The organism is Candidatus Binatia bacterium (assembly GCA_036563615.1).
In the GTDB taxonomy this organism is placed as follows: Bacteria; Desulfobacterota; Binatia; order UBA12015; family UBA12015; genus DATCMB01.
Genome location: DATCMB010000006.1, coordinates 916,170 through 963,405 on the forward strand (window position 1 = coordinate 916,170; position 47,236 = coordinate 963,405).

The 47,236-nt window shown below is 69.9% G+C and carries 45 protein-coding genes and 1 pseudogene (1 of these 46 running past the window's edge); 25 read left to right on the forward strand and 21 right to left on the reverse strand.

Annotated elements, in window-relative coordinates; genetic code table 11:
- Positions 1-1,699 carry the 5' portion of a PBP1A family penicillin-binding protein gene (locus VIS07_06945; GenBank protein ID HEY8515231.1) on the reverse strand. It extends 911 nt beyond the left edge of the window, so the window shows 1,699 of its 2,610 coding nt (coding positions 1-1,699); the start codon lies at positions 1,697-1,699; its stop codon lies beyond the left edge, outside the window.
- A 139-nt stretch (positions 1,700-1,838) separates the two neighbouring features.
- Here VIS07_06945 and ptsP point away from each other — a divergent pair, with 139 nt between their 5' ends.
- Complete coding sequence (gene ptsP / locus VIS07_06950) at positions 1,839-4,316, forward strand: phosphoenolpyruvate--protein phosphotransferase (protein HEY8515232.1); 2,478 nt, start codon at positions 1,839-1,841, stop codon at positions 4,314-4,316.
- 7 nt (positions 4,317-4,323) lie between these two features.
- On the opposite strand, the gene VIS07_06955 is transcribed toward ptsP, so the two are convergent.
- The 3 genes from VIS07_06955 to VIS07_06965 form a co-directional block, all read right to left on the reverse strand.
- On the reverse strand, positions 4,324-5,703 hold the full coding sequence (locus VIS07_06955) for a phospholipase (protein HEY8515233.1): 1,380 nt from the start codon (positions 5,701-5,703) through the stop codon (positions 4,324-4,326).
- A gap of 120 nt (positions 5,704-5,823) precedes the next feature.
- Positions 5,824-6,966, reverse strand: a complete 1,143-nt coding sequence (locus VIS07_06960; GenBank protein HEY8515234.1) for a thiolase family protein — start codon at positions 6,964-6,966, stop codon at positions 5,824-5,826.
- Complete coding sequence (locus VIS07_06965; GenBank protein HEY8515235.1) at positions 6,963-7,379, reverse strand: OB-fold domain-containing protein; 417 nt, start codon at positions 7,377-7,379, stop codon at positions 6,963-6,965. The genes VIS07_06960 and VIS07_06965 overlap by 4 nt, the downstream gene beginning before the upstream one ends.
- A 219-nt stretch (positions 7,380-7,598) precedes the next feature.
- Between VIS07_06965 and VIS07_06970 the strand changes: the two genes are divergently transcribed.
- The 4 genes from VIS07_06970 (at position 7,599) to VIS07_06985 (ending at position 12,068) form a co-directional block, all read left to right on the forward strand.
- A complete protein-coding gene (locus VIS07_06970) occupies positions 7,599-8,516 on the forward strand; it encodes a class I SAM-dependent methyltransferase (protein HEY8515236.1) in 918 nt (305 codons plus the stop codon).
- Between the two features lie 120 nt (positions 8,517-8,636).
- Positions 8,637-9,869 (forward strand): glycosyltransferase family 9 protein, encoded by a 1,233-nt coding sequence (locus VIS07_06975; GenBank protein ID HEY8515237.1) that lies wholly within the window; start codon positions 8,637-8,639, stop codon positions 9,867-9,869.
- Between the two features lie 28 nt (positions 9,870-9,897).
- Entirely contained in the window at positions 9,898-10,962 is a 1,065-nt protein-coding gene (locus tag VIS07_06980) for an NAD-dependent epimerase/dehydratase family protein (GenBank protein HEY8515238.1), read from the forward strand.
- On the forward strand, positions 10,959-12,068 hold the full coding sequence (locus tag VIS07_06985) for a radical SAM protein (GenBank protein ID HEY8515239.1): 1,110 nt from the start codon (positions 10,959-10,961) through the stop codon (positions 12,066-12,068). Before VIS07_06980 ends, VIS07_06985 begins: the two co-directional genes overlap by 4 nt.
- Before the next feature lie 67 nt (positions 12,069-12,135).
- Here the strand turns inward: VIS07_06985 and VIS07_06990 are convergent, their stop codons facing one another.
- From VIS07_06990 to VIS07_07030, 9 genes are all read right to left on the reverse strand, one after another.
- Positions 12,136-13,356, reverse strand: coding sequence for a zinc-dependent alcohol dehydrogenase (locus VIS07_06990; GenBank protein ID HEY8515240.1), 1,221 nt, complete (start codon positions 13,354-13,356; stop codon positions 12,136-12,138).
- Positions 13,353-14,378: an SRPBCC family protein gene (locus VIS07_06995; protein HEY8515241.1), complete on the reverse strand. Its 1,026-nt coding sequence runs from the start codon at positions 14,376-14,378 to the stop codon at positions 13,353-13,355. Before VIS07_06995 ends, VIS07_06990 begins: the two co-directional genes overlap by 4 nt.
- A gap of 324 nt (positions 14,379-14,702) precedes the next feature.
- Positions 14,703-15,041 (reverse strand): divalent-cation tolerance protein CutA, encoded by a 339-nt coding sequence (cutA, locus tag VIS07_07000; protein ID HEY8515242.1) that lies wholly within the window; start codon positions 15,039-15,041, stop codon positions 14,703-14,705.
- Positions 15,042-15,073: 32 nt separating this feature from the next.
- Positions 15,074-16,531, reverse strand: coding sequence for a cellulase family glycosylhydrolase (locus VIS07_07005; GenBank protein HEY8515243.1), 1,458 nt, complete (start codon positions 16,529-16,531; stop codon positions 15,074-15,076).
- Between the two features lie 62 nt (positions 16,532-16,593).
- Positions 16,594-18,096, reverse strand: a complete 1,503-nt coding sequence (locus VIS07_07010) for a YifB family Mg chelatase-like AAA ATPase (protein HEY8515244.1) — start codon at positions 18,094-18,096, stop codon at positions 16,594-16,596.
- 218 nt (positions 18,097-18,314) lie between these two features.
- On the reverse strand, positions 18,315-19,202 hold the full coding sequence (locus VIS07_07015; protein ID HEY8515245.1) for a tetratricopeptide repeat protein: 888 nt from the start codon (positions 19,200-19,202) through the stop codon (positions 18,315-18,317).
- Positions 19,192-19,395 carry a sulfurtransferase TusA family protein gene (locus VIS07_07020; protein HEY8515246.1) on the reverse strand — a complete coding sequence of 68 codons (204 nt, stop codon included), beginning with the start codon at positions 19,393-19,395 and terminating at the stop codon, positions 19,192-19,194. Before VIS07_07020 ends, VIS07_07015 begins: the two co-directional genes overlap by 11 nt.
- A gap of 49 nt (positions 19,396-19,444) precedes the next feature.
- Complete coding sequence (locus tag VIS07_07025) at positions 19,445-19,795, reverse strand: hypothetical protein (GenBank protein ID HEY8515247.1); 351 nt, start codon at positions 19,793-19,795, stop codon at positions 19,445-19,447.
- Between the two features lie 47 nt (positions 19,796-19,842).
- A complete protein-coding gene (locus VIS07_07030; GenBank protein HEY8515248.1) occupies positions 19,843-20,163 on the reverse strand; it encodes a DUF3467 domain-containing protein in 321 nt (106 codons plus the stop codon).
- 52 nt (positions 20,164-20,215) lie between these two features.
- Between VIS07_07030 and VIS07_07035 the strand changes: the two genes are divergently transcribed.
- Positions 20,216-22,225: an ATP-dependent helicase gene (locus VIS07_07035; protein HEY8515249.1), complete on the forward strand. Its 2,010-nt coding sequence runs from the start codon at positions 20,216-20,218 to the stop codon at positions 22,223-22,225.
- A gap of 15 nt (positions 22,226-22,240) precedes the next feature.
- Here the strand turns inward: VIS07_07035 and VIS07_07040 are convergent, their stop codons facing one another.
- Entirely contained in the window at positions 22,241-22,912 is a 672-nt protein-coding gene (locus tag VIS07_07040; protein HEY8515250.1) for a hypothetical protein, read from the reverse strand.
- A gap of 153 nt (positions 22,913-23,065) precedes the next feature.
- Between VIS07_07040 and mce the strand changes: the two genes are divergently transcribed.
- The 3 genes from mce to VIS07_07055 all read left to right on the forward strand — a co-directional run bounded on the left by mce (position 23,066) and on the right by VIS07_07055 (position 26,705).
- Positions 23,066-23,482, forward strand: a complete 417-nt coding sequence (gene mce, locus VIS07_07045; GenBank protein HEY8515251.1) for a methylmalonyl-CoA epimerase — start codon at positions 23,066-23,068, stop codon at positions 23,480-23,482.
- A gap of 74 nt (positions 23,483-23,556) precedes the next feature.
- Positions 23,557-25,434, forward strand: coding sequence for an AAA family ATPase (locus tag VIS07_07050; protein ID HEY8515252.1), 1,878 nt, complete (start codon positions 23,557-23,559; stop codon positions 25,432-25,434).
- Complete coding sequence (locus VIS07_07055) at positions 25,431-26,705, forward strand: hypothetical protein (protein HEY8515253.1); 1,275 nt, start codon at positions 25,431-25,433, stop codon at positions 26,703-26,705. Before VIS07_07050 ends, VIS07_07055 begins: the two co-directional genes overlap by 4 nt.
- Positions 26,706-26,762: 57 nt before the next feature.
- Here VIS07_07055 and VIS07_07060 read toward each other — a convergent pair whose 3' ends face one another.
- Positions 26,763-27,536 (reverse strand): SDR family oxidoreductase, encoded by a 774-nt coding sequence (locus VIS07_07060; GenBank protein ID HEY8515254.1) that lies wholly within the window; start codon positions 27,534-27,536, stop codon positions 26,763-26,765.
- A gap of 166 nt (positions 27,537-27,702) precedes the next feature.
- Between VIS07_07060 and VIS07_07065 the strand changes: the two genes are divergently transcribed.
- Both VIS07_07065 and VIS07_07070 read left to right on the forward strand, forming a co-directional pair.
- Positions 27,703-28,347, forward strand: a complete 645-nt coding sequence (locus tag VIS07_07065; GenBank protein ID HEY8515255.1) for a TetR/AcrR family transcriptional regulator — start codon at positions 27,703-27,705, stop codon at positions 28,345-28,347.
- A 44-nt stretch (positions 28,348-28,391) separates the two neighbouring features.
- Complete coding sequence (locus VIS07_07070; protein HEY8515256.1) at positions 28,392-29,471, forward strand: diiron oxygenase; 1,080 nt, start codon at positions 28,392-28,394, stop codon at positions 29,469-29,471.
- Positions 29,472-29,519: 48 nt separating this feature from the next.
- Here the strand turns inward: VIS07_07070 and VIS07_07075 are convergent, their stop codons facing one another.
- Positions 29,520-30,404: an alpha/beta hydrolase gene (locus tag VIS07_07075; GenBank protein ID HEY8515257.1), complete on the reverse strand. Its 885-nt coding sequence runs from the start codon at positions 30,402-30,404 to the stop codon at positions 29,520-29,522.
- Positions 30,405-30,512: 108 nt separating this feature from the next.
- Here VIS07_07075 and VIS07_07080 point away from each other — a divergent pair, with 108 nt between their 5' ends.
- Complete coding sequence (locus VIS07_07080) at positions 30,513-30,992, forward strand: PaaI family thioesterase (GenBank protein HEY8515258.1); 480 nt, start codon at positions 30,513-30,515, stop codon at positions 30,990-30,992.
- Positions 30,993-31,071: 79 nt separating this feature from the next.
- Here VIS07_07080 and VIS07_07085 read toward each other — a convergent pair whose 3' ends face one another.
- On the reverse strand, positions 31,072-31,908 hold the full coding sequence (locus VIS07_07085) for an SDR family oxidoreductase (protein HEY8515259.1): 837 nt from the start codon (positions 31,906-31,908) through the stop codon (positions 31,072-31,074).
- Between the two features lie 69 nt (positions 31,909-31,977).
- On the opposite strand from VIS07_07085, the gene VIS07_07090 reads away from it, so the two are divergent.
- From VIS07_07090 to VIS07_07110, 5 genes are all read left to right on the forward strand, one after another.
- The gene (locus VIS07_07090) at positions 31,978-32,517 is read left to right on the forward strand and encodes a pyridoxamine 5'-phosphate oxidase family protein (protein ID HEY8515260.1); all 540 of its coding nucleotides are present in this window, start codon (positions 31,978-31,980) and stop codon (positions 32,515-32,517) included.
- Positions 32,518-32,652: 135 nt separating this feature from the next.
- The gene (gene dusB / locus VIS07_07095) at positions 32,653-33,675 is read left to right on the forward strand and encodes a tRNA dihydrouridine synthase DusB (protein ID HEY8515261.1); all 1,023 of its coding nucleotides are present in this window, start codon (positions 32,653-32,655) and stop codon (positions 33,673-33,675) included.
- Positions 33,672-34,382, forward strand: a complete 711-nt coding sequence (locus tag VIS07_07100) for an HAD family hydrolase (GenBank protein ID HEY8515262.1) — start codon at positions 33,672-33,674, stop codon at positions 34,380-34,382. The genes dusB and VIS07_07100 overlap by 4 nt, the downstream gene beginning before the upstream one ends.
- Before the next feature lie 14 nt (positions 34,383-34,396).
- On the forward strand, positions 34,397-34,882 hold the full coding sequence (locus VIS07_07105; protein ID HEY8515263.1) for a 6-pyruvoyl tetrahydropterin synthase family protein: 486 nt from the start codon (positions 34,397-34,399) through the stop codon (positions 34,880-34,882).
- Between the two features lie 126 nt (positions 34,883-35,008).
- A complete protein-coding gene (locus tag VIS07_07110; protein HEY8515264.1) occupies positions 35,009-35,932 on the forward strand; it encodes a class I fructose-bisphosphate aldolase in 924 nt (307 codons plus the stop codon).
- Positions 35,933-35,971: 39 nt separating this feature from the next.
- Here the strand turns inward: VIS07_07110 and VIS07_07115 are convergent, their stop codons facing one another.
- A complete protein-coding gene (locus tag VIS07_07115) occupies positions 35,972-36,376 on the reverse strand; it encodes a hypothetical protein (GenBank protein HEY8515265.1) in 405 nt (134 codons plus the stop codon).
- A 129-nt stretch (positions 36,377-36,505) separates the two neighbouring features.
- Positions 36,506-37,234, reverse strand: a complete 729-nt coding sequence (locus VIS07_07120; GenBank protein ID HEY8515266.1) for a dienelactone hydrolase family protein — start codon at positions 37,232-37,234, stop codon at positions 36,506-36,508.
- A gap of 169 nt (positions 37,235-37,403) precedes the next feature.
- On the opposite strand from VIS07_07120, the gene VIS07_07125 reads away from it, so the two are divergent.
- Complete coding sequence (locus VIS07_07125) at positions 37,404-37,799, forward strand: ComEA family DNA-binding protein (protein HEY8515267.1); 396 nt, start codon at positions 37,404-37,406, stop codon at positions 37,797-37,799.
- Between the two features lie 161 nt (positions 37,800-37,960).
- Here VIS07_07125 and VIS07_07130 read toward each other — a convergent pair whose 3' ends face one another.
- The gene (locus tag VIS07_07130; protein HEY8515268.1) at positions 37,961-38,413 is read right to left on the reverse strand and encodes an SRPBCC family protein; all 453 of its coding nucleotides are present in this window, start codon (positions 38,411-38,413) and stop codon (positions 37,961-37,963) included.
- Between the two features lie 262 nt (positions 38,414-38,675).
- On the opposite strand from VIS07_07130, the gene VIS07_07135 reads away from it, so the two are divergent.
- Together VIS07_07135 and mtnA are read left to right on the forward strand one after the other, a co-directional pair.
- Complete coding sequence (locus VIS07_07135; protein ID HEY8515269.1) at positions 38,676-39,638, forward strand: NAD-dependent epimerase/dehydratase family protein; 963 nt, start codon at positions 38,676-38,678, stop codon at positions 39,636-39,638.
- 118 nt (positions 39,639-39,756) lie between these two features.
- Positions 39,757-40,734, forward strand: a pseudogene (mtnA, locus tag VIS07_07140) (S-methyl-5-thioribose-1-phosphate isomerase).
- 28 nt (positions 40,735-40,762) lie between these two features.
- Here the strand turns inward: mtnA and nagZ are convergent.
- Positions 40,763-41,920, reverse strand: a complete 1,158-nt coding sequence (nagZ, locus tag VIS07_07145) for a beta-N-acetylhexosaminidase (protein HEY8515270.1) — start codon at positions 41,918-41,920, stop codon at positions 40,763-40,765.
- A gap of 618 nt (positions 41,921-42,538) precedes the next feature.
- Between nagZ and VIS07_07150 the strand changes: the two genes are divergently transcribed.
- From VIS07_07150 to VIS07_07170, 5 genes are read left to right on the forward strand one after another with little or no spacing between them, the layout of a single operon-like run.
- Positions 42,539-43,786 carry a beta-ketoacyl-[acyl-carrier-protein] synthase family protein gene (locus tag VIS07_07150; protein HEY8515271.1) on the forward strand — a complete coding sequence of 416 codons (1,248 nt, stop codon included), beginning with the start codon at positions 42,539-42,541 and terminating at the stop codon, positions 43,784-43,786.
- The gene (locus tag VIS07_07155; GenBank protein ID HEY8515272.1) at positions 43,770-44,039 is read left to right on the forward strand and encodes an acyl carrier protein; all 270 of its coding nucleotides are present in this window, start codon (positions 43,770-43,772) and stop codon (positions 44,037-44,039) included. Before VIS07_07150 ends, VIS07_07155 begins: the two co-directional genes overlap by 17 nt.
- A 36-nt stretch (positions 44,040-44,075) precedes the next feature.
- Positions 44,076-44,714 (forward strand): hypothetical protein, encoded by a 639-nt coding sequence (locus tag VIS07_07160; GenBank protein HEY8515273.1) that lies wholly within the window; start codon positions 44,076-44,078, stop codon positions 44,712-44,714.
- A 55-nt stretch (positions 44,715-44,769) separates the two neighbouring features.
- Complete coding sequence (locus tag VIS07_07165; protein HEY8515274.1) at positions 44,770-46,095, forward strand: HAMP domain-containing sensor histidine kinase; 1,326 nt, start codon at positions 44,770-44,772, stop codon at positions 46,093-46,095.
- Positions 46,092-47,204 carry a response regulator gene (locus VIS07_07170; GenBank protein ID HEY8515275.1) on the forward strand — a complete coding sequence of 371 codons (1,113 nt, stop codon included), beginning with the start codon at positions 46,092-46,094 and terminating at the stop codon, positions 47,202-47,204. The genes VIS07_07165 and VIS07_07170 overlap by 4 nt, the downstream gene beginning before the upstream one ends.
- The last annotated feature ends 32 nt before the right edge of the window (positions 47,205-47,236 follow it).

The window sequence follows — 47,236 nt, forward strand, 5'->3', positions numbered from 1 at the left end:
CGAGCGAGATCGACAGGTTCTTCGGGAACGGCCGGCTGAAGCCGAAGCGGGGCAGGTACGACAGCAGGTAGTTGAGCCCCATCGCGCTCACCAGCTTGACGGTCACGACGTTGCGCGACTTGGTGAGCGCCTGGCGCAGCGTCGTCGGCCCGAAGAACTTCTTCTCGAAGTTCTGCGGCGACCAGACGCCGGAGGCCGTCCGGTAGGACACCGGCGCGTCGACGATCACGCTCGCCGGCGTGTAGCCGCGGTCCATGGCGGCGGCGTAGATGAGCGGCTTGAAGGCCGATCCGGGCTGGCGGTAGGCCTGCGTGGCGCGGTTGAACTGGCTGCGGTTCCAGTCGAGGCCGCCGACCATCGCGCGCACGTCGCCGGTCGCGGGATCCATCGCGATCAGCGCGCCCTCGGTGCCGTTGTTGGTCGTGAGCTCGAGCGTGCGCTGCTTGCCGTCGTCGCGCACGCGCACCTCGAGCACGTCGCCCGGCGACGGCTGGTAGCCGGCGACCGACGCCCGCGTCAGTCCGGACGCGGGCAGCACGGCGCGGCCGTTCGCCCAGCGGACGTCGAGCCCGCCGTCGCGACGGCGGACCGAGCCGTTCTTGCCCGGCAGGACGACGACCTCGAGGATCGTGCCGGGCTCGGGCAGACCGGGATCGTCGTCGGTCGGCAGCTCGGCGAGCGCCTTCCACTCGCGCGCCGGCAGCCGGCGCAGCGGGCCGCGGAAGCCCTGACGCTCGTCGAGCTCGGCGATCCCTTCGCGCACCGCGCGGTCGGCCTCGCGCTGCATCGCGAGGTCGAGCGTCGTGTAGACGTCGAGCCCGAGCTGGTAGGGCGCGCTCGAGCCGTAGCGCTGCTCGAGCAGCCGCCGGACGTGCTCGACGAAGTACGGCGCGACGCTGCTGATCGGCGCCTCCTTGCGCGCCAGCACGATCTTTTCCTCGTACGCCTGCTTGGCCTCGTCCGGCGTGATGAAGCCGTCCTCGACCATGCGCTCGAGGACGTAGCGCTGGCGCGCCTTGGCGCGCTCGAAGTGCTTGACCGGAGAGTAGCGGCTCGGCGCCTGCGGCAGGCCGGCGAGCAGCGCGGCCTCGGCGAGGGTGAGCTGCGAGACGTCCTTGCCGAAGTACTCGAGCGCCGCGGCCTGCACGCCGTACGCGCCGTTCCCGAGGTAGATCTGGTTCAGATAGAGGTAGAGGATCTCCTCCTTGGTGAGCTGCTGCTCGAGGCGCAGCGCGAGGACGATCTCCTTGAGCTTGCGCTCGTAGCTGCGCTCCGGCGTGAGCAGGAGCGACTTCACCACCTGCTGGGTGATCGTGCTGCCGCCCTGGCGCGTGGTGCCCGCCTGGTAGTTGCTCACCGCGGCGCGGACGATGCCCTGCAGGTCGACGCCCGCGTGGTCGTAGAAGTTCTGGTCCTCGGCCGCGACGAAGGCGAGCTGGACGGCCTTCGGGATCTTGTAGATCGGCGTCAGGTAGCGCTTCTCGAAGAAGAACTCGCCGATCAGCGTGCCGTCGCGCGCGAACACGCGGGTCGCGACCGGCGGCCGGTAGTCGAGCAGCTTCTCGACTGGCGGCAGGCTGACGTTGAACTCCCGATAGAGGATCGCGGCCGCGCTACCGACCGCGGCCAGCAGGATCAGCGAAAAGCCGAGGAGGAGAGTCCGAAAGGGTCGTCGAACTGATTGGCCCTGCTGCCCCACGATTCCGCCCTATCTCCCCCGGCGGGCTCTCTACACCATCCACCCGACCGGAGCCAATTTGGGATGCACCCCTTTGACGCTCGAATCGCCACCTTCTCCACAGACGCCGAGCGCTCGTTGCGAAACCGCAAGACGGAACATGGACATTCCCGGTACGTCGCATGCTACTGTCCTTCCGAACATGGCGGTCGGCGGAGCAGGCACCCGACAGGGCGGGTCGCGCGAGGGACAGCGCGGACCCGTACGCTCGCGCCACGGGCTGCGCCTGCTCGAGCACGTCAGCACGCTGATCGGCGAGTCCGAGAACCTCCAGGAGACGCTCGACAGCGTCGTGCAGGTGGTCGCCGAGCGGATGCACACCGAGGCGTGCTCGGTCTACCTGCTCGACGAGAGCGCGACCACGCTCACGCTGTGGGCGACGACCGGCCTCGAGCGCAGCTCGGTCGGCCGCGTCCGCATGAAGATCTCCGAGGGTCTCACCGGCCTCGTGATCGAGACCATGCAGCCGGTCGCGGTGCCGGACGCGCCGGTCCACCCGCGCTTCAAGTTCTTCCCGGAGACCCACGAGGAGCGCTACCACTCCTTCCTCGGCGTCCCGGTCCTCGAGCGGCGGGCGCCGCTCGGCGTGCTGGTCGTGCAGACGCTGCGGCGTCGCCAGTTCACCGCCGACGAGATCAGCCTGCTGCGCACGATCGCGGGCCAGCTCTCGGGCGTCCTCGTCCAGGCGCGTCTGCTCGACAGCCTCAAGATCCAGGAGCACGAGCACGCCGACTTCCGCAAGCGGATGCTCGACACGATCCGCCGGCTGCAGGCGTTCGAGCGTCAGGCGGCGCGCACGGCGGCCGGCGCGGTGGCCCGCGACCCGGGCGAGCGCCTGCGCGGCATCGCCGCGTCGCCGGGCTTCGGCATCGGCCGCGCGCACATCCTGCACCCGCAGATCGTGTTCGCCGAGATCGAGGACCGTCCGGTCGACGACACGGAGGGGGAGGTCGCGCGCTTCGACCGCGCGCTCGAGATCGCGACCCGCGACCTCGAGCGTCAGCGCGAGAAGATGAAGGAGATCCTGCCCGAGGCGACGAGCCAGATCTTCGACGCCTACCTCCTGATGATGCGCGACGACGCGATCTCGGCGCGCGTCCGCTCGCTGATCCAGGAAGGGACCTGCGCGGAGTACGCCGTGCGGCGCGTGGTCGAGGACTACCTGGGCGCCTTCGAGTCGATCGAGGACCCGTACCTGCAGGAGCGGGCGCTCGACGTGAAGGACATCGGCCAGCGTCTGCTGCGCATCCTGCTCGGCATCGACAACGGCCCCGACCGCTTCCCCGACGACGGCAGCGTGCTGATCGCGCGCGAGCTGACGCTCACCGACCTCTCCGAGATCGATCCGAAGCTGTTGCGCGGCATCGCGCTCGCGACCGGCGGCGTGACGTCCCACGCGACGATCCTCGCGAAGTCGTTCGAGATCCCGACCGTGGTCGGCGTCGAGCATCTGCTCGAGAGCACGCGCGAGGGCGACGAGGTGATCGTCGACGGCAACGCGGGCGTCGTCTACCGCGATCCGGGACCCGAGGTCATCCGCGAGTACCAGCGGATGGAGCGCGACTACCGCGCCTTCAACGAGAAGCTCGAGTCGCTGCACGACCTGCCGGCGGTGACGACCGACGGACGTCGCGTGACGCTGAACGCCAACGTCGGCTTGCTCGGCGACGTCATGCTCGCGCAGCGTCACGGCGCGGAGGGCGTCGGCCTCTACCGCACCGAGTTCCCGTTCATCTCGTTCCGCGAGTTCCCGACCGAGCAGGAGCAGCTCGACATCTACCGCAAGGTCATCACGGCGATGGGCGGCAAGCCGGTGACGATCCGGACGCTCGACCTCGGCGCCGACAAGTACCCGGCCTACCTGCACGTCCCGCGCGAGGACAACCCGTTCCTCGGCTGGCGCTCGATCCGCGTCTCGCTCGAGATGCCGGAGTTCTTCGAGCAGCAGCTGCGCGCGATCCTGCAGGCCGCGACCGCCGGACCGACGCGTCTCCTGCTGCCGATGATCTCGTCGCTCGACGAGCTGCTCACGGTCAAGGAGATGCTCGCCGACGTGAAGCGCGACCTCGAGCGTCAGGGCGTGCCGCACAACCCCGACGTGCCGCTCGGGATCATGATCGAGGTGCCGTCGGCGGTGCTGCTCGCGCCGCAGCTCGCGGCCGAGTGCGACTTCCTGTCGATCGGGACGAACGACCTGATCCAGTACCTGCTCGCGGTCGACCGCAACAATCGAAAAGTTGCCCCGCTCTACCAGCCGCTGCACCCGGCCGTGCTCGGCACGATCGCGCAGTGCGTGCAGGCCGCGCGCGGCGCCGGCAAGCCGATCTCGATGTGCGGCGAGATGGCGGCGGATCCCATGGCGACGCTCGTCCTGCTCGGTCTCGGGCTCGACGAGCTCAGCATGGAGCCGTTCTTCATCCCGGTCATCAAGCAGCTGATCCGCTCGGTGTCCTACGCGACGGCGGTCGACCTCGCGCAGCAGGTGCTGACGATGTCGACGGTGCGCGAGATCAAGAGCGCGATCTTCGACGCGATGCGGGCGCTCGGCGTGATCGAGCTGCTCGACATGTACCAGTAGGGCGCGGTCAGGGCGCGGGCGGCGGCCAGTCGACGGTCATCGGATCGTCGAGCGCGAGCGTCACCGGCTGGCGCGTCGGCGGTCCGGGCTCGCTGTAGATCGTCCCCGGCTGCGGATCGTTGCCCGGACCGCCCGGGTTGTAGAACGGCGAGTAGCCGTCGGCGGCCGGGATCTCGACCAGGCGGATCGTGCGCATCGCGACCTCGTCGCCCGCGAGCACGATGTCGATCTGGTTGTCGTGGTCCTCGACGTAGGCGTCGTCGTAGCTGCTCTGCGCGACGCCGAGGTCGGCGAGACCGAGCACGCTGAGCGTGCCGCCGTCGATGGTGTAGCTCCGCCCGGCTTCCTCGATGACGTGCTCGCGTCCCGCCGCGTCGACCGCGATCAGGCGGAAGTAGCGTGCGAACTCGGTTGGCAGCACGCTGCGCACGCCGTCGGGCGAGAAGCCGCCCGTGGTGAGGATGCGCAGGCGATAGGCGGCGTCCGGTCCGTAGAGCGCGACGCCGTCGTTCGGCATCTGCGCGCCGAACGCGGCCGGGGCGCCCTCGCCGGCGACCGACATGCGCGAGAGCTTCGCCGCGACGAGCGTCGGTCCGCGGCCCGGGGCGTACGCGGTGAGCGGCGCGGTGCCGTCGCCGTAGGTCAGGCCGACCGCGGAGGCGACGCGCCCGCCCGGTCCGATCAGCTCGAGCGGCGTCTCGTCGGCGATGATCTCGAAGCGCACCGGGTAGCGCGCGCCCGGCTCGTCGGGAGCCAGGCGGTTGCCGAACTCGCCGAAGATCACGACCGTCGAGCGCTCGTTGAACTCGAGGTTCGGATTGATCGACGCGACGAGCGGCGTCACCACCGTGCCGTCGTTCAAAAAGACGCGGAAGTCGCTGCCGTCGACCGTGCTCGGCCGCACCGGCCAGCTGAACTCGATCGGCAGCCCGTCGCAGAACTGGACCGGCCAGCCGTAGCTGTTCGCGACCCCCTGCGGCGTCGCGGCCGAGGTGTAGGCGCGCTGCGGGATGGTCGGCTGCGAGGTGACGACGATGTTCCACGCGCCGCCCGCGTCGAGCACCGCGAGGCGCTGCGTCTCGAGGTCGTCCGCGGCGAGGCCGGGCACGCCGATGATGTCCGTGAAGCCGAGACCGGCGGCGAGGATGCGCGGCTCGCTCTCCCAGTAGTCGGCGTTGGTGAGGACGTCCTGGCGCAGCAGCAGGTAGGACGCGGCGGGCGGCGAGCCGTCCGGGCCGCCCGTGCAGGGAAGGTCCTGCGGCACGCGGCTCGCGTCCGAGCAGCCGAGCGCCGCCGCAGCGAGCGCGACGATTGCCGCCGTGCGCAGTGGCGGCCGTGGGGCATGACGCCGACCCGTGCGCCGGCGCGCTTCGCGCGGTTCTCTCATCGTGTCTCCCGAAGCGCGACGCGGCGTGGGTCGTCGCGAACGTGAGCAACGCATCGGCGGTCGCTCGGACGTACTTGAGCGCGCACACGTCGCGGCCGGCGCTCGCCGCGCGCGTCCGCGCTACCGTGTGAGAATGATCACCGACGCGTTCGCGCCGCGTCCGACCGTGTGCCCGAGCGCACAGCGCGCGCCCTCGACCTGACGCTTGCCGGCCGCGCCGCGCAGCTGCCAGACGAGCTCGACCACCTGACCCAGCGCCGACGCGCCGAGCGGCTCGCCCTTCGACAGGAGCCCGCCGCTCGGATTGACCGGCAGGCGACCGGTCATCTCGCCCACGCCGTCGGCGACGAACTGCCCGCCGCCGCCCTTCGGGCAGAGACCGAGCTCCTCGATCGACAGGATCTCGCGTCCGGAGTCGGTGTCCTGCACCTCGACGACGTCGAGGTCCTCCGGACCGAGGCCGGCGAGCTCGTAGGCTTCGCGCGCCGCGGTCTCGGTCGGGCTCGGCGGCTCCTCGCCGACCAGCCCCGACATCGGCGTGTGCTCGCCGAGCACGCTGCCCGGCACGTGCGAGCGCAGCACCGCGGCGCGCATTTGCACCGGCGGACCCACGGGTCCCGGCTTGGCGCTCAGCACCACCGCCGCAGCGCCCTCGTTCGGCGAGCACAGCATGAACAGCGTGAGCGGGTCGCACACGGTCTGCGAGCCGAGGACCTGCTCGAGGGTGAGCGGCTTGCGGTACATCGCGTAGGGGTTGTGCACGCCGTGCGCGTGGTTCTTCACCGAGACGCGCGCGAGGTGCTCGCGCGTCACGCCGGACTCCAGCATGAGCCGACGCGCGCGCAGCGCGAAGTACGCCGGAGCAGGGGAGAAGCCCGCCTCTTCGCACCACGGCGGAAAGAAGCTCGAGCGGATCAGACCGCGCGGCATCTTCTCGAGGCCGAAGACCAGCACGCAGTCGCGCTGTCCCGACGCGATCGCCGCCGCGCCGAGGCCGAGCGCGGCACCGCCGCTCGCGCAGCCCGCCTCGACGTCGACGATCGGCACGCCGGAGAGGCCGAGCCCGCCGAGCACCTTGTGCCCCGCGGCGACGCCCGCGTAGACGGCGCCGCAGAACGCGGCCTCGAAGCCGCCGCGCTCGACACCGGCCTCGGCGAGCGCCGCGCGCACGGCGGCCTGGCCGAGCGCGGTCGCGTCGCGGTCCTCGAAGCGGCCGAACGGATGGATCCCGACGCCCGCGACGTAGACCGGCCGTCCCTTCATCCGCGCGCTCCCGCCGGGCGGTAGGCGAAGCTCAGCACCTCGTCGCCCGCGTCGTTCACGTAGAGCGGCGCGATCTCGAGCTCGAGCGGCAGTCCGGCGCGCAGCACGCCGAGGTCGGTCTCGAGGATGCGGCTCACGACCCGCAGACCTTCCGGCAGCTCGACGATGCCGAAGCCGTAGGGGACCTCGCCGCGATAGCCGGGCGGGCGCGTCTGGACGACGGTCCACAGGTAGAGCGTGCCCGTCGCGCCGACCGCGACGGTCTCGCAGCCCTCCGTGCTGCAGTACGGGCAGGTCGCGGCGGCGGGGAAGGCGTGCCCGCCGCACGCGGCGCAGCGGCTCGCGAGCAGCCGCGGCCCGCGCGGGTCGCCCGGCAGGGTGAACAGCCCGGGATGGACCGGCACCTGCGCCATGGCGGCGCTCATACCACCGGGTCGGCGGGCGGGACAGCGCGAGCGCGCGGCGCCGCCGCGTCGGCTGCGCACAGGGCGCTTGGCCCCCGTGCACCGACGGCGCGCGCAGGTCCATCCAGCGGCCGGCGCGGCCCACCCACCGCGTCCCGGACCACCGGTGGCGACGCGCGGCACGGACCCTCTCGCCGTGCGCGTGGCGTTCGTGTAGCCAGAGCCGAGATGGCTCGTTCCTCGATGGCGAACACGGTGTCCGCGACGGCCACCGCCGGCGCGACGACGCAGCCGCGCCGCTGCCTGGTGTGCGGCGGCACCGACGCGCGCCCGCTGCACGGACGCGGCAGTCCGCTCGTGCGCTGCCGCTGCGGTCTGGTGTTCGTCGACCCGCTGCCGACGCCCGAGGAGATCGCGGCGCGCGAGGACGAGGCGTTTCACGGCGGGCTGCGCGACGAGACCGCCGAGATGTTCACCGCGTACTACCGCAACTTCCCCGACGACCCGGTGGTGCGCGGCTTTCGCAACACGGTCGCGCGCCTGTACGCGCTCACCGGCGGCGGCAAGCTGGTCGACGTCGGCATCGGCACCGGGCTCTTGCTGCACCTCGCCGCGGAGCGCGGCTTCTCGCCGCTCGGCGTCGAGATCTCGGCGGCGGCGGCGGAGAAGGCGCACGAGGAGTTCGGCGTCGAGGTGCGGGTCGGCGACTTCATGTCGGTCGACGTCGGCGACCCGCCGTCGGCGATCACCATGGCCGACGTGCTCGAGCACACGCGCGACCCGCGCGCGTTCTTGACGCGCGCCTACGATCTGCTGCGTCCGGGCGGCGCGCTGTTCGTCGCGGTGCCGAACCACCGCTCGACGCTGTTCTGGACCGCGGACTTGATCACGCGCATCCCGCCGCTCGCGCCGCTCGCGAGCCGGCTCTACGTGCCGAACCACTACTACTACTTCACGCCGAAGACTCTCGTGCGCCTCGTCGAGGAGGTCGGGTTCCGCGTCGAGACGACGCGCGGCGAGAGCCCGTATCTCGGCCGCTACAACTTCTCGCTGCCGGTGCGGCTCGGGCTCGCGACGCTGATCGCGCTCGGACGCGCCACCGGGCTCGAGGCGCGGGTCGAGGTGTATGCGGTCAAGCCCGCCTGACGCGCCTCGCGGCGGCGACCGTCGATTGACGGCGCTTCTTCGGCGGTGGTACGGAAAGCGCCGTCTTTCTCGTAGCTTGGCGCACGGTGGCCGATCGTCGCGACCGGTCGTCGTCTCCCTATGAACCTCCGTCTCGCACGCTACATCGACCGCTGGGCGGGGCTCGCCATCTGCTGGGTTCTGTGGCTCGTGGCGCGGCTGCACGGGCGCCTCGTCGGACGCGAGGTGGTGCCGCCGCTGTTCGCGACCACGCCGCAGGATCTGACCGCGAACGTCAGGCCGCCGCGGCGCGTGCTGGCGATCAAGTTCTACGGGCTCGGCAACATCGCGATGATCCTGCCGACGCTGCAGGCGATGCGCACGCCCGAGCCGCCGTGCGAGATCGACTTCCTCACCTTGCCGGGCAACGTGCCGCTCCTGCGCCAGAGCGGGCTCGTCCGTCGGGCGCTGACGGTGGAGGTGAGCAGCTTCGGAGCGTTCCTGCGCTCGATCGTGCGTCTCGGCTCCGAGCTGCGACGAAACCGCTACGACGCCGTGCTCGACTTCGAGCAGTTCATGAAGCTGTCGGGCATCCTCGCCTTCGCGACCGGCGCGCGCGCCCGCGTCGGGTTCAACACCGAGGGTCAAGCGCGCGGCTGGCTCTACACGCACCGCATCGCCTACGCCGACACCGACCACATGGCGGACATCTTCATGCGCACCGCGCTGCCCTTCGGACGCGCGATGCTGCCGGCGCCGCGCGTGCGCTTGACGGTCGACGACCAGGACCGCGCGCGGGTGTTCGCGAAGCTCGGTCTCACCGCCGGTGAGCCGGTGGTCGCGATGCACGTCGGCACCGGACCGAACTACAACATCATCGCGCTCAAGCGCTGGGAGGTGGAGCGCTTCGCGGCGCTCGCGGACGATCTCGTCGAGAAGCGCGGCGTGCGCATCGTCTTCACCGGTCAGGGCGTCGAGGAGGCGGAGCTCGTCGCCGGCGCGATCGCTGCGATGCGCGCGCGCGACCGCGCGATCTCGGCGTGCGACCGCCTGACGATCCCCGAGCTCACGGCGCTGCTCGAAGCGGCGACCTTCGTGGTCTCGAACGACACCTCGGTGATGCACCTCACCGGGCTCGTCGGCACCCCGGTCGTCGCGCTCTTCGGTCCGACCGAGCCGCGCATCTACGGTCCGCGCGGCGAGAGCGACGTCGTGTTCTACAAGGGCCTGTTCTGCAGTCCCTGTCTCTCCAACTACAACCTCAAGATGAGCCGCTGCGTGAACCCGGTCTGCATGCGCGCGATCACCGTCGAGGAGGTCGTGCGCGGGATCGACGCACGTTTCCCGGCGGCGCCGCGCGCGGCGAGCCTCTAGGCGCGCGGCGATCCCAGCACGAAGACGGATGGAAGCACTGATCACCGGATCCTCGGGCGTCCTCGGCCAGAGCCTGCTGCCGCAGCTCGCGGCGCGCGGCGACCGGATGCGTCTGTTCGACATGGTGCCGTGCCCCGACGACGTGAAGACGGGGCTGCGCGCGGTCGCGCGCGACGGCGGCGGCGTCGCCGCGGAGATCCAGGGCGACATGCGCGATCCCGCGGCGCTGCGCCGCGCGATGGACGGCGTCGAGGTGGTCTACCACCTCGCGGCGGGCCAGCGGATGAAGCCGCAGTTCGCCGGCATGTCGGAGCAGGAGATCTACTCGATGAACCTCTCCGGCGTGCGCAACGTCCTCGACGCCGCGCGCGCCTGCCGGGTGCGAAAGGTGGTGTTCATTTCGAGCTCCGGGGTCTACGGTCTTCCCATGACCCCGCTCGTGCACGAGGACACGCACCCGAAGCGGCCGCTCGGCGCGTACGGGCGCTCGAAGCTCGAGGCGGAGGAGCTCTGCCTGCGCGCGGTCGAGCAGGGTCTCGACGTGACGATGCTGCGCCCGATGAGCCTGTTCGGCGACGGCATGACCGGCGTCTTCGTCCTGCTGTTCGACTGGGTGCGGCGCGGACGGCGCGTGTTCCTGCTCGGCAACGGCAAGAACCGCGTGCAGATGGTGTCGGCGGACGACGTCGCGCGCGCCGCGATCCTCGCAGCCGAGGCGAAGGACGCGGCGGGTCTGATCGTCAACATCGGCTCCGACCCGGCGACGGTGCCGACCGTGCGCGAGCAGGTCGAGGCGTTGATCCGCTACGCCGGCTCGCCGTCGCAGGTGACGCCGATCCCGGCGGCGCTGCTGCGCAACGCGGCGCGCGTGCTGAACGTCTTCGGGCTGTCGCCGATCGTTCCCGAGCACTACCTGCTCGCCGATCGCAACTTCGTGCTGGACATCACGCGGGCGCGCGAGCGGCTCGGCTGGGAGCCCGCCGGCGACAACGTGCAGATCACCTGCGAGGCCTACGACTGGTACCGTCAGAACTGGGAGAAGGTCGCGCCGAAGCCGAACCCGGCGCTGCGTCTCCTCGAGGCGATCACGTGAGGCTTCGCACGTACGCGGCGCTCGCGGCGAAGGCGACGGAAGCGAACTTCCGCCGGTTGTCGCACCCGTTCAAGCTCACCTTCTGCATCACCTACTGGTGCAACTACCGGTGCCAGACCTGCAACATCTGGCAGATGAAGCCGCGCGACGAGCTGAAGCTCGACGAGATCCGCGCGTTCTTCCGCAACTCGCCGGACTTCCTGTGGGTCGACCTGACGGGCGGCGAGGTCACGCTGCGCAAGGATTTCGTCGAGATCGCGCACGCGGTGCTCGACTCCTGTCCGAACCTGCTGCTGCTGCACTTCCCGACCAACGGATACTTGACGGACAAGATCGTCGAGAACACGCGCCGCATCATGGAGCGTCGTCCCGAGAAGCTCATCATCACCGTCTCGACCGACGGTGACGAGCGAATGAACGACGAGATCCGCGGCGTCGAGGGCGGCTGGCAGCGGCAGATCGAGACCTTCCGCCGCCTGCGCGAGATCCCCGGCGTCGAGGTCGTGCTGGGGATGACGCTGTCGGCGAAGAACGTCGACCACTTCCCGCAGGCGTTCGCCGCCGCGGAGAAGGCCGTCCCCGGCATCACGTACCGCGACTTCCACGTCAACATCGTGCACGAGTCGCCGCACTACCTCGGCAACACGAACCTCTCGCTGCGGCGCAACGTCGCCCCGGACGCGCTGCTGCACGCCGTCAAGCAAGTCGCGAAGCTGCGCGGCACGCCGCGCGGCCCGGTCGGCTACCTCGAGCGCGCGTACTTGAAGCACGTGGGACCGTATCTCAAGACGGGGGTCACGCCGATGCGCTGCCACGCGCTGTCGGCGTCGTGCTTCGTCGACTCGTGGGGCAACGTCTTCCCCTGCACGATCTACGATCGCAAGCTCGGCAACCTGCGCGAGGCCGACTACGACCTGCGGCGCATCTGGAGCTCGGAGCTCGCGGTGCAGACGCAGAAGGAGATCTGGAGCTACGATTGCCCGCAGTGCTGGACGCCGTGCGAGGCGTACCAGTCGATCATGGGCAACTTCCTGGTCCCCGGGCGCACGACCAGCGAGGACGCGGCGAAGGCCGTCGAGGAGGGGACGGCGCCTCTCCGGCCGTAGATTCGACGCGGCGCCGAGGCGGCGTCGCCGCGGCCGTTTCCCACCCGAGCGCGGCGACGCGTGCCCCTCAGTACGGCGCCGTGATGTTGCGCGCCAGGTTGCCGTTCCCGTTGGGCGCGCCCGGTCGGAGCACGACCTTCATGCACTCGTCCTGCTTGTGCAGGAAGGTCTCGTAGCCCTGCGGCGTCTCGTCGAGCGACATCCGGTGCGTGACGACGAAGCTCGGGTCGATCTCGCCCGAGATGATCCGCTCGAGCAGCGGCTGCATGTAGCGCTGCACGTGGGTCTGTCCGGACTTGATGGTCAGCGCCTTGTTGACCACCGCGCCGAACGGGATCTTGTCGAGGAGCCCGCCGTAGACCCCGGCGACCGACACCGTGCCGCCGCTGCGCACGCACATCAGCGCCTGGCGCAGCACGGGCGGGCGATCGGTCTCCATCATGAGCGCTTGCTTGACGCGATCGTAGGCGCCGAGCATCCCCGGCAGGTGGCCCTCCATGCCGACGGCGTCGATGCAGGCGTCCGGCCCGCGGCCGCCGGTCATGGCGCGCAGCGCCTCGTAGACGTCGACCTCCTCGTAGTTCAGCACCTCTGCGCCACAGAGCTCGTGCGCCATGCGCAGCCGGTAGGGGAAGCGGTCGATCGCGATGACGCGCCCCGCGCCGAGCAGGAACGCGCTCAGGATCGCGAACTGTCCGACCGGACCGCAGCCCCACACGGCGACCGTCTCGCCCTTGCGGATGTTGCACGCCTCGGCGGCCATGTAGCCGGTCGGCAGGATGTCGGAGAGAAAGAGCACCTTCTCGTCGTCGATGCCGTGCGGGATCTTGATGTGATTGACGTCGGCGTACGGCACGCGGACGTATTCGGCCTGGCCGCCCGCGTAGCCGCCGAGCATGTGCGAGTAGCCGAAGATTCCGCACGGCGAGTGGCCCCAGAGCTTCTCGGCCATCCAGGCGTTCGGATTCGAGTTCTCGCACAGCGAGAAGAGCTTCTCGCGGCAGAAGAAGCAGTTGCCGCACGCGATCGGGAACGGGATCACGACCCGGTCGCCGACCTTCAGATCGCCGACGCGCGGCCCGACCTCGACCACCTCGCCCATGAACTCGTGGCCCATGATGTCGCCGGCCTGCATGGTCGGGATGAAGCCGTTGTAGAGGTGCAGGTCCGAGCCGCAGATCGCGCTCGAGGTGATGCGGACGATGGCGTCGCGCGGGTTGAGGATCGTCGGATCGGGAACGTCCTCGACCCGGACGTCGCGCTTGCCGTACCAGCAGTTCGCCTTCATATGCCCGCTCCGTGGCTCGCGCCGTGTGCGCGGCCGTGCTGCTCTGCGTGCCGCTGTCGCGCCGCGAGGTGCTCGCGCTTGCGTCCCGACGGCTGACCCTCGGTGGTCGGGATCTCGCCGGTCTCGAGCATGCGCTTGAAGCGCCGCAGGCCCTCGCGGATCTGCGCCTCGGGATCCTCGCCCAGCATCTTCGCCGCGAGCGCGCCGACCACGCCGAGCGGCGGCGAGTAGCTCATCTGCAGCTCGACCAGCGTGCCACGTCCCGCCGGGTCGGGCGTGAAGCGCACGCAGCCCGCGGTCACGACGTCCGAGCCCTCGACCGACGTCCAGGCGATCTCCTCGCCGGGCACGTCGCGCGTGATCTCGGCTTCCCACTCGACGCGCTTGCCCGCGGGTCCCTTCGCGACCCAGCGCGAGCGCTCGCCGCCGAGCTGCGTCACCGACTCGAGGTGCTCCATGACGATCGGCAGGTTCTCGAGTCGCCGCCAGAACGCGTAGGCCTCGCTCCGGTCGGGCGTGACCGCGATGCTCTCGATCACGTCGACCGAGCTCGTTCCCGTCGCGGGACCGGCGTCCGAGATCGAGCGCCGCGTGAGGCGGTCGCCGGTCATGGTGTCGAGCGCGGTGACGCCGCCGACGGCGGCGAGCGCGCCCAGCACGCGTCCCGGCTTCGAGGTATGGCCGAGCGCCGCGAGCAGCAGCCCGATGTCGAGCGCGTCGCCCGCGACCCGGCTCCACACCCAGCCCGCCGGACGGGGCAGCGACGACAGGATGCCGACCCCGCTCGCGATCTCGCGCAACCCGAGCGCGCGGATCAGGTGCCGGTGGTCGTCGAGGCCGAGGAATCTCGACAGCGCGCGCGGGGCTGCGATCTCGGCGAGGCCGAGCCCGATGCTGAGCCAGCCGAGGCTGCTCGCGACCGTCGAATCCTTCCCGGCAGGTCCGCCGTTCGTTCCGTACGAGCGCCCGATGCGCGCGTCGAGCGGCGGCGCGGCGCCCTGGGGCGCGGTCTGCGTGCTCATGCCGATCCTCCTCCTCGCTGCGGCGTTGCTTCGAGGAGGGCGAACGGGTGCAAACGGCTTGCCCGGCGCGCCGCGCACGCATTGCCGTGTGCGGGCGCGGTCGCGCGCTTTCGGCGCGGAAGATCCGTCCGGCGGAAGTTGCTGCGTCTGTAGAAAAGTCGACGCGCGAAGGACGATTCGACGCGGCGTCGGCGGCTGCGGACGCGGTCGTGCGGAGCAGGGCGGGGCGAGTTGCTTGACGGCGCGCGGCGCTGCTTGCGGTGGCTACCGTCTTGGAAGGGTGCGCCGCCGCCGTCTCCCGGATCCCCGCTGCGTGCCGGCGGGCTACCCGACCGACTCCACGAGCCAGCGCGCGTACGCAGGGGCGACGAACGTCGGATCGAGCGCGACCACCTCGGGCACCTCGTAGGGGTGCACCTCGCGCAGCGCCTCGACCAGCGCGTCTCGACGCGCGCGCGTCGTCTTGACGATCAGCAGCAGCTCGCCGTCGTCCTGCACGGCGCCCTGCCAGCGGTAGATCGAGCGCACGCCGGGCAGCACGTTGACGCACGCGGCGACGCGGCGCTCGACGAGCGTGCGCGCGACGCGCACCGCGTCCTCCTCGTTCCCGACGGTGGTCAGCACCACCACCGCTTGCTGCTCGCTCGACGCTTCCGTGCTCATGCGCCGCCGGCTAGCCGAGGCGCAGCGCAGGGTCAACGCGCGGCGGGCGCGACGCGCACCGTGTGGACCTCGCCGACCGTGCGCCGCGGGCCGCGGTAGACCAGCAGGCGCTGCAGCCGCTCGTCGAACGTCCAGCGGTCGCCCGGCGTGACCTCGACGGTGAAGCCGTCCGGGTAGCGCAGGCGCGCCGGCAGGAAGATCTCCGTCGGGTCGGGAGGGCGGCGTTTCGGGTCGTCGCGAAAGGCGAAGCGCCACACGCCGCTCTCCTCGTCGAGCTCCATCTCGATCGGCAGCCCGGCGATGCGCCGCGCGTACGGACGCGCGAGGACGCGCGCGACGCTCCCGTCGTGGATGTCGAGCGCGAGCTTCGCGCGCGGGTCTTCCTTCGGCACGACCGCCCACAGCGCGCCGCTGGCGAGCTGGCGGTCGAGCTGCGCGAACGAGTCGGCGACGAACGGCAGCGTCGTCGGACGGTACGCTCCCGCGGGTGCTCCGTCGCTGCCGACGAGCCCGACGAGCAACGGGCCGCCGAGCGCTTGCGCGAGCCGTCGCGCGCGCTCGTAGTCGGCGGCGAGCCGCTCGCCGCCGCGCGCATCCGCTGGCGGGCCGAACGTCTGACCGAAGAGGTGCGGCGCGAAGACGACGCCCGGACCGAAGCCGCGCCCTACTGCGGCGAGCGGCTCGTCCGGCGTCGCGGCCGGCTGGAAGGCGAGGGCGTGCGGCGCGTCGGTCGAGCGGACGCTCTTCTGCAGCGTGCGGTAGAAAGGTGCCAGCGCGGTGACGACGAACTTCGCTTTGGACGAGCAGCCCGCGGCGGTCGGCTCGTCGAGCAGGTCGAAGGCGAAGATGCGCTTGTCCTGCTCGTAGTACGCGGCGACGATGCGCCACGCGTCGGCGTAGTGCTCGAGCAGCGGGCGCCCGTCGGACGCCTCCGCGCCCGCGAAGAACGCGCACTGCGCGCGCGCGATCCGCATCCCGAGCGGCACGCCTTCGCCCGCGTCCCCTTCCGACGGGAGATCCGGGCACGTCCACGGCCTACGCGGGCGACCGTCGACGCACGCCGACCAGCCGGCGTGCATCGCCAGCACGACCGGCATCCCGGCGTTGCTCGCGAAGCGCAGCAGCGGATCGACGCGCTGGCGCAGGTACTCGAGATCGAAGTCGCCCGGGCGCGGCGCGACCGCGCGCCACGGGACCGGAAGCCGCACCAGGTTGAAGCCGAGCTCGGCGAGACGGCGGAAGTCGTCCTCGTCCGTGTCGGGCACCGGACCGCGCGTGCGACCGCCGACGAGCGCGAGATAGTCGACGCCGCGCAGCAGCACGACGCGCTCCTTCGCATCGCGGAACCAGCGCCCATCGGGGTGAACGAGCAGCGGCTCGAGCGTCGGCGGCGCGAGCACGCCGCGGTCGCACGCGGCGAGGAGAGAAAGCGCCGCGAGCGCGAAGACGACGAGGACGCGGGCCGCGACGCCGTGCGGGCGACGCTGCACCTCGCGCGCGGCTGTCGACCCGCATCGCACGATCGCCGTGCATATCGTGTCGCGGCCGCTGCTCAAGAGGCACAGCGGTCGAGCATCCGGTACTGCAGCGCCTCGGCGACGTCCTCGCTGGTGATCGCGTCGCGTCCGGCGAGATCGGCGACCGTGCGCGCGACCTTCAGCACGCGCGCGTAGGCGCGCGCCGAGAGCCGCAGACGCTCGACCGCGCGCTCGAGAAGGCGCTCGCCCGCGGTGTCGAGGCGACAGTGCCGGTCGAGGTCGCGGCTCGTGAGCTGCGCGTTGCACGTGAGGTCGCGGCGGCGGTAGCGCGCACGCTGCCGCTCGCGCGCGGCGACCACGCGCTCGCGCACCTCGCGCGAGCCTTCGACGGGACGCGCGCCCGCGAGCTCGCGGTAGGCGATCGCCGGCACCTCGATCTGCACGTCGAGGCGATCGAGCAGCGGGCCGGAGATGCGCGATCGATAGCGCTGCACGGCGCCCGGCGGACACGAGCAGGCGTGCGTCGGGTCGCCGGCGTAGCCGCACGGGCACGGGTTCATCGCGCAGACGACCTGCGTGCTGGCGGGGAAGACGTACGAGCCGGTTGCGCGCGCCACCACGACCGTGCGCTCCTCGAGAGGCTGGCGCAGCGCCTCGAGGCACGCGAGCGGGAACTCCGGCAGCTCGTCGAGGAACAGCACGCCGTGGTGCGCGAGCGCGACCTCGCCCGGACGCACGGGACGACCGCCGCCGATCAGCGCCACCTCGGAGGCCGTGTGGTGCGGCGCGCGCACGGGACGCGAGGTGATCATCGGCCGCTCGCCGAGCAGCCCGGCGATGCTGTGCACCGCCGTGCACTCGAGCGCCTCCTCGAGCGTCAAGTCGGGCAGGATGGTCGCGAGCCGGCGCGCGAGCATGGTCTTGCCCGCGCCGGGCGGGCCGATCATCAGCACGTTGTGGCCGCCGGCGGCGGCGACCTCGAGCGCGCGCTTCGCCGCGGCTTGACCGCGCACGTCGGCGAAGTCGAGGTCGTACGAAGCACCCGCGGCGAGCAGCGCCGCCGCGTCGACGCGCGCCGGCTCGATCTTCAGCTCGCCGCGCAGCAGCCCGAGCGCCTCGCTCAGAGTCGCCGCGCCATACACCTCCTCGACGCCGCCGAGCGCCGCCTCGCTCGCGTTCGCGCTCGGAACCAGCAGGCGACGGATCCCCGCTCGGCGCGCCGCGAGCGCGATCGGCAGCGCGCCGTGGATCGGCTTGATGCGTCCGTCGAGCGCGAGCTCGCCCGCCGCGACCACGCCCGTCAAGCGCTCCTGCGGCAGCTGCTCGGCAGCGGCGAGCAGCGCGAGCGCGATCGCGAGGTCGAACGCGGCGCCCTCCTTGCGAAGGTGCGCCGGAGCGAGGTTGATCGTCACCTTGCGCTCGGGCACCTGCAGGCCGCAGTTGCGCAGCGCCGCGCGCACGCGGTCCTTGCTCTCGCGCACCGCGCTGCCCGGCAGCCCGACGATCGCGAAGTTCGGCAGGCCGCCCGCGACGTCGACCTCGACCTCGATGACGTGCGCCGCGATGCCGGCGATCACGGCGGAAAGCGCTGTAGCGGTCACGCACCCTCGCGAGGGGGTCGGGGCAGAGCCGGACTATCGGGCGCGTCGCGCGGCGGCAAGCGCGTCGCGCTGCTGGCGAGACATAATTTCGCGAGATCGCGTTGCTCGTGGACGACGAGCTCGTGGACGGCGTGCACGCGCGCTCGACACGCGCCGGCGTCGGCGCCGTGCGCGAGAACGCTCGGAGGCGCCGCTCAGCGGCGGCGCAGCAGACGACGGTACTGCTGCAGGTGCCGCCGCGCGGCCGCGCGGTCGCCGAGCGCCAGGTAGAGGTTGCTCAAACGCTGGTGCGCGTCGGCGAGATCGGGCGCGACGTTCAGCACGTGCTGGTAGCGCCGCACCGCGAGACGCAGGTCGCCGCGATCCTCGGCGAGCAGTGCGAGGTTGAACAGCGTCGTCGGCTCGTCCGGCGACAGCGCGAGCGCGGCGAGGTAGTGGCGCTCGGCTTCCGCGAAGTTGCCGCTCTCGTGCTCGAGGCGTCCGAGGTTGATGTGCGCCGGGGCGACGAAGGCGTCGTACTCGAGGACGCGTCGGTAGGCTTCCTTCGCGGCCTCCGGGGAGCGGTCCTCGAGCGCGAGCGCGCGGTCGAATGCGCGCTGCGCCTCGCGCTCGTCGGGCGAGTCGGCGTCGTCGAGCGCGCGGACGCGCGAGCGGCGTCCGTCGCGGCTCGAGCCGTCGAAGCGCAGCAGGAGCTGACCCGAGTCCGCGTACCAGCGGCGCGTGCCGTCGGCGACGACGACGCGTCCGCGGTCGATCGAGAAGGTGAGGCTCGAGGGCTCGCGATCTTCGACCTGCTGGCGCAGGCGCGCGAGCACCTCCGCGACCCGACGCGGCGAGTAGCCGGCGTCGAACATCGCGCGCGCCGCGCGCAGCGTCATCAGGTCGCGCAGCGAGTACTCGTAGCGTCGACGCGGTCCGCGCGACGGCGAGAGGAAGCCCGCGCGGATGCAGCGGCGGACGCGCGACGGGCTGAGGCGCGTCAAGCGCGCGATCTGGCGGGTGGTGAAGACCTCGCCGGGAAGGCCGCCGGCCGCGCGACCGCGGTGGCTGCCGCCCGAGCGGGACGAGCGCTCAGCGCTCAATCTCGATCCGCCAGCCGTCGCCCAGGTCGCTCACCTCGATGACGGCGTAGCCGTGCGCCTCCGCGGCGCGCGGGATGTCGCGCACCGCGCGGGCGTCGTCCACCACCAGCGTGAGCCGCGCGCCGACCGGCATCTCCTCGAGGCGCACCTTGGCGCGCGCCCAGTTGAGCGGGCAGCGAACGCCGCGCAGCACCATCTCCTCGTGCTGCGGCGTCTCCGTGCTGCGGGCGTCGTGTGCCGTGCTACTCGTCGAGGTTCTCCTCTCGGATCGGCTCGTCGTGCGCCGGTTTCTCCGCATGCTCCGGCTCGCGCGGACCGGCGATCGCCTCGCCGGCGCGCTGGAAGCCCTCGCCGGTCTTCTCGAGCACCGTGCTCACGCCCTCGCCGGTCTTGGTGATCACGGTGTCGAGCGCCTCGCCGACCGCCTCGCCGGCGCGCGTGAGGCCGCGCTTGGTCGCGCTGCCCGCGCTGCTCATGCCGCTCTGGACGGCGCCCGACGCGCCGTCCTCGGCCACCGCCGGGACCGGCGTCGTGACGCTCCCGAGGAGCGCCGCGATCAACGCCGTCCCCGCCAGCGTGCGAATTCGAATCATGCCGACAGGGTATCGAGCGTCGGGCCGGCGCGCGAGGGGCAGGGTGCTCACTGCAGGACCGACGGCAGATCCGTCGCCTCGTGGATCGTCCCGTACTGCGCTTCGTAGCGTCGCACGTTGTCCTCGAGGGCGCGCAGCACGCGCTTGGTGTGCTCGGGCGTGCTGATCACGCGTGCGCGCAGGCTCGCGAGCGCCTCGCCCTTCGGTCCGCGCTGCGGCTGCACGAAGAGGAAGTCGAGCACGAACTCCTCGCGGCGGTGCGAGATCATCGTCAGGTTGGAGTACACGCCGGGTGCGACGCCGGGGTCGGCCTGAATGGTGATCTGCTGCGTCGTCCCGGGCACGTTCTGCCGTCCTTCGTTGGCCATGGCGGCGACCATGCCACGGAGCCTTCGGCGTGTCATCTGGAACGGTGCTACGGTGCGCGTCCGAGTCATGGCGACGTACACGATCAAGCGCGCGCCGAGCGTGCAGCGGAGCTACCGCATCGACTACGAGGCGGAGCTCAACGAGGCGCAGCTCGCCGCGGTGACCACGCTCGAAGGTCCCGTGCTCGTCGTCGCCGGCGCGGGAAGCGGCAAGACGCGCACGCTGACCTACCGCGTCGCGCGGCTCGTCGAGAGCGGCGTCCCGCCGAGTTCGATCTTGCTCTTGACGTTCACGCGCCGCGCCGCGCAGGAGATGCTGCGTCGCGCCGAGGCGCTGCTCGCGACCGGCGGTCTCGAGGGCGCGACGGGCGGCACCTTCCACTCGTTCGCGAACACGATCCTGCGCCGCTTCGGACGGCGCTTCGGCTGGCCCGACCGCTTCACCATCCTCGACCGCGGCGACGCGGAGGACACGATCAACCTCGTGCGCACGCGGCTCGGCCTCGACCGCACCGAGCGCCGCTTCCCGCGCAAGCAGACGCTCGCGACGATCTACTCGACGGCCGCCAACAAGTCGCTGCGCATCGCCGACGTCGTCGAGCGCGAGTACCCGCACCTGATCGAGGACTGCGACGACATCGTCGCCTGCCACGAGGCCTACGAGGCCTACAAGCGCGAGCGCGCGCTGCTCGACTACGACGACCTGCTGATCCACCTGCGCGACCGGCTGCTCGAGCACCCCGAGTTCGCGGCGCGCCTGCGCGAGATCTTCCGCTGGGTGATGGTCGACGAGTACCAGGACACGAACCAGCTGCAGGCGGACATCGTCGCCGCGATCTGCGCGCCGAATGGCAACGTGATGGCGGTCGGCGACGACGCGCAGTCGATCTACGGCTTTCGGGGCGCGGACTTCCGCAACATCATGGAGTTCCCGCAGCGCTTTCCCGGCGCGCGCATCATCACGCTCGAGGAGAACTACCGCTCGACGCAGCCGATCCTCGATCTCACCAACGCGATCATCGCCGGGGCGAAGCAGCGCTACGCGAAGCGGCTCTTCACCCGCAAGACCCACGGCACGCGCCCGCAGCTGGTCCCGGCGCCCGACGAGCGCTGGCAGAGCGCCTTCGTCCGCCAGCGGATCCTCGAGCTACACGAGGAGGGAATCCCGCTCAATGAGATCGCGGTGCTGTTCCGCTCCTCGTTCCACTCGTTCGACCTCGAGCTCGAGCTCGCGCGCGCGGGGATCCCGTTCGTCAAGCGCGGCGGCTTCCGCTTCGTCGAGACCGCGCACGTCAAGGACGTGCTGGCGCACCTGCGCGTGATCGAGAACCCGCGCGACTCGGTGTCGTGGCACCGCATCCTGCTGCTGCTCGAGGGCGTCGGACCGAAGCTCGCGACGGCGGTCGTCGACTGGCTCGCGAGCGACGCGCGCGGCGTCGCCGCGCTCGCGGAGTTCCCGGGCTCGAAGCACGCGCGCGGACCGGCGCTCGGGGCGCTGCGCCAGCTCGGCGCGTTCCTCGCGTCGCTCGATCCCCTGGCGCCGCCGGTCCACCTGCTGCAGCAGGTCGTGACGCACTACCGCCCGGTCCTCGAGCGCGTGCACCGCGACGACGCGCCGAAGCGGATGCGCGACCTCGAGCAGTTCGTCACGCTCGCCGAGCGCTACCGCAGCCTGAGCCGGATGCTCGCCGACATGGCGCTCGAGCCGCCGAGCGACAGCGTCGGCGACGTCATGGCGGTCGACGTCGAGGAGGGCGAGATGCTGACGCTCTCGACCGTGCACTCGGCGAAGGGGCTCGAGTGGCACACGGTGTTCGTCATCTCGGTCGCCGAGGGACGCTTCCCCTCCGCGTACTCGGTCGGCGAGGACGAGATCGAGGAGGAGCGGCGGCTGCTCTACGTCGCGTGCACGCGGGCTCGCGAGAACCTCTACCTGACCTATCCCACCGTGCTGCACGAGCGCGCCGTCGGTCCGGTGGTCGTGCGGCCGTCGCGCTTCCTCGCCGACCTGCCGCGCGGGTTGCTCGAGGAGGTGACGCTGGTCGAGGAGGGCGCGGAGTAGGGCGCCGACGAGCGCCTACGCCTCGCCCTTGCGGCGCGCCGCGATCGCCGCCGCGGCGGCGCGCAGCAGATCGATGCCGCTCATGCCGTCGACCAGCTCGTGGGCCGCGGCTTCCTCGGGCGACTCGTCCGCGGCGCGATCCGCCGCGACCGCGCCGGCGCGTCGGCCGCGGCTCGGCGCGGCGAACGGCGTGCCGCGCACCACGACGCGGAAGAGGCTCGACTCCCGCTGGTAGAAGCCCTTGCTGTGGAAGGAGTTCGGCAGCGAGAACAGCACGAAGTCGAGGTGGTGGCAGACCTCGTGCAGCAGCGTGCGCAGGAACGTGCGCGTGCGGACGACGTCGCCGCGCTTCGCCGTCCGCATCCACAGCGTGATGCGGTCGTAGCCGCCACCGCCCGCGTCGGGCGAGTAGAGGCCGTGCAGCTCGCCGCGACGGTCGTGCGGCCGCACGCCCTGGACGCGCACGCGCACCGTCGGCACGCCGAGCGCGGCGCAGATCCGGTTGACCAGCACCTGCGAGGCACGCTCGGTCGCGTGCTGGTCGTCCGCCTGCAGCATGCGGTCGAGCTCGAGCACCGCCTCGCTGAGGGCAGGGCTCGGCTTGAGCCGCACGTACGAGATCGCGTCGCTGCGCTCGTACTCGCGTCGCTGCGCGGCCGGAAGCCGCCGCCACCATTCGCTGGGCATCGTCAAGAAGCGCCGCCGCCGCGCCGTCGGGGCGCGACCGGCACTTTCGCGCTTGTCGCACGGCGTCCGATCGCCCGCAACGCTCGATCGTTGCGTCGCTCACGGCGACGCGCCGGTTGACAGCGGGCCCATCGCACCACTTAAAGGAGGGGCATGCTGCGCCGCATCCATCACGTTGGCATCGTCGTTCGCACGCTCGAGGAGGGCTACCGCTTCTACCGCGACGTGCTCGGTCTCCCGTTGATCAAGGAAGCGACGGTGCAAGACCAGGGCGTCCGCGCAGCGCTGCTCCAGTGCGGCGAGAGCGAGATCGAGCTGCTCGAGCCGATCGACCCGCAGGGCGGCGTCGCGAAGTTCCTCGCGCGCCGCGGCGAGGGGCTGCACCACGTCTGCTTCGCGACCGACGACGTCGCCGCGGAGCTCGAGGCCACCAAGGCGAAGGGAATCCCGGTCATCGACCAGCAGCCGCGGCGCGGGTTGGCCGGAATGATCTGCTTCCTCCACCCCAAGGCGCAGCACGGAGTCCTGATCGAGTATGCAGAGCCGTTCCCGGAGGACGCGGGCCACTGATCGCGCCCGCGTAGTGAAGACACCGGCCCCGACGGGCGTCCAATGTCCGTCTCCGCCGGGCTCGTGGCGCTGCGATGTACGAGAAATTCTTTGGGATTGACGAGCCGCCGTTTCGGCTCACTCCCGATCCGCGCTACCTCTTCCTCTCCGCGAAGCATCGCGAGGCGCTCGGTCACCTCGTCTACGGGATCCACGAGGGCGCGGGCTTCGTCGCCATCACGGGCGAGATCGGCGCCGGCAAGACGACGCTCTTGCGCTCGCTGCTGAGCCGCGCCGACGACACGACCCAGTACGCGTACATCCTGAATCCGGTCCTGACCGGGCTCGAGCTGCTGCAGGAGATCAACCACGAGCTCGGCATCCCCTCGACCGGGACGCGGCGCGAGATGCTGTCCGCGCTCAACCACTTCCTGCTCGACCAGAAGCGACGCGGCCGGCGGGTCGTGGTGGTGATCGACGAGGCGCAGGCGCTCGACGGGGCGACCCTCGAGGAGCTGCGCATGCTGTCGAACTTCGAGACCGAGACGGCGAAGCTGCTGCAGATCGTCCTCGTCGGGCAGCCCGAGCTGCGCGACCTGCTCGCGCGCCCGGAGCTCGAGCAGCTGAATCAGCGCATCACGGTGCGCTGGCACCTCGGCCGTCTCGATCGCGACGAGACCGCGAAGTACGTCGCGCACCGCGTGACCACCGCCGCCGGCGGGCGGCCGCGGTCGCTGTTCACGCGCGGCGCGCTGTCGCAGATCTACGCCTACTCGCGGGGCGTACCGCGGCTGATCAACATCGTCTGCCACCGCTCGCTGCTGGTCGCGTACGCCAACGACCGGACGCGGGTCACGGCGCGCACCGTGCGCCAGGCGATCAAGGAGATGCGCGAGCCGGCGCCGGCGCGTCCGGGACGCGCCCGCGCGCTCGCGTTCCGCGCGGCGATCGCCGCGGCGGTCCTGGCGATCGTCGGCACCGGCGGCGTCATCGCCTGGCAGCGGAGCAGCGCGCCGCCGGCCGCCGTCGCCGGGAAGCCGAACGCCACACCCTCGCAGTCCGCGACCTCGGCGTCGGCCACCTCTGCGGAGCGCTACGCCTACGCCGACGCGGAGACGATCGGCGAGGGCTCGGGGCCGATGGCCGACGGCGAGGACCTCGTCGACGTCGCCACCGCCGCGCCCGTCGATCCGCTCGCGCCGGGCGCGCTGGCGGCGGCCTCGGCGTCGCCGGGCGTGACGCCGACCTTCGGCGGGCGCGAGCCCGACCTCGCCGTCGAGCGCGCGACGCTCGCCAACGCGCTCCGGCAGATCACCCCGGGCAACAGCGCGTACGAGGCGACGGAGGCGTTGCTGCGCGCGTGGGGCGTGCCGCCGCTCGCGCCGGCCGAGGCGTCGAGCTCGGTGCTCGACCTGCCGCAGATCGCGCGTGCGCGAGGTCTCGAGTATCTACCGCTGCAGGGCAACTTGACGATGCTGCGCGTGCTCGACCTGCCGGCGATCCTCGAGCTGGTGCCGGACGACGGCTCCGGCGTTCGCTTCGCCACCGTGGAGTATCTCGGCGACTACGCCACGGTCTCGGTCGGCCGCACCTCGATCGACGTGTCGCCGGAGGTGCTCGGCGAGGCGTGGTTCGGCAAGGCGCACCTGTTCTGGCAGGACCTCGACCGCCTCGGTCCGATGCTGACGCTCGGCACCTCGAGCCCCGCCGTCGTACGGCTGCACGAGCTGCTGCGCGCAGCGGAGGTCTACGACGGGGCGAGCACCCGCACCTTCGCGCCCGAGACGGAGGAAGCGGTGCTGCGCTTCCAGCGCAGCCGACGTCTGGTCGCGGACGGCAAGGTCGGACCGCTGACCATGATCGCGCTCTACCAGGCGGTCGCGGGCGACCGCTTGCCGCATCTCGGCGACGTGCCGGAGCGGGTGGAGGGGGATGGGGACAGGTTCAGCGCACTGCCGGGAGGCGAGAATTGAGCACGATCCTCGATGCGCTGCGCAAGGCGCAGGACGAAACGGGCGAGCCGCGCACGAGGCGCGTGGCGCCCCTGCCGGACGGTGTGCCCCCGCCGCCGCGACGGCCGCGTCGCAGTCGGCTCTGGATCGTCTCGCTGGTGCTGCTGGTCGCAGCCTTCGCGGGCGGGCTCGCGCTCGGCGACCGCCTGGGCGCGCTCTTCGGCAGCTCGACGCCCGCCGACGCGCCGGCGCCCGTCGCGGTCGCGGGCGACGCTGCGGAATCTCCCGGGCTGGAGCAGGCCAAGATCGAGCAAGCGCAGCCCGAGCAGGTGAAGGCGGACGGGCTGCCCGCGCCGCGCGTCGCGGCGGTGCCGACGAAGTCGTCGTCGGAGCGCACCTCGCGCCGCGAGCGCGCCGATCGCACCGAGCGGCCGCGTGGACGTCTCCTGCGCGAGGATCGTCTGGCGGCCGCGCGCGCCGAGCGCCGCGAGCGGGCGTCGCGCACGGCGTCGGCGCGCGACGCGTCGGTGGCGGCGCAGCCGACCCCGATGGGTCAGCTCGAGATCATCGAGGGCGGCAAGGATCTCGCGCGCAAGGCGGCCGAGGAGCGCGCCGAGCGGCTGAAGCAGCTCCGCGAGCGCATGCTCGAGGCGCGTCGCGCGGCGCAGGAGCGCGCCGCCGCACGTCCGGCGAAGGCGCCGATCCCGATCATCGTTCCGCCGTCCGCAAACGGCTCGGGGGCGACGGGCGGCGAGGCCACGGCCGCGGCGCCGCCGCAGGACCGGGTCGCGGCGGTTCCCGCGGCGCCGAGCGCGCCGCCGCGTCCCGAAGCGCCGGCGCCGAGCGCCGCCGAGTCGGCAGCGCCGCAGGCCGAGACGACCGCGCCGTTCGGCGTGCGCGCCGCAGCCGAGCTCGAGCCGGAGTCGGTCGGCGTGCCGCCCGCCGTGGCGGAGGCGCCCGGGGCCGAGGCGCCGGCGGTCGCGCCGGCGCCGGTCGGCAGCGGTGCGGGTCAGCCGGAGCAGCCGGTGGAGGTCGCCGCCGTCCAGCCGAGCAGCGGGGGCGAGCCCCCGGTCCTGCGACGGACGCCCGGCGACGCGCCGCAGGTGTCGATCAACATCCTGCAGTGGTCGTCCGAGCCGTCGCGTCGCTTCGCGTTCGTCACCGTCGACGGCGGCAACATGCGCCAGATCCGCGAGGGCGACCGCATCGGCAGCCTCACCGTCAAGCGCATCTACGAGCAGATGATCGAGTTCGGCTACAACGACTCGACCTTCCGCCTGCGCGCCAACTGACGAGAGCTGCGCGCGAGACGGCGGCGAGGCGTCGCCGCCTCGCCGCGCTGGAGCGCGTCAGCCCAGCATGATCATCCCGCCGTCGACGCACAGCACCTGACCGGTGATCATCGCGCTGTCGTCGGAGGCGAGGAACACGGCGGCGCCGGTCAGGTCCTGCGGCTCGAGCGGCCGCTTCAGCGCCATCATCATGTTGATGATGTAGTTCATGATGTCCTTCGGGACGGTCTTCTTCGTCGCCTCGGTCATCGTCGGTCCCGGCGAGATCGCGTTGCAGCGGACGTTGCTCGGTCCGCCGGCGCCCGCGATGAAGTGGGTGAGGGCGCTGATCGCCGCCTTGGTGATGCTGTAGTGGAAGCTCGGCAGCTCGTCGTCGTGGGCGACGTATGGGTGCATGTACGCGGCGGCCGACGTCTGGGTGATGATCGAGCCCTTCTGCTGCCTCTTCATGAAGGGGTACACGGCGCGCGCCGACAGCCACACGCCGAAGAAGTTCACGTCGAAGATCTTCCGTAGGTAGGCGTAGGAATGGTTCTGGTTGTCGATGTCGTAGAAGATCGCCGCGTTCGCGATCAGCGTGTCGATCCGGCCCCACTTGTCGACGACCGTCTGCGCCATGCGCCGGGTGTCGTCCTCGCTCGACACGTCGACCGGGACGAAGATCGCGTCGCCGCCCTTCGCGCGGAGCGCCGCCGCGACGGCCTCGCCCTTGTCGCGGTTGATGTCGGCGACCGCCACGCGCGCCCCCTCTTCGACGAAGCGATGCGCGTAGGCCTCGCCGATCCCCTGACCGGCGCCGGTGATGATCGCCACGTTGTCTTTGAGCTTCATGCTGCCGTCTCCTCGCTGGCTGGTCGGACAACGAACGAGCCGACGCCGTAGCACGAAGCCCAGGGCTCACGAAGCGCGGGAACGTGGACGAAATCCCCTTGACACGCGTCCGACCGGTCGGGATAGTAGGAACGACCGATCGGTCGGGCGCCGGTAGGTGAGAACGATGTCGATACCGAGCGTGAATCCCGAGACCAGCTCGCGCGAGCGCATCCTCGACGCCGCCGAGGCGCTGTTCGCCAAGCGCGGCTACGCCGGGGTCGGGCTGCGCGAGGTGGCGGAGGTCGTCGGCCTCGGCAAGTCGTCGCTCTTCCACCACTTCAAGAACAAGCCGCAGCTCTACGCGGCGGTGTGCGCGCGGATCCTGCGCCGCATCGAGGAGCGTCTGATGCGCGCGCTCGCGGCGGGCGGCACGCCGGTCGAGCGGCTCGAGCGCTGGCTCGACGACCTGATCGACACGCTGGCCGACAACCCGAGCTACGCGCGCGTGCTGCTGCGCTCGCTGTTCGAGGACGACGAGCTCGGCGGCGACATGCCCGAGGAGGTCGAGGCCGACCGCGCGATCCAGAGCGTCATGGGCGGCGTCGCGGCGCTGCTGCGCGAGGGCATGAGCACGGGGCAGTTCCGCGCCGCCAACGTGCCGCACCTGCTGCTCTCGCTGGTCGGGCAGATCATCTTCCCGTTCGCGTCGGGGGACTTCGGCAAGGAGATCCTCGGTCGCGACGTCTACGACCCGGCCGAGGTCAAGCGACGAAAACAAGAGCTGAGGGACTTCATTCGCTTCGGGCTCGTCGCGCGCACGTCGACTTGACGCGCGACGCGAGCGGCCACCGCGGAGTCAAGGAGGATTGCAGCATGGAGAAGATTCTCGCGGAGTACAGGAGAAAGATCGGCGACTTCGAGGTCGTCGACGTCGACGAGGATCGCGTCGCGCAGCTGCGCGCGCAGCTCGACATCGACGTGCCGATCGATCTCCACTGGACCTGGAACTACGCCAGCGAGGCGGAGGAGCTTCGCGCGCTCTACGAGCGCGGCAAGCGCGGTCAGTGGAACGCGGAGGAGGACATCGACTGGTCGCAGCCGCTGCCGCTCGACGAGTGGTTCCTGCCGCGCGAGAACCTGCTCATCCTGCCGACGATCCTGACCCACATGGGCGCCGACGAGGAGACCTGCAAGCGCGCCGCGGTCGACGAGTTCGCGTACACCATGTCGCAGCTCCTGCACGGCGAGCAGGCGGCGCTGCAGCTCTGCGGGCAGCTCACCAACGTCTGCCCGACCATGGACGCGAAGTTCTACGCCGCGTCGCAGGTCGCGGACGAGGCGCGCCACGTCGAGGTGATCGCGAAGCTCCTGCAGCGCAAGATCGGCAAGATCTACCCGATCGGCGGCACGCTCAAGGTGCTGCTCGACAAGCTGCTCGAGGCGCCCACCTGGAAGACCAAGACGCTCGGCATGCAGACGCTCTTCGAGGGCGTCGCGGTCGGCATCTTCGACACGCTGCAGAAGGCCTCGAAGAACCCGCTGCTGAGCGACATCATCCGCCGCGTCAAGCAAGACGAGGCGCGCCACGCGGCCTTCGGCATCCTCACCATGCGCAAGACGGTGAAGGAGGCGACCCCGGAGGAGATGGTCGAGATGGAGGACTTCGCGTTCAACATCCTCGAGACGCTGAACGCGAACCAGCAGCTCGACATGCTCCACGAGCTCGCGCCCGAGTACGGGCTCGATCCGGAGGCCGTGGTGCAGATGGGTCTGAGCCTGCCCGACTGGGCGAAGCTCAACAGCGATCTGTTCATGCACACGGTGATCCCGAACCTCGCGCGCCTCGGGCTGATCACCGAGCGTACCGAGGAGAAGTACCGCGCGTGCGGCATGATGTACGGCGACCGCTTCGGCGCCGGCGTCGACACCGACGTGCAGGCCAACATGCACTGAGGGAGGTGGCGACGGGGCGCGCGCGTCGCTCGCGCGCGCCCCGTGACCCTAGTCCTGCGCGAGGAACGAGCGGATCTCGCGCAGAAGGTCGTCCGGGCGGTCGAAGTGCACCATGTGCCCCGCGCCCGGAATCTCGACGAAGCGTGCGTTCCTGAAGCACGCGAGACGGCGCTGCAGGTCGTCCGGCTCGAGGTAGATCGCGCCGGGCTTGCTGCGCCAGAACTCTCCCGACTCCGCGCCGTGCACGATCAGCGTGCGCGCCGTGATCCGCCGCCAGAACGCCATCGAGTACTCGAGGTTGAACGGCCCGGTGAGCGCCATGGTGGTCAGCATCGAGTCGAACTTCCACTCGAGCTTCCCGTCCTCGCGCGCGCGCGTGCCGAGCAGCGCGAGCTCGCGCGCCTTCTCCTCGCTGAGCCGCGGGTTGCGCTCGCGTAGCCGTCGGTAGGCGGCCTCGAGGTCGTCGAGGCCGCGCTGGCCCGCGAGCGCCTGATCGACGCGGCGGAAGCCGTCGATCGTCCACGCGACTTCCTCTTCCATGTCCGGTGGCGGCGGCCCGAGGCCCTCGATCACCACCAGCGCCGACGGCACGTCCGGGAAGCAGCCGCCGTAGGTCGCGGCGATCTCGCCGCCCATCGAGTGTCCGACGATCACCGGACGCTCGAGGCGCAGCGCCCGGATCAGGTTGTGCAGATCCAGGAGGAAGTGGCCGAAATGGTAGTACGGCGTCGTCTCGCTGTCGCCGTGCCCGCGGAGGTCGAGCGCGAGCACGCGGAAGCGGTCGAGGAGACCGCGCGCGAGCCCGTCGAAGGAATGCGAGTGATCGCGAAGCCCATGCACGATGACCAGCGGCGGCAGGCGGGGATCGCCCCAGTCGCGGAAGTGGATCCGCAGCGACCCGCTGCGAAAGAACCTTTCGCTGTACTCCGGCATGGGCGTCGACCGTAGCCGCCGGGCCGGCTTGCGCCAAGGTGCGGGTCGCGCGCTGGCGTCGAGGACGGACCTGGCTAGAGTCGGGCGAGCGATCGAGAGGAGAAGCACATGAGCAATCCCCCGAGCATCCGCTCGCTGCGTCCCGGCACACGCGCCCACGAGTACGCCGCGCTCGACGAGAAGACGCGCGACGAGATCCTGCGCTTCTTCAACGGCGAAGGGACCTCCTTCGGCCACACGCTCGGCATCCAGGTGGTCGACGTGCGTCAAGGATACGCGCGGCTCGAGCTCGAGGTGCGCCCGCGTCTCAAGCAGCCCGCGGGAGTTCTGCACGGCGGCGCGAGCTTCGGTCTCGCGGACACCGCCGTGGCGGTCGCGCTGCGTCCGCTCTACGGCGTCGCCGCGGTGCTGCTGACCATCGAGATGAAGATCAACTACCTCGAGCCGATCTTCGACGGACGCGTCATCGCGGAAGCGTACGTCATGCGCGCGAGCCGCCGCAGTGCCTACGCCGAGGTCGACCTGTGGGCGCACGACAAGCTCGCGGCGCGCGCGACGACGACGTACATGATCCGCGAGCCGCGCTGAGCCGGCGCGCTTGGCGTCGGCTCGTGACGCGACTTCGCGAAAGCGCGGGGCGTGGCTCCGCAAGAGGTTCAGCGACCGCTCAGACGACGAGGCCGCCGTTCGGCGACAGCACCTGTCCGGTGAAGTAGCTCGCGCCCGGGCCGGCGAGGAACAGCGCCGTCGCCGCCACCTCGCGCGCCTCGCCGAGACGGCCGAGCAACGTCTGCGCCGCGATCACCGCGGTCTGCGTCGCGCGCTGCTCGCCGAGCACGTCGAGCAGCGGCGTGTCGATGTAGCCGGGCGCGATCGCGTTCACCAGGATGTCGTAGGGCGCAACGTCGCGCGCGACGGCCTTGGTGAAGGCGATGATCGCTCCCTTCGCCGCGGAGTAGTGCGGCACGCCGCCGATGCCGGTCAGCCCGGCGATGCTCGCGATGTTGATGATCCGGCCCGAGCGCTGGAACTGCATGATCTTCAGCGCTTCGCGCGTGCAGAAGAACGTGCCGTCGACGTGCACCGCCATCATCTTGCGCCAGCGCTCGTCGGACAGTCGGCTGGTCGCTTCGAGCGCGGTCGCGATGCGTCCGGTGCTCTGCATCTCGCCGAGCTGCTGCATCATCCGGCGGACGGTCTCGGGCTCGGTGTCGGCGTGGCCGGCGTTGTTGACCAGGATGTCGAGGCGCTCGCGCGTTGCGTGGCCGATCGCGGCGAAGAAGCGCCGTACCTGCTCGGGATCGGAGACGTCGCCGATCTGCGGTCCGCAGTGCGTCACCGCGTCGATCTTCTCGAGCTCGGCGTGCGTCCGTTCCGCCGCCTCGGCGCGCAGGTCGTTCACGATGACGCGCGCGCCGGCACGTCCGAACGTCAGCGCGATCTCGCGTCCGAGACCGGAGCCGGCGCCCGTGACGAAGGCGATCTTGCCGTCGAGATCCTTCATTCTTCCTCCCCGTCGTGTTGCCGCACCCGAGCACCCCGGCTAACTCGAGGTGCAAGCGAAGGAGCTCGCATGGCCGACTGGTACAGGATGCTCGGAGCGGATCACGTCGACTTCATCCGCAAGCAGCACGTCTTCTTCGTCGCGACGGCTCCCGCGGATGGCGACGGATACCCCAATCTGTCGCCCAAAGGCTACGACTCGCTCGACGTCCTGAGCCCGACCGAGCTGGTGTTCGTCGACATGCCGGGCAGCGGGAACCAGACGGCGTCGCACGTCGTGCGCGGCGGACGCATCACGCTGATGTTCTGCGGCTTCGAGGCGCGGGCGATGGTCCTGCGCGTCTACGGACGCGGCACGGTGCTGCTGCCGGACTCCGACGGCTATGCGGAGCTCGTGGAGCGTCTGCGGCCGGGGCTCGTCGGCCCGTTCACGCGCCAGCTCATCCGCATCGAGGTCGAGAAGGTGCAGACCTCGTGCGGCTACGGCGTGCCGCGCTTCGAGTTCGTCGGCGAGCGCGACACGCTGCGCCGCTACTACGAGCGCGCGGCGGAGCGCGGCGAGTTCGCCGCGAAGCTCGAGCGCGCGCGCCGGCTGCAGGATCCGGTGTAGCGTCCGCTGCGAGCTGCGGGCTTCCGCGACGCGGCGACGGTCGGCGCGCTGGGGTCGCGCCGAGGGAGGTCGTCGACCACGCCGGGCGCGCGGCGTCGGCTTGGACGGCGCAGGAGCGATCGTTATCCTCGCCGGGTGGCCCAGCGCACCGCTCTTTCGCTCGGCGCGCGCAGCATCGCGCCGCCCTTGGTTCTCGCGCCCATGTCCGGCGTCACCGACATGGCGTTCCGCCGTCTCGTGCGCGAGTGCAGCCCGGGAGCGGTCGGGCTCGTGGTCAGCGAGTTCATCTCGATCGAGGGCTTGACGCGCAACGACCTGCGCAGCCACCGCATGCTGCGCTACCACCGCGACGAGCACCCGATCTCGATCCAGATCTTCGGCGCCGAGATCGATCGCATGGTCGAGGCCGCGCTGATCGTCCAGCAGACGGGCGTCGATGCGGTCGACATCAACTGCGGGTGTCCGGTTCCGAAGGTCGTCAAGCGTGGCGGCGGGGCGGAGCTGCTGCGGCAGGAGCGTCACCTCGAGCGCATGCTGCGCGCGGTGCGCCGCGAGCTGTCGATTCCGCTGACGCTCAAGATCCGCACGGGCTGGGACGCGGATTCGATCAACTGCGTCGAGATCGCGCAGATGGCGGAGGACGCGGGCGTCGCCATGATCACCGTGCACGGCCGAACGCGCATGCAGCTCTACACCGGCAGCGCGGACTGGGACCTCATCGCCCGCGTCAAGCAAGCAGTCCGGATTCCGGTCGTCGGCAGCGGCGACGTGGTGAGCGTCGAGGCCGCGCGCGAGCGGCTCGCGCGCTCGGGCGTCGACGGCCTCGCGATCGGCCGTGCCGCGATGGAGAACCCCTGGATCTTCGGCGCCATCGCCGCCGACCTCGAGGGACGCACGGTGCCCGTTCCGAGCGTGGCGGACCGCTTCGCGGCGCTGCGCCGCTATCGCGTGCTGCTCGACGAGCTCTATCCGGAGAAGGTCACCTCGGCGCGGCTGCGCGGCATGGCGTGCCGGATCCTGAAGGGCTTCCCCGGCAGCGCCGTCCTGCGCGAGCGCGTGACGCACACCCGCTCGAGCGACGAGCTGCTCGGGATCCTCGCGCAGTACGAGCAGTACGAGAAGCAGCAGCTCGGCGAGCCGCCCCGGTCCGCCGCGTGACGTCGGCGCCGGACGCCGTGCGCGCGCTCCTGTTCGACATCGACGGCACGCTGCTGCGCTCGCGCGGCTCGGCGGAGCTCTTCGACGCGGCGATGGAGGAGGTGTTCGGCATCCGCGGCAACCTGCGCGCGATCCGTCCGGACGGCATGACCGATCCGGACATCGTCGCGCGGCTGCTCGACGGACGGACGCCGCCGTGCGGCGCGATCACGCCGCGGCTCCTCGCGAGCTTCGAGATGACGCTCGCGCGCTCGCTCGGAGCGGCGGTCGCGGCGGGGCAGGTCGAGGTGTGGACGCTGCCCGGCGTCGAGGAGCTGCTCGCGGAGCTCGCGTCACGCGACGACGTGCGCCTCGGGATCGTCACCGGCAACATGCGCGCGACCGCTCGCGTCAAGCTCGAGGCGGTGGGGATCGCGGGCTACTTCCGCGGCGGCGGCTACGGCAGCGATTCGCCGTCGCGCGCCGTGCTGCCGGCGGTCGCGCTGCGTCGCATGCAGAGGGTCGACGGCGTCAAGCTAGCGCCCGAGCGCGCGGTGGTCGTCGGCGACACGCCGCACGACCTTCACGCGGCGCGTGCGCACGGCATGCGCTGCGTTCTCGTCGCGACGGGGCAGTTCGAAGCGTCGGAGCTGGCTGCGGCCGGTCCGGATGCTTTGCTCGAGGATCTCAGCGATCTGCCGCGCGCGCTCGAGGCGATTCTCGGCTGAACTTCGGGGGAGTCATGCGAGCCCAAAGCTTCTCGGTTTACGTCGCCAAGGAATATCTCAAGTTCAACGCGGCGCACTTCATCGCCTATCCCGGCTTTCGCGAGCGGCTGCACGGACACAACTACCACGTGACCGTGCGCATCGAGGGCGAGCTCGGTCCCGACGGCTACGTCCTCGACTTCGGTCTCGTGAAGAAGGCGACGAAGCGCGTCTGCGACGCGCTCGACGAGCACACGCTGCTCCCCGCGCAGAGCGATTGCCTGCGGATCACCGAGCAGGGCGACTCGGTGGAGGTCGTCTACGAGGACGGCGCGCGCTTCGTGTTCCCGCGCAGCGACGTGATCCTGCTGCCGATCGTCCACACCTCGGCCGAGGAGCTCGCACGCTATGTGGCAGGCCAGGTCAAGAACGAGCTTCTCGCGGCCGGCGCGCGGCCCTGGACGCGGCTCGAGGTCGGCGTCGCGGAGACCAGCGGCCAGTCGGCGACGTACGCCGAATGAGCGGTCGGTCGCCGGTTGGGGAGTTGCGCAACGCAGGCGATTTGGGGACAAGGGATCTGACAGCGCGCTCTCGGCGCGGCCCCTCGAGACGGGTACAAAGAACGAAGCGAACGAGGAGTACGTGCGATGACGGAACGTGTTCGTGAGATCCTGAGCTGGTACGCCGGCAGCAGTCCGGGGGTGCTGACCAATCTTGCGCGCATGCTGAACCACGGCGCGCTCGGCGGCACCGGCAAGATGGTCATCCTGCCCGTCGATCAGGGCTTCGAGCACGGCCCTGCGCGGAGCTTCGCGCCGAATCCCGGCGGCTACGATCCGCACTACCACTTCAAGCTCGCGATCGAGGCCGGCTGCAACGCGTACGCGGCGCCGCTCGGCTTCCTCGAGGCGGGCGCGGCGGAGTTCGCAGGCGAGATCCCGCTGATCTTGAAGCTCAACAACAGCGATCTGCTGTACGAGTCGAGCGATCCGTGTCCGGCCGTCACCGGCTCGGTCGCCGATGCGCTGCGTCTCGGCTGCGTCGCGATCGGCTACACGATCTACCCCGGCTCGGCGCTGCGCAACGAGATGTACGAGAACCTGCGCGAGATCACCGAGGAAGCGAAGGCCGCCGGTCTCGCCGTCGTCGTGTGGTCGTACCCGCGCGGCTCGGGGCTCTCGAAGGAAGGCGAGACCGCGGTCGACGTCGTCGCGTACGCGGCGCAGATCGCCTGCCAGCTCGGCGCGCACATCGTCAAGGTGAAGCCGCCGACGTCGTTCCTCGAGCAGAAGGAAGCGAAGAAGGTCTACGAGGCGCAGCAGATCCCGATCGAGACGCTCGCCGACCGCGTGCGCCACGTCGTGCAGGCGGCGTTCAACGGCAAGCGCATCGTGATCTTCTCGGGCGGCGCCAAGGGCTCCGACGAGAAGGTGTTCGACGAGGTGCGCGGCATCCGCGACGGCGGCGGATTCGGCTCGATCATCGGCCGCAACTCGTTCCAGCGGCCGCGTGCCGAGGCGCTCAAGTTCCTCGACACGGTGATGAAGATCTATCGGGGCGAGATCAAGTAGGGATTTCGAGGAGGGTCGGTTCGAGGGGCGCGCCGCGGCTCAGAGTCGCTGGTAGCGCCCCTTGCCGATCTTCTTGATCTTGTTCGCCTGCATCCAGCGGGAGAGGGCAGGGTAGACCTGGGCGCGTCCCTTGGCGCGGGCGCCCGGGTGCTTCATCACGTCCTCGACGCCGAACTTCTCCGGCACCGAGGCCAGCACCTCATCCCAGTTCACGCGGCCGCCGCCGCTCGAGCGTCGCGCGCCAGCCGTCGTCGTGCTGCGCGGCGGACGCCCCGGCCCGCGTCGCCGCGGTCCGATGCCGATCGCGTTGCGCCAGGCGTTCGCCTGCTCGATGAGGCTTTCCAGCTCGGCCTCGCGCTCGCGAATCTCTTGCAAGAGGGCGGCGAGGGCCTTCTCCGCCTGTCGCTTCACCTGCGTGAACAGGTCCGTTTTTCCGCGCGGCATGACGAGCCTCCTCGAGCTGAAATATCGGCCCAAATAACAGGCCCCATCAGTGGTCGCAACGGAGTTTAGGGCGAAATTCGAGCCAAGGTGATCCTTCGTAACGAGGCGTCAAGTCGATATCAAGTTGACCTAAGCTAATCTCGCGCGCAGGAATTCGATCGCGAGCCGTAGCGCGATGCGCGCCGTCTCGGGGCGGTAGGCATCGGGTCGGCGATCGTTGACGAAGGCGTGGCCCGCTCCTTCGAAGATGCGCACGTCGAAGGTCTTTCCGGCGTGGGCGAGGTCGCGTGCGAAAGCTTCGACGTCGGCGCGCGGAATGAGGTCGTCGTCCGCGCCGAACAGGCCGAGCAGGGGACAGCGTAGCTCCGCGGCCGTCTCGCGCGGCGGCGGCAGCTTGTGCGGCGCGGGCGTGCGGTGCGTGAGCATTCCGTAGAAGGACACGCAGGCGTCGAGGCCGTCGACGCGGCACGCCGACATGGTCGCGTACTGCCCGCCCAGGCAGAAGCCGACGACGCCGACGCGTCCGGTCTCGGGTCGAGCGCGCAGATAGGCGACCGACGCGGCGACGTCGTGCACGACGCGCGCATCGGGGAGCGAATCGATCAGCGCGAAGACGGCCAGGTCGTCGAGCTGCGGCGTGCCTTCGCGGCTGTAGATGTCGAGCACCAGCGTGTGAAAGCCGGCGTCGGCGAACTTCGCTGCGAGCTCGCGATACAATGGCCAGATGCCGCGCACGTCCGGGATCAGGACGAGCCCCGGAGACGGCGAGCGCTGCGCGGCGTGAAGCACGCCGCGGATGCGCTCGGCTCCGGCTGGGATCTGAACCTCGACACCACTCTCGATTGTCTGCGGCTGCATGTCGTTGCTCTTCTATGTATGCGGCGTCAAGAAAAATAGTTGACGCTACTTCGGAAGACGCCTACGCAGGGGCCACCTCACGCATCGTCCCCCCGCGATGCCGACATGGACCGCGGCGAGCGTCGCCGCATGACGGGCGCAGACGGCGATCTGCGCAAGGTGGTGGAGCATGGAGCGATCGGAGGTACGGAAGGTTCGGTCGGGACGGGCGCTGTGGCGCGGGCTGCTGGCCGCCCTCGTCGTGACGGCGCTGTGGGCGTCGAGCGCGGACGCCGAGGAGAGCAAGCGCATCGACATCAACTCGGCGAGCGCCGAGGAGCTCGCGACGCTGCCCGGCGTCGGTCCGGCGAAGGCGGAGGCGATCATCGCCTACCGCGAGACGGCGCCCTTCAAGAGCCCGGAGGAGCTCGTCGAGGTGAAGGGGATCGGCGAGAAGCTCTACGCGCAGCTGAAGGACAAGATCACCGTCGGCGATCCGGCGGGCGGCGCGGCACGCGGCGGATCGCCTGCGTCCGTCGCGGGTGACGCGAAGGCGGGACGCACGGCTGCGGCGGCGACGCGCTAGGGCCGCGCGTCGCGTGGGTGACGGCGCCCTGCGGCCGGTGGGTGCGGCCGTGTGCGGAGCGGTGGTGGGCGAGGGAGCGCTCGCCGGCGCGTGGGGCGCCGTCGCCGGGGCTTCGGTCACGGCACCATCGGTGCGGCGATGGTCGGTCGCGAGACCGTCGATCACCCGGACGCTCCCGCCTTGCGCTCGGCCTCGGCCTTGAACTCGTGCACGGAGTCGCGCAGCGCCTGGCGCTCGATCATGCGGCGCAGCGGCCCCGGCACCCAGAAGCCGAGGTCGACCGCCTGGCGGCAGGTCGCGCGCGTGCGGTTCGGCGCGATGGGCTCGAACTCGTAGCTGCCCGTGATGCTCGTCACGTCGCCCTCGACGAGGTGCCAGTCGGCGCGGCGCGGGACGTCGTACTCGTACTGGAGGACGTAGCGCACGTTGCGGATCTTCATGTCGAGCGTCATCTCGACGACCCGGGCGCGGCCGTCCGCGTCGCGCTCGAGCACCTTGCAGGCGGTGACGGGACCGCTCCACGCCGGGTAGCGGTCGAAGTCGAGCAGCACGTCCCAGCACTGCTCGACGCTTGCCTCGATCTCCGTCGTGTAGCTCTGTTCCGCTTCGGCCATCGTGTCCTCCCGGGCGGGGGCCTTCTCACCGGCTCGGCGTCGAGTCAAGGTGTGCGGTCGCACGCGTGCCGGACGTCGCGGTGTCGGCGCGGGCTGCGGAGCGGTGCCGGGGCCGCGCTGCGTAGGCGGGGCGCGACGGTCGCGAGCGAGCGACGTCTGCGTCGTCCGGATTGACGCTCTTTCGCCTCGATGCGAGGAAGCTCGCGTGGCGGACGAAGCAGCTGTTCCTTCCGGCGCGACCGCTACGAGCAAGCGCCGACGCGTGCGTCGGCGTCCGCGCGTCGGCGGCGTCGTCGCCGTCACCGGGATCCACGGCTGGCTCGCGCGCGGCCTCCTGCGACGCCTCGAGGAGGACGACCGCTACACACGCCTCGTCCTGATCGACGTGCGCGCGCCGAGCAAGCCCGTGCGACGCTCGGTGTTCCACCAGGTCGATCTCACCGAGCCGCTGGCCGACGCCGTGCTCGCGCACGTGCTGCGTGCGGAGCAGGTCGAGACGGTCGTGCACCTCGCGTTGCGCGAGTCGCCGCAGCCGCTCGCGGACGGCGCGCACGAGCTCGAGACCGTCGGCACGATGTTCCTGCTCAACGCCGCGGCGGACTGCATCGGTCGCGGCACGCCGCTCCGCGCGCTGGTCTCGGTGACCTCCGCGATGGTGTACGGCGCGAGCGCGCGCAACCCGGCGTACCTCTCCGAGGACCACCCCCTGCGCGGCGCCGTCCACGGCGGCTTCGTCGCCGACAAGGTCGACGTCGATCTCCAGCTTCAGGAGTTCCGCCGGCAGTTCGGGCTGCCGGTCTGCGTGCTGCGCCCGTGCTGGACGGCGACGGACCGGTCGTCGATCGCGGTGCGTCTGCTGCGGCAGTCGCCATCGTTCAGCGTCCTGGGCTTCGATCCCTTGATGCAGCTTCTGCACGGCGACGATCTGCTCGACGTGCTCAAGCGCGCCGTCGATCGTCCGGCCGACGGCTCGTTCAACGTCGCGGGTCGCGGCGTCCTGCCGCTCTCCGCGCTGTTCAAGATCGCGGGGCGCGTGCCGCTCTCGCTGCCCGGGCCCATCGCGAATGCGACGGCGGAGCTGCTGTGGCGCTCGTACGGCGTCGGCATCGGCTTGCCGCTCGATTTCGTGCGCTACGTGTGGGCGGTCGACGCGGAGTCCGTGGCGACCACCTTCGACGTCGTGCCGCGCTACTCGACGCGCGAGGTGGCGGCGAGCCTCGCGTGACGCATCGCGCGCTCGGCGCGCTTGACGCTACGCACCGACCCGTGTCGTGCGCGTGGAGAAGCGCGCATCGGTTCTTGTCCGGGATGCGAGCGGCCGCTAGAGTCGGCGCGTGACGAAGGTGCGCACCGTCGAATGGCGACGCGGGCGCGTGGTCATGCTCGACCAGCGCTTGTTGCCGAACCGCGAGGTCTACCGGATTTATCGTGACGCGAGCGACGTGATGCGCGCGATCAAGGAGCTCGTGATCCGCGGTGCTCCGGCGATCGGCGTCGCGGCGGCGATGGGGATCGCGCTCGGCGCGCGATCGCTGTCGGCGGATCGCTTCGCTCGTGACTTCGAGAAGCTGTGCCGCGGGTTCGCCGCGACGCGTCCGACCGCGGTGAACCTCTTCTGGGCGATCGAGCGCATGCGTCGCGTCGTGCGCGAGAACGCACAGCGGCCGGTCGACACGCTGCGGACGCTGCTCGAGCGCGAAGCGCTCGCGATCTACCGGGAGGATCTCGAAGCGAACCGCAGGCTCGCGGAGTACGGCGCCGCGCTGCTGCCGCGGAAGTGCACCGTGCTCACGCACTGCAACGCCGGCGGTCTCGCGACGGCGGGGATCGGCACCGCGCTCGGCGTGATCGTCGCGGCGCGCGACACCGGCAAGCGCATCGCGGTGTTCGCCGACGAGACGCGACCCGTCCTGCAGGGCGCGCGCTTGACGGCGTGGGAGCTCCGCCGGGAGCGCATTCCGGTCACCGTGATCACGGACAACATGGCCGGCCACTTCATGCAGCGTGGGAAGATCGACGCCGTGATCGTCGGCACGGACCGCACCGCGGCGAACGGCGACGTTGCGAACAAGATCGGAACGTACGCCGTCGCGGTGCTCGCGGCGCGGCACAAGATCCCGTTCTACGTCGCGGCTCCGACCAGCTCGATCGATCTCAACTGTCGCAGCGGCGACAAGATCCCGATCGAGGAGCGCGACCCCGAAGAGGTGTCGCACGTGAACGGCAAGATGCTCACGCCGCGCGGCGTCAAGATCGCAAATCCCGCGTTCGACGTCACGCCGCACCAGCTGGTCACGGCGATCATCACCGAGAACGGCGTCGCGCGACCGCCGTACACCAAGTCGCTGCCTAGGCTGGTGCGCGGCGGGACGCCGCGGCGCGCGGACGACGAGGCGCTCGGGAAGCGCGGGCGTCGCCAGTCGAAGTAGTGCGCTCGTCGAGCCGCCGAGCCAGCCGTTCGAGCACGCGCGCGCCCTCGCCGGAGCGCAGGACGTCGTCGAGCGACTCCCGGGGGGCAGGGCGGCGTGCGAGCCAGCGTCGGATGGCGGCCACGCGCCGCTGCGCGTCGACGACCCGGCTCTCGGGAATTCGCCCCGAGCGGATCGCCCGCGTCAGCGCGGCCGCGGCTTCCCGTCCCGCCTCGAGCGACTGACACGCGAGCAGCAAATCGCACCCCGCTTGGAACGCTGCCACGGCAATGTCACCGATCGAGCCCACACCGTCGAGAGCATGCATCGACAGGTCGTCGCTGACGATGGCGCCCCGGAACCCCAGCTCGCGCCGGAGCAGTCCCCGCAGGATGCGCTTCGAGAGCGTCGCAGGTAGATCCGGATCGAGCGCCGTGTACCGCACGTGCGCCGTCATCAAGAGAGGGAGCTTCGCCGCGATCGCCCGCCGAAACGGCGCCAGCTCGACCCGTCGCAGCTGCCGTAGCGTCCGCCGAACCTCGGGAAGCGCCAGGTGCGAATCCAGGTCCGTGTCGCCGTGCCCCGGAAAGTGCTTCCCGCAGGGAAGGATGCCCGCTTCCTCGAGGCCACGCGCAAACGCGATCCCCAGCCGAGCCACGACGCCCGGCCGCGGCCCGAAGGAGCGATCGCCGATCACCGGATTGGCCGGGTTCGAGTCCACGTCGAGCACCGGCGCGAAGTCGCAATTGAACCCCGCCGCCGCCAGCTCGCGCCCCATCGCACGCCCGGCCGCGCGCGCAAGCGCCGCGCTGTTCGCTTCCCCGAAGCGACGCATCGGCGGCCACTCGGTGAAGGGCGCACGGAGGCGCGCGACGCGGCCGCCTTCTTGGTCGACGGCGATGAGGGCGGTGGGGCCGAGCACACCGCGCAGCGCGGACGTCGTCTCGAGTAGCTCGGGGACATCGTTGATGTTGCGACTGAACAACACGATGCCGGCTGGAGTGAGCGCGGCGAGTGTGTTGCGGAGTTGAGAGGAGATTCGGTGTTCGGGGATCCCGGTAATTACGAAAGTCGCTGGTTTGTTGGATGAGGTTAGCATGCGAAAGGGCATCCTACTCGCCCGACATGGTTAGAGTTTGGCATTTAAGGCGCGAGTGCTCTTGCATGAGATGTCGCGATTTGTAACGCTGTGATCCATTCGATGGTCGTACAGGCACAACAGAACGCCAGTGAGGAGCGACGGACCCCTGCGTCACCACTAAACTAGTTAGCTCACCGACCGCGCATTCCAGGCTTCTGTAGTTTCTTCAGGAGAAAAATCGCGTCGCAGTGCCTAACTACTAGACAGCTCGGAGCGCACGCGTGAACTCGCTCCGGAGGGGAGCCATTAGAGCTGCGACGAGGCACTATTCCACTTTGTCTGCAACGTTTGCCCTGTGACAGGAGGGCGCGTCGCGACCTGTTTCCTTTCCAGGCCTCATGCGCTCGTACTTCGTGGCTGTTAGGTGCGGCGACATCTAGCATGAAGCCGGTAACCTTGTAAGTCCTCCGACTAGGTCTCGCGACGATGAGTCGGGCCGCTCCGTCAACCAAGGGCCACCACATTTGATGGCTACTCGGTGTCGCGGTGCGATCGCAAAGGACTGATCGGGGAAGTCGAACGAAGGCGAGCGAGCGGATTGGCCCATCGAGTCAGAGGCATGCTATATCCTCGCAGATGTCGCGGGCGGTGATCACGGGAGTGGGCTGCGTTACCCCGATCGGTATCGGGATGGCAGCCTTTGTAGAGGGGTTGAGGGCGGGCCGCTCCGGAATCGGGCGACTCACCATCTGTGATCCGGCAACGTTCAACTGTCGAGTTGCCGCGGAAGTGCGCGACTTTGATCCGCTCGCCTTCATGGATCTGCGCGAAGCACGCACCCTGCCTCGTGCGGCGCAGTATGCGCTCGCGGCAACACGGCTGGCCCTCGAGCACGCAGGAATCACGTCATTTCGGGATCCCCGTCGGGTGGGAGTGCTCATTGGCACTTCCTCAGGGACGCTTGCTTACGCACTCGAGCAGTACGCGATTTTCCTGGAAAGAGGGGTGCGACGGTTACATCCGTCGTCGCCGGCTTATGCCCACAATGCCTGTATCGCGTCGGAGTGTGCAATCCAGGTAGGGGTTCATGGCCCTGTGATGACCTTATCAAGCGCCTGCACATCCTCCACGGATGCTATCGGCCTGGGTGCGAGACTGATTGAGCAGGGAGTCGTCGATCTCTTGCTTGTCGGTGGCGCAGAAGCACCCCTAATATCGTCGGTCTTTGCTTCGTTCGATCGACTCTGCATGATGCCGCGTTCCTATAATGAAGTGCCTGAGCAAGCGGCGCGCCCATTCGATAGCCGAAGGGAAGGTTTAGTTCTTGGCGAGGGGGCCGTGATGTTCGTATTGGAAAACCACGATAATGCGCGCAGGCGAGGGCAAAAGTCGCTGGCAGCTGTCGCGGGTTACGGCGCCACGTGCGATGCATATTCCCATTTTCACCAGAAGCCGGGCGGTGAGGATGCGATTCGAGCCGTGCAGGAGGCATTTGCGGCAGCTGGACTCTCGCCTGAGTCGGTCGACTTCGTAAGCGCGCATGGAACGGGAACTCGTGAGAACGATCCGTTTGAGACGAGCGTTCTGCGGGCGGTGTTGGGGTCGAGAGTCAGCGAAGTTCCGGTCAGCGCATCGAAGTCTCAATGTGGTCACCTTCTTGGCGCGTCGGGTGCGGTAGCCGCGGCGTGTGTCGTGGCAAGCATAATTGGAGACTTCTTGCCGGCGACGCTGAATCTCGACGACCCTGATCCAGAGTGCGATCTATTTCATGTCAGGGGAGCGGCTCGTTCCGGTCGGATCAACGTCGCTTTGTGTACGAGCTTTGGCTTTGGATCACGTAACGCTGCTCTAATTATTCAAAGGACTGATGATGTCTACAGTTGACGAACGAGCGATCGAAGATGTGGTGCTTGAGATTCTGTCCATGGAACTGAAAGAGCCGGCAGAACGTATCGTTCAGGCGAGGTCGCTGAAGAAAGAGCTTGGAATGGATTCTATCGCTGCCGCGAATGCTATCTTTACGCTGGAGGATCGATACGGCATCGAAATCGAGCTTGAGGAGGGGGACGCTGTAGATTCCTTTCGCGATATTATTAACGTCGTGAGGCGCGCATTGGTTCGAGCGCCTGTAGCGTAGGTCGAGTTTCGGAGTGATCGCGCTACCATGCGGGGAGTGATCCTCGCGCGATTGATGCGCGCTTGGGCAGGTCGGATCGATGTTCTCGGTGCTGAGGGCGCGATCGACAAGTTGTCGTCGATTCGGGATCGCGCAGGCGCGGTCCCGTTGTTGTATTTTCACTGGACGATCGACGAGTTTCCGCGACTTGTCGTCGCACAGCGGTTTCCGGAGGCGCTCGGACCGGATGTAAGCTACGTGACTGATGATACTATCGGCGGACGTCTCGGTCGCGATGTGCTGAACTGGTTGGGCTACCGAACTCTCGCTTTCAGAGTTTCGCACCCAGCCTATCGAGTTGCTGACTTGAAGAGAATCTTGGCTGCGCCGGGAAGTGTCAGTATCTCAGCGGATGGCCGTGGTCCTTACGGTGCAGTGCACAGTGGCCTTCCGCAGTTGGCGATTCGCAAGAATGCGATCGCAGTGCCGGTGTCAGTAGTCTCTTCGAGCGCGGTCTACTTCGGTCGCCCGGGGCCGATGGCCGTGCCCCACTTGGGGGCAAAGGTGGCGATCTCAATAGGTGAGCCGATTTCTCCGGAGTCCATCAAGGATGGTGGGCCGGGTGTGCTCCAAGGCGCGCTGATGAAGGCACGATTGGCGGGATTGTCAATCTTGTGGGCACAGCGAAGTAGCTAGCGGATCGGTGGCAGCGGGACCTAAGAGAACGTGGGCGGAGCGGCGCCGACTGTACGTGCAGGGCCTCACGGTTCGTGCGGTATTGTCTTGCGTATTCGCCGGCGTAGCACTTTTGTTCTCCGCGTGGGGCGCGATTCCTCGGTCAAACGCGGCTACGGTAGCGGGTATCTTGGTGGCCGCTGCGGCGGTAAACCTTCTCTATTGGGAAATTGGTCGTCGGCGCTCTTTCCCGATCGGCGATTTTGCGGCGCATCAATGTGTAGATGTCGTCGTGTTCACGCTTGCGATCTATTTTGCTGGTGGACTTCATCTGCCGTACTGCGCATTGGCATATTCGCCGATCGTGCACATTGCGGCACTGGCTGAGTCGCGGCGAACGGCTCTTGCGTTGGGCGCGTTGGCGGTTTGTGGGTTGACCGCGCTCGTGGTCTTGGAAAGCAATGGCCTCGTGGAGTCGTATGCTGGAATTTGGGGCTACCGGCTACCACTACGAACACAGATAATCGCGCTCGTATTTAGCGGTGTATATCTGTTGATGTTGGGTTGGGTCACCGGCACGCTGGGGAATCAACTTAAGGAATCGAATGCAAGTTTGGAGGAGGCCGGCGAGCGGCTTCGTGAGCAGAATCGTAGCCTCGAGCGCCGCGTCGAGGAACGCACGGCGAGGCTTGCTCGCGCGACACAGGAGATCGAGGATCTCGTTCACATTATTTCGCATGATCTGAAGAACGTGGCGGTGGCGGCAACGGAGACAGCCCGAAAATTGAGTTCGGCGGAGTCTCAGAACCTGTCCGAACGCGGACGGCGCTACGCAGCGAATCTTCTCGAAGACGGCCGCACGATGTCCCGCATGCTAGAGGACCTGCTCCTCGTATTCCGCCACACCGAGGGCGCGGGGACCCGCAGTGAATGGGTGGACGTCGACGCTGTGGTGCGTCAGGCGGTTCGCCAGATGCAGTACCAGATCGAATCGAAGGGGATCGAGGTCAGCATCGGGCCGTTGCCGTCGGTCTTTGCCGAGACGCAGAAGATCCGGCATATCTTCGACAACTTGATCAACAACGCCTGCAAGTACGTGGGCGACAAGAAGCCGGCGCGGATCGAGGTGGGGGGCAGCGCGCACGATTCCGTCGTGACCTTTTTCGTCAAGGACAATGGGATCGGGCTCGACGAGCGGCAGCAGGAGCGCATCTTCCAGCTCTACCATCGGTCGCCGACCCAGGAGGTGGCTGGGGTGGCGCAGGAAGGGCATGGGGTGGGGTTGGCGATCGTGAAGCGAATCGTCGAGCGCTACGGAGGCTCGATCAAGGTGCAAAGCGTGGTGCACGAGGGGACCACCTTCGAGGTCACGCTGCCGCGCGGTGACGAGTCGCTCGCATGACGGAAGCGCCGGCACAGTCGGTCTACGTCCTTCTCGTCGAGGACAACCCTCGACATGCGGAGCTGATCCGCGACGAACTCGAGATCGAGCTGCCCGAGGTCTCCGTCGTCGTTGCACCGGGCGTTGGGGAGGCTCGCGAGGCGCTGGACCAGCGACGCTTCGATCTGGTGATCCTCGACTTCCGTCTACCCGACGGCGATGGCCTGGAGATCCTTCGCCAGCTCAAGTCCGAGGGACGACAGGAGCCGGTCGTATTTGTGACCACGAGCTCGTCGACCACGATCGCAGTCGAGGCGATGAAGATCGGCGCCGAGGACTACATCGTCAAGGAGGAAGGCTACGTCTCGGTTCTGCCGTTCGTCGTGCGCGATGTCATCGAGCGCTCACGGTTGCGCGCAGAGCGCACCGAGCTCCAAGCCCGACTCGTACGCGCGGAGCGCTTGGCCTCGCTCAACACGCTGATGGCGGGTATCGCGCACAACCTCAACAACCCGCTGACGACGGTTCGGACCTTCCTCGAGCTTCTGCCGCAGCGCTACGAAACCGACGCGGAATTTCGCACCAGCTACTACAAGCTCGTCCTCGACGAGCTCGAGCGCATCCGCGTGCTCATCGGCAGCATGATGCAGGCGGTCGCAGTGCCGAAGGAGCAGGGCGATCCCCCGTGGCAGGTGCGCGAGCTGCTGCGCGAGCTCGAAAGCTTCACCAGCGCGGGATTGCGCGAGAAGAAGGTACGTCTCGAGACGCAGTGCGAGGGCGAGATCCCTCTGCTCACCGCCGCGCGTGAGTCGCTCAAGCAGGCGCTGATCGTCCTGCTGGACAACGCGATCGCGTTCTCGCCGGAGGGCGGCGCAGTCGCGGTGACCTGTCGGTGCATCGCGCAGGGGGAGGCTTCCAGCCTGGAGTTCGAGGTTGCCGACGAGGGACCCGGTGTGCCCGAGGAGAATCGCGAGAAGATCTTCGATCCGTTCTTCTCCACGCGGGCGGGCGGGATCGGGATCGGCTTGTTCGTCGCGCAGAGCGTCGCGCGCGCACATGGGGGTAACCTCGAGGTTCGCGGTCGCGAACCGAACGGCGCGGTCTTCGTCCTCTCTCTCCCCCTCACCTGAGACCGGGCACCTCACCGCCACTCAGTACTCGC

Coding starts and splice junctions, on each gene's coding strand:
- nagZ (HEY8515270.1), bottom strand. CDS start 41,920: ATGCTAACCTCATCCAACAAACCAGCGACTTTCGTAATTACCGGGATC.
- VIS07_06990 (HEY8515240.1), bottom strand. CDS start 13,356: ATGAAGGCGAACTGCTGGTACGGCAAGCGCGACGTCCGGGTCGAGGAC.
- VIS07_07080 (HEY8515258.1), top strand. CDS start 30,513: ATGAGCAATCCCCCGAGCATCCGCTCGCTGCGTCCCGGCACACGCGCC.
- VIS07_07040 (HEY8515250.1), bottom strand. CDS start 22,912: ATGCCCAGCGAATGGTGGCGGCGGCTTCCGGCCGCGCAGCGACGCGAG.
- VIS07_07070 (HEY8515256.1), top strand. CDS start 28,392: ATGGAGAAGATTCTCGCGGAGTACAGGAGAAAGATCGGCGACTTCGAG.
- VIS07_06965 (HEY8515235.1), bottom strand. CDS start 7,379: ATGGCGCAGGTGCCGGTCCATCCCGGGCTGTTCACCCTGCCGGGCGAC.
- VIS07_07060 (HEY8515254.1), bottom strand. CDS start 27,536: ATGAAGCTCAAAGACAACGTGGCGATCATCACCGGCGCCGGTCAGGGG.
- VIS07_06960 (HEY8515234.1), bottom strand. CDS start 6,966: ATGAAGGGACGGCCGGTCTACGTCGCGGGCGTCGGGATCCATCCGTTC.
- VIS07_06975 (HEY8515237.1), top strand. CDS start 8,637: ATGAACCTCCGTCTCGCACGCTACATCGACCGCTGGGCGGGGCTCGCC.
- VIS07_07130 (HEY8515268.1), bottom strand. CDS start 38,413: ATGGCCGAAGCGGAACAGAGCTACACGACGGAGATCGAGGCAAGCGTC.
- VIS07_07125 (HEY8515267.1), top strand. CDS start 37,404: ATGGAGCGATCGGAGGTACGGAAGGTTCGGTCGGGACGGGCGCTGTGG.
- ptsP (HEY8515232.1), top strand. CDS start 1,839: ATGGACATTCCCGGTACGTCGCATGCTACTGTCCTTCCGAACATGGCG.
- VIS07_07050 (HEY8515252.1), top strand. CDS start 23,557: ATGTACGAGAAATTCTTTGGGATTGACGAGCCGCCGTTTCGGCTCACT.
- VIS07_07110 (HEY8515264.1), top strand. CDS start 35,009: ATGACGGAACGTGTTCGTGAGATCCTGAGCTGGTACGCCGGCAGCAGT.
- VIS07_06980 (HEY8515238.1), top strand. CDS start 9,898: ATGGAAGCACTGATCACCGGATCCTCGGGCGTCCTCGGCCAGAGCCTG.
- mce (HEY8515251.1), top strand. CDS start 23,066: ATGCTGCGCCGCATCCATCACGTTGGCATCGTCGTTCGCACGCTCGAG.
- VIS07_06955 (HEY8515233.1), bottom strand. CDS start 5,703: ATGAGAGAACCGCGCGAAGCGCGCCGGCGCACGGGTCGGCGTCATGCC.
- VIS07_07065 (HEY8515255.1), top strand. CDS start 27,703: ATGTCGATACCGAGCGTGAATCCCGAGACCAGCTCGCGCGAGCGCATC.
- VIS07_07085 (HEY8515259.1), bottom strand. CDS start 31,908: ATGAAGGATCTCGACGGCAAGATCGCCTTCGTCACGGGCGCCGGCTCC.
- cutA (HEY8515242.1), bottom strand. CDS start 15,041: ATGAGCACGGAAGCGTCGAGCGAGCAGCAAGCGGTGGTGGTGCTGACC.
- VIS07_06995 (HEY8515241.1), bottom strand. CDS start 14,378: ATGAGCACGCAGACCGCGCCCCAGGGCGCCGCGCCGCCGCTCGACGCG.
- VIS07_07170 (HEY8515275.1), top strand. CDS start 46,092: ATGACGGAAGCGCCGGCACAGTCGGTCTACGTCCTTCTCGTCGAGGAC.
- VIS07_07090 (HEY8515260.1), top strand. CDS start 31,978: ATGGCCGACTGGTACAGGATGCTCGGAGCGGATCACGTCGACTTCATC.
- VIS07_07150 (HEY8515271.1), top strand. CDS start 42,539: ATGTCGCGGGCGGTGATCACGGGAGTGGGCTGCGTTACCCCGATCGGT.
- VIS07_07075 (HEY8515257.1), bottom strand. CDS start 30,404: ATGCCGGAGTACAGCGAAAGGTTCTTTCGCAGCGGGTCGCTGCGGATC.
- VIS07_06970 (HEY8515236.1), top strand. CDS start 7,599: ATGGCTCGTTCCTCGATGGCGAACACGGTGTCCGCGACGGCCACCGCC.
- VIS07_07120 (HEY8515266.1), bottom strand. CDS start 37,234: ATGCAGCCGCAGACAATCGAGAGTGGTGTCGAGGTTCAGATCCCAGCC.
- VIS07_07105 (HEY8515263.1), top strand. CDS start 34,397: ATGCGAGCCCAAAGCTTCTCGGTTTACGTCGCCAAGGAATATCTCAAG.
- VIS07_07025 (HEY8515247.1), bottom strand. CDS start 19,795: ATGATTCGAATTCGCACGCTGGCGGGGACGGCGTTGATCGCGGCGCTC.
- VIS07_07155 (HEY8515272.1), top strand. CDS start 43,770: ATGATGTCTACAGTTGACGAACGAGCGATCGAAGATGTGGTGCTTGAG.
- VIS07_07030 (HEY8515248.1), bottom strand. CDS start 20,163: ATGGCCAACGAAGGACGGCAGAACGTGCCCGGGACGACGCAGCAGATC.
- VIS07_07115 (HEY8515265.1), bottom strand. CDS start 36,376: ATGCCGCGCGGAAAAACGGACCTGTTCACGCAGGTGAAGCGACAGGCG.